This is a genomic window from Stenotrophomonas sp. C9D9 (assembly GCF_056491205.1).
The window spans coordinates 1013381-1068332 of the sequence record NZ_JBSZIF010000006.1 but is presented as its reverse complement, the minus strand read 5'-3'; the positions used below and the strand labels follow the sequence as shown (position 1 = coordinate 1068332).

At 65.0% G+C, this 54952-nt stretch carries 55 protein-coding genes (2 of these 55 cut by a window edge); 33 read left to right on the top strand and 22 right to left on the bottom strand.

The annotated features are described in order from the left end of the window. The 8 genes from guaB to ACXI0D_RS20480 all read left to right on the top strand — a co-directional run. Positions 1-1422: the 3' portion of an IMP dehydrogenase gene (guaB, locus tag ACXI0D_RS20515; protein WP_005409308.1), read on the top strand. The gene continues 36 nt to the left of window position 1, outside the view; the window shows 1422 of its 1458 coding nt (coding positions 37-1458); its start codon lies off the left edge, out of view; its stop codon occupies positions 1420-1422. A gap of 107 nt (positions 1423-1529) precedes the next feature. Then, positions 1530-2006 carry a hypothetical protein gene (locus tag ACXI0D_RS20510; RefSeq protein ID WP_182474451.1) on the top strand — a complete coding sequence of 159 codons (477 nt, stop codon included), beginning with the start codon at positions 1530-1532 and terminating at the stop codon, positions 2004-2006. Then, complete coding sequence (gene guaA, locus ACXI0D_RS20505; protein WP_479643084.1) at positions 2003-3568, top strand: glutamine-hydrolyzing GMP synthase; 1566 nt, start codon at positions 2003-2005, stop codon at positions 3566-3568. The genes ACXI0D_RS20510 and guaA overlap by 4 nt, the downstream gene beginning before the upstream one ends. Positions 3569-4503: 935 nt before the next feature. After that, positions 4504-5178: a hypothetical protein gene (locus ACXI0D_RS20500; protein WP_479643083.1), complete on the top strand. Its 675-nt coding sequence runs from the start codon at positions 4504-4506 to the stop codon at positions 5176-5178. Between the two features lie 303 nt (positions 5179-5481). Then, positions 5482-5955, top strand: coding sequence for a hypothetical protein (locus tag ACXI0D_RS20495; protein WP_479643082.1), 474 nt, complete (start codon positions 5482-5484; stop codon positions 5953-5955). An 86-nt stretch (positions 5956-6041) separates the two neighbouring features. Continuing rightward, complete coding sequence (locus ACXI0D_RS20490; RefSeq protein WP_479643081.1) at positions 6042-6497, top strand: hypothetical protein; 456 nt, start codon at positions 6042-6044, stop codon at positions 6495-6497. A 350-nt stretch (positions 6498-6847) separates the two neighbouring features. Beyond that, positions 6848-7054 carry a hypothetical protein gene (locus ACXI0D_RS20485; protein WP_479643080.1) on the top strand — a complete coding sequence of 69 codons (207 nt, stop codon included), beginning with the start codon at positions 6848-6850 and terminating at the stop codon, positions 7052-7054. Positions 7055-7120: 66 nt separating this feature from the next. Then, positions 7121-7876 (top strand): TIR domain-containing protein, encoded by a 756-nt coding sequence (locus ACXI0D_RS20480; RefSeq protein ID WP_479643079.1) that lies wholly within the window; start codon positions 7121-7123, stop codon positions 7874-7876. Between the two features lie 134 nt (positions 7877-8010). Here ACXI0D_RS20480 and ACXI0D_RS20475 read toward each other — a convergent pair whose 3' ends face one another. Together ACXI0D_RS20475 and ACXI0D_RS20470 are read right to left on the bottom strand one after the other, a co-directional pair. Continuing rightward, positions 8011-8367, bottom strand: a complete 357-nt coding sequence (locus tag ACXI0D_RS20475) for a hypothetical protein (protein ID WP_479643078.1) — start codon at positions 8365-8367, stop codon at positions 8011-8013. A gap of 539 nt (positions 8368-8906) precedes the next feature. Continuing rightward, complete coding sequence (locus ACXI0D_RS20470; RefSeq protein ID WP_479643077.1) at positions 8907-9824, bottom strand: LysR family transcriptional regulator; 918 nt, start codon at positions 9822-9824, stop codon at positions 8907-8909. A 97-nt stretch (positions 9825-9921) separates the two neighbouring features. On the opposite strand from ACXI0D_RS20470, the gene ACXI0D_RS20465 reads away from it, so the two are divergent. The 3 genes from ACXI0D_RS20465 (at position 9922) to ACXI0D_RS20455 (ending at position 12149) form a co-directional block, all read left to right on the top strand. Further along, a complete protein-coding gene (locus tag ACXI0D_RS20465; protein WP_479643076.1) occupies positions 9922-10761 on the top strand; it encodes a type 1 glutamine amidotransferase domain-containing protein in 840 nt (279 codons plus the stop codon). A gap of 98 nt (positions 10762-10859) precedes the next feature. Further along, positions 10860-11591: a hypothetical protein gene (locus ACXI0D_RS20460; protein WP_479643113.1), complete on the top strand. Its 732-nt coding sequence runs from the start codon at positions 10860-10862 to the stop codon at positions 11589-11591. A gap of 78 nt (positions 11592-11669) precedes the next feature. Beyond that, on the top strand, positions 11670-12149 hold the full coding sequence (locus tag ACXI0D_RS20455) for a hypothetical protein (protein WP_479643075.1): 480 nt from the start codon (positions 11670-11672) through the stop codon (positions 12147-12149). Positions 12150-12238: 89 nt separating this feature from the next. On the opposite strand, the gene ACXI0D_RS20450 is transcribed toward ACXI0D_RS20455, so the two are convergent. Next, positions 12239-15454, bottom strand: coding sequence for a zeta toxin family protein (locus tag ACXI0D_RS20450; protein ID WP_479643074.1), 3216 nt, complete (start codon positions 15452-15454; stop codon positions 12239-12241). Then, a complete protein-coding gene (locus tag ACXI0D_RS20445) occupies positions 15451-15792 on the bottom strand; it encodes a hypothetical protein (protein WP_143572903.1) in 342 nt (113 codons plus the stop codon). The genes ACXI0D_RS20450 and ACXI0D_RS20445 overlap by 4 nt, the downstream gene beginning before the upstream one ends. 229 nt (positions 15793-16021) lie before the next feature. Between ACXI0D_RS20445 and ACXI0D_RS20440 the strand changes: the two genes are divergently transcribed. Then, entirely contained in the window at positions 16022-16501 is a 480-nt protein-coding gene (locus ACXI0D_RS20440) for a tetratricopeptide repeat protein (RefSeq protein ID WP_158297993.1), read from the top strand. 61 nt (positions 16502-16562) lie between these two features. Then, positions 16563-17345 (top strand): 3-hydroxybutyrate dehydrogenase, encoded by a 783-nt coding sequence (locus ACXI0D_RS20435; RefSeq protein WP_479643112.1) that lies wholly within the window; start codon positions 16563-16565, stop codon positions 17343-17345. Here the strand turns inward: ACXI0D_RS20435 and ACXI0D_RS20430 are convergent. The 7 genes from ACXI0D_RS20430 to ACXI0D_RS20400 all read right to left on the bottom strand — a co-directional run bounded on the left by ACXI0D_RS20430 (position 17342) and on the right by ACXI0D_RS20400 (position 21251). Next, positions 17342-18106 (bottom strand): COG4705 family protein, encoded by a 765-nt coding sequence (locus ACXI0D_RS20430; protein WP_479643073.1) that lies wholly within the window; start codon positions 18104-18106, stop codon positions 17342-17344. The two genes, ACXI0D_RS20435 and ACXI0D_RS20430, sit on opposite strands and share 4 nt — an antisense overlap. A gap of 97 nt (positions 18107-18203) precedes the next feature. Next, positions 18204-18581, bottom strand: a complete 378-nt coding sequence (locus ACXI0D_RS20425; protein WP_119007846.1) for a DUF4180 domain-containing protein — start codon at positions 18579-18581, stop codon at positions 18204-18206. Next, the gene (locus tag ACXI0D_RS20420; RefSeq protein WP_049445790.1) at positions 18574-19440 is read right to left on the bottom strand and encodes an alpha/beta fold hydrolase; all 867 of its coding nucleotides are present in this window, start codon (positions 19438-19440) and stop codon (positions 18574-18576) included. The genes ACXI0D_RS20425 and ACXI0D_RS20420 overlap by 8 nt, the downstream gene beginning before the upstream one ends. Then, positions 19437-19856 carry a helix-turn-helix domain-containing protein gene (locus tag ACXI0D_RS20415; RefSeq protein ID WP_049445792.1) on the bottom strand — a complete coding sequence of 140 codons (420 nt, stop codon included), beginning with the start codon at positions 19854-19856 and terminating at the stop codon, positions 19437-19439. Before ACXI0D_RS20415 ends, ACXI0D_RS20420 begins: the two co-directional genes overlap by 4 nt. A gap of 135 nt (positions 19857-19991) precedes the next feature. Then, positions 19992-20450: an SRPBCC family protein gene (locus tag ACXI0D_RS20410; RefSeq protein WP_101765334.1), complete on the bottom strand. Its 459-nt coding sequence runs from the start codon at positions 20448-20450 to the stop codon at positions 19992-19994. 2 nt (positions 20451-20452) lie between these two features. After that, positions 20453-20785 carry an ArsR/SmtB family transcription factor gene (locus ACXI0D_RS20405; protein WP_049445795.1) on the bottom strand — a complete coding sequence of 111 codons (333 nt, stop codon included), beginning with the start codon at positions 20783-20785 and terminating at the stop codon, positions 20453-20455. A 10-nt stretch (positions 20786-20795) separates the two neighbouring features. Then, the gene (locus tag ACXI0D_RS20400) at positions 20796-21251 is read right to left on the bottom strand and encodes an SRPBCC family protein (protein WP_479643072.1); all 456 of its coding nucleotides are present in this window, start codon (positions 21249-21251) and stop codon (positions 20796-20798) included. A 166-nt stretch (positions 21252-21417) separates the two neighbouring features. On the opposite strand from ACXI0D_RS20400, the gene ACXI0D_RS20395 reads away from it, so the two are divergent. Together ACXI0D_RS20395 and ACXI0D_RS20390 are read left to right on the top strand one after the other, a co-directional pair. Beyond that, complete coding sequence (locus ACXI0D_RS20395; RefSeq protein WP_101765336.1) at positions 21418-21942, top strand: GNAT family N-acetyltransferase; 525 nt, start codon at positions 21418-21420, stop codon at positions 21940-21942. 141 nt (positions 21943-22083) lie between these two features. Then, a complete protein-coding gene (locus ACXI0D_RS20390) occupies positions 22084-23853 on the top strand; it encodes an oleate hydratase (RefSeq protein ID WP_479643071.1) in 1770 nt (589 codons plus the stop codon). Positions 23854-23901: 48 nt separating this feature from the next. Here the strand turns inward: ACXI0D_RS20390 and ACXI0D_RS20385 are convergent, their stop codons facing one another. Beyond that, positions 23902-24741, bottom strand: a complete 840-nt coding sequence (locus ACXI0D_RS20385; protein ID WP_458220249.1) for an oxidoreductase — start codon at positions 24739-24741, stop codon at positions 23902-23904. A gap of 108 nt (positions 24742-24849) precedes the next feature. Between ACXI0D_RS20385 and ACXI0D_RS20380 the strand changes: the two genes are divergently transcribed. The 3 genes from ACXI0D_RS20380 (at position 24850) to ACXI0D_RS20370 (ending at position 27082) form a co-directional block, all read left to right on the top strand. After that, positions 24850-25794: an AraC family transcriptional regulator gene (locus ACXI0D_RS20380; RefSeq protein WP_101766397.1), complete on the top strand. Its 945-nt coding sequence runs from the start codon at positions 24850-24852 to the stop codon at positions 25792-25794. A gap of 108 nt (positions 25795-25902) precedes the next feature. Further along, positions 25903-26490: a TetR/AcrR family transcriptional regulator gene (locus ACXI0D_RS20375; protein ID WP_119007853.1), complete on the top strand. Its 588-nt coding sequence runs from the start codon at positions 25903-25905 to the stop codon at positions 26488-26490. Positions 26491-26581: 91 nt separating this feature from the next. Beyond that, a complete protein-coding gene (locus ACXI0D_RS20370; RefSeq protein WP_479643111.1) occupies positions 26582-27082 on the top strand; it encodes a hypothetical protein in 501 nt (166 codons plus the stop codon). An 18-nt stretch (positions 27083-27100) separates the two neighbouring features. Here the strand turns inward: ACXI0D_RS20370 and ACXI0D_RS20365 are convergent, their stop codons facing one another. Together ACXI0D_RS20365 and ftrA are read right to left on the bottom strand one after the other, a co-directional pair. Then, a complete protein-coding gene (locus tag ACXI0D_RS20365) occupies positions 27101-28345 on the bottom strand; it encodes a hypothetical protein (RefSeq protein WP_119007855.1) in 1245 nt (414 codons plus the stop codon). Between the two features lie 79 nt (positions 28346-28424). Then, positions 28425-29426, bottom strand: a complete 1002-nt coding sequence (gene ftrA, locus ACXI0D_RS20360) for a transcriptional regulator FtrA (RefSeq protein ID WP_119007856.1) — start codon at positions 29424-29426, stop codon at positions 28425-28427. Between the two features lie 316 nt (positions 29427-29742). Here ftrA and ACXI0D_RS20355 point away from each other — a divergent pair, with 316 nt between their 5' ends. From ACXI0D_RS20355 to ACXI0D_RS20315, 9 genes are all read left to right on the top strand, one after another. Then, on the top strand, positions 29743-32319 hold the full coding sequence (locus ACXI0D_RS20355) for a TonB-dependent receptor plug domain-containing protein (RefSeq protein ID WP_479643070.1): 2577 nt from the start codon (positions 29743-29745) through the stop codon (positions 32317-32319). An 80-nt stretch (positions 32320-32399) separates the two neighbouring features. Next, positions 32400-32981 (top strand): FMN reductase, encoded by a 582-nt coding sequence (msuE, locus tag ACXI0D_RS20350; protein ID WP_479643069.1) that lies wholly within the window; start codon positions 32400-32402, stop codon positions 32979-32981. A gap of 142 nt (positions 32982-33123) precedes the next feature. Continuing rightward, the gene (locus ACXI0D_RS20345; protein ID WP_219626372.1) at positions 33124-33501 is read left to right on the top strand and encodes a DUF3088 family protein; all 378 of its coding nucleotides are present in this window, start codon (positions 33124-33126) and stop codon (positions 33499-33501) included. Positions 33502-33515: 14 nt separating this feature from the next. Further along, positions 33516-34493: an MsnO8 family LLM class oxidoreductase gene (locus tag ACXI0D_RS20340; RefSeq protein WP_119007859.1), complete on the top strand. Its 978-nt coding sequence runs from the start codon at positions 33516-33518 to the stop codon at positions 34491-34493. An 18-nt stretch (positions 34494-34511) separates the two neighbouring features. Next, on the top strand, positions 34512-35855 hold the full coding sequence (locus tag ACXI0D_RS20335) for an LLM class flavin-dependent oxidoreductase (RefSeq protein WP_479643068.1): 1344 nt from the start codon (positions 34512-34514) through the stop codon (positions 35853-35855). 4 nt (positions 35856-35859) lie between these two features. Further along, entirely contained in the window at positions 35860-37080 is a 1221-nt protein-coding gene (locus ACXI0D_RS20330) for a M20 aminoacylase family protein (protein ID WP_479643067.1), read from the top strand. Next, the gene (locus ACXI0D_RS20325; protein WP_432591667.1) at positions 37077-37628 is read left to right on the top strand and encodes a GNAT family N-acetyltransferase; all 552 of its coding nucleotides are present in this window, start codon (positions 37077-37079) and stop codon (positions 37626-37628) included. The genes ACXI0D_RS20330 and ACXI0D_RS20325 overlap by 4 nt, the downstream gene beginning before the upstream one ends. Then, positions 37625-39370 carry an amino acid ABC transporter permease/ATP-binding protein gene (locus tag ACXI0D_RS20320; RefSeq protein ID WP_479643066.1) on the top strand — a complete coding sequence of 582 codons (1746 nt, stop codon included), beginning with the start codon at positions 37625-37627 and terminating at the stop codon, positions 39368-39370. Before ACXI0D_RS20325 ends, ACXI0D_RS20320 begins: the two co-directional genes overlap by 4 nt. A gap of 16 nt (positions 39371-39386) precedes the next feature. Further along, complete coding sequence (locus ACXI0D_RS20315) at positions 39387-40361, top strand: ABC transporter substrate-binding protein (RefSeq protein WP_101765347.1); 975 nt, start codon at positions 39387-39389, stop codon at positions 40359-40361. A gap of 174 nt (positions 40362-40535) precedes the next feature. Here the strand turns inward: ACXI0D_RS20315 and ACXI0D_RS20310 are convergent, their stop codons facing one another. Next, entirely contained in the window at positions 40536-43655 is a 3120-nt protein-coding gene (locus ACXI0D_RS20310; protein WP_479643065.1) for a galactose-binding domain-containing protein, read from the bottom strand. A gap of 230 nt (positions 43656-43885) precedes the next feature. Here ACXI0D_RS20310 and ACXI0D_RS20305 point away from each other — a divergent pair, with 230 nt between their 5' ends. After that, positions 43886-44182: a hypothetical protein gene (locus ACXI0D_RS20305; protein WP_197621919.1), complete on the top strand. Its 297-nt coding sequence runs from the start codon at positions 43886-43888 to the stop codon at positions 44180-44182. A 79-nt stretch (positions 44183-44261) separates the two neighbouring features. Here the strand turns inward: ACXI0D_RS20305 and ACXI0D_RS20300 are convergent, their stop codons facing one another. After that, positions 44262-45338: an MBL fold metallo-hydrolase gene (locus ACXI0D_RS20300; protein ID WP_479643064.1), complete on the bottom strand. Its 1077-nt coding sequence runs from the start codon at positions 45336-45338 to the stop codon at positions 44262-44264. Positions 45339-45442: 104 nt separating this feature from the next. Between ACXI0D_RS20300 and ACXI0D_RS20295 the strand changes: the two genes are divergently transcribed. After that, positions 45443-46054 carry a TetR/AcrR family transcriptional regulator gene (locus ACXI0D_RS20295; RefSeq protein ID WP_049445826.1) on the top strand — a complete coding sequence of 204 codons (612 nt, stop codon included), beginning with the start codon at positions 45443-45445 and terminating at the stop codon, positions 46052-46054. Here ACXI0D_RS20295 and ACXI0D_RS20290 read toward each other — a convergent pair. The 4 genes from ACXI0D_RS20290 to ACXI0D_RS20275 all read right to left on the bottom strand — a co-directional run bounded on the left by ACXI0D_RS20290 (position 46051) and on the right by ACXI0D_RS20275 (position 49759). After that, positions 46051-47997: an EAL domain-containing protein gene (locus tag ACXI0D_RS20290; protein ID WP_479643063.1), complete on the bottom strand. Its 1947-nt coding sequence runs from the start codon at positions 47995-47997 to the stop codon at positions 46051-46053. The two genes, ACXI0D_RS20295 and ACXI0D_RS20290, sit on opposite strands and share 4 nt — an antisense overlap. A 96-nt stretch (positions 47998-48093) precedes the next feature. Further along, entirely contained in the window at positions 48094-48810 is a 717-nt protein-coding gene (locus ACXI0D_RS20285) for an SDR family NAD(P)-dependent oxidoreductase (protein ID WP_479643062.1), read from the bottom strand. Between the two features lie 29 nt (positions 48811-48839). Beyond that, the gene (locus ACXI0D_RS20280; RefSeq protein ID WP_479643061.1) at positions 48840-49568 is read right to left on the bottom strand and encodes a GNAT family N-acetyltransferase; all 729 of its coding nucleotides are present in this window, start codon (positions 49566-49568) and stop codon (positions 48840-48842) included. Between the two features lie 14 nt (positions 49569-49582). After that, positions 49583-49759, bottom strand: a complete 177-nt coding sequence (locus ACXI0D_RS20275) for a hypothetical protein (RefSeq protein ID WP_235434936.1) — start codon at positions 49757-49759, stop codon at positions 49583-49585. Between the two features lie 128 nt (positions 49760-49887). Between ACXI0D_RS20275 and ACXI0D_RS20270 the strand changes: the two genes are divergently transcribed. The 4 genes from ACXI0D_RS20270 to ACXI0D_RS20255 all read left to right on the top strand — a co-directional run bounded on the left by ACXI0D_RS20270 (position 49888) and on the right by ACXI0D_RS20255 (position 53514). Continuing rightward, positions 49888-50691, top strand: a complete 804-nt coding sequence (locus ACXI0D_RS20270; protein WP_479643060.1) for an APH(3')-II family aminoglycoside O-phosphotransferase — start codon at positions 49888-49890, stop codon at positions 50689-50691. A 97-nt stretch (positions 50692-50788) separates the two neighbouring features. Then, the gene (locus tag ACXI0D_RS20265) at positions 50789-51379 is read left to right on the top strand and encodes a TetR/AcrR family transcriptional regulator (protein WP_049445835.1); all 591 of its coding nucleotides are present in this window, start codon (positions 50789-50791) and stop codon (positions 51377-51379) included. Continuing rightward, the gene (locus ACXI0D_RS20260) at positions 51376-52410 is read left to right on the top strand and encodes a heparan-alpha-glucosaminide N-acetyltransferase domain-containing protein (protein ID WP_479643059.1); all 1035 of its coding nucleotides are present in this window, start codon (positions 51376-51378) and stop codon (positions 52408-52410) included. The genes ACXI0D_RS20265 and ACXI0D_RS20260 overlap by 4 nt, the downstream gene beginning before the upstream one ends. A gap of 99 nt (positions 52411-52509) precedes the next feature. Further along, on the top strand, positions 52510-53514 hold the full coding sequence (locus ACXI0D_RS20255) for an aminoglycoside phosphotransferase family protein (protein ID WP_049445840.1): 1005 nt from the start codon (positions 52510-52512) through the stop codon (positions 53512-53514). Positions 53515-53653: 139 nt separating this feature from the next. Here ACXI0D_RS20255 and ACXI0D_RS20250 read toward each other — a convergent pair whose 3' ends face one another. Both ACXI0D_RS20250 and murB read right to left on the bottom strand, forming a co-directional pair. Then, complete coding sequence (locus tag ACXI0D_RS20250) at positions 53654-54541, bottom strand: DMT family transporter (RefSeq protein WP_049445842.1); 888 nt, start codon at positions 54539-54541, stop codon at positions 53654-53656. Between the two features lie 32 nt (positions 54542-54573). Continuing rightward, on the bottom strand, positions 54574-54952 hold the 3' end of the coding sequence (gene murB, locus ACXI0D_RS20245) for a UDP-N-acetylmuramate dehydrogenase (RefSeq protein WP_119007885.1). The gene runs 683 nt beyond the window's last position; only the last 379 of its 1062 coding nucleotides appear in the window; its start codon lies off the right edge, out of view — the gene reads right to left on this strand; it ends in the stop codon at positions 54574-54576.

The window sequence follows — 54952 nt, the reverse complement described above, 5'->3', positions numbered from 1 at the left end:
GACGTCTCGCTCGTCCCCGCCCACTCGACCATCCTGCCCAAGGACGTCAACCTCGAAACGCGGTTGACCCGAGACCTGAAGCTGAAGCTTCCGATCCTGTCCGCAGCCATGGATACCGTCACCGAAGCCCGCCTGGCCATCGCCATGGCCCAGCTCGGCGGCATGGGCATCATCCACAAGAATCTCAGCCTGGAACAGCAGGCCGCGGAAGTGGCCAAGGTCAAGAAGTTCGAGGCCGGCGTCATCCGCGACCCGATCACCGTCGGCCCGGAAACCACCATCCGCGACGTGCTGGCCCTGACCCAGGCGCACAACATCTCCGGCGTGCCGGTGGTGGGCAGCGACGGCCTGCTGGCCGGCATCGTGACCCACCGCGACATGCGCTTCGAGACCGAGCTGGACGATCCGGTCCGCCACATCATGACCAAGAAGGATCGCCTGATCACGGTCAAGGAAGGCGCCGCGTCTGATGAAGTGCTGCAGCTGCTGCACCGCAACCGCATCGAAAAGGTGCTGGTGGTCAATGATTCGTTCGAACTGCGTGGCCTGATCACCGTCAAGGACATCCAGAAGAACACCGACTTCCCGAACGCTGCCAAGGATCTGTCGACCCGCCTGCTGGTCGGCGCTGCCGTCGGCGTGGGTGGCGATACCGATCGCCGCGTGGAAGCGCTGGTCGCCGCCGGCGTGGACGTGATCGTGGTCGATACCGCGCACGGCCACTCGCAGGGCGTGCTGGACCGCGTCAGCTGGGTCAAGAAGAACTTCCCGAACGTGCAGGTCATCGGTGGCAACATCTGCACCGGCGAAGCCGCACTGGCGCTGCTGGACAGCGGCGCGGACGCCGTCAAGGTCGGCATCGGCCCGGGCTCGATCTGCACCACCCGCGTTGTCGCCGGCGTCGGCGTGCCGCAGGTCACCGCCATCGACCTGGTGGCCGAAGCGCTGCAGGACCGCATCCCGCTGATCGCCGACGGTGGCATCCGCTACTCGGGCGACATCGGCAAGGCGCTGGCCGCCGGTGCCTCGACCATCATGGTCGGCGGCTTGCTGGCCGGTACCGAGGAATCGCCGGGTGAGACCGAGCTGTACCAGGGCCGTTCGTACAAGAGCTACCGCGGCATGGGTTCGCTGGCTGCCATGGAGAAGGGGTCGAAGGACCGTTACTTCCAGGACGCCGCCACCGCCGACAAGCTGGTGCCGGAAGGCATCGAAGGTCGCGTGCCGTACCGCGGCCCGGTGGGCGGCATCATCCACCAGCTGATGGGCGGCCTGCGCGCCACCATGGGCTACGTGGGCTGCGCCACCATCGAAGACATGCGCAGCAAGCCCAAGTTCGTGAAGATCAGCGGCGCCGGCCAGCGTGAGAGCCACGTCCACGACGTGACGATCACCAAAGAGCCGCCGAACTACCGCGCCTGATGCGCTTGCGAACTGCTCTTGCGATTACGGGCAGCCTGCTGATGGCAGGCTGTTCGTTGTCCGAACCGCCGCCGCGCTCCGGGTCTCCGGGCGCGGCGGTTTCGCAATTGCAGGACGTGCAGGCGTGCCAGAACGCGTTCTCGCTGCCGAAGGGCTGGCAGGTGCAGGCCGCTGGCGAGCAGCGCTGGCTGCTGAAAGGCACCGGTGAGCGCCCGCTGCAGGTCACCCTGCAGTGCATTACCGAACTGCTGCACGGGCCGGATGATCCGGTGCTGACGCCGGTACTAGGCGCGCTGGAGCCCGCACGGATGAGCGTGCGCTGGGCGTCCTGGGGCGCTGCGGATTCGGGCTTCTCGATGGCGGCGCTGCAACGGCGCATCGTGCCCGGCACCGAAGTGCAGGAAATCGCCGAGCTGCCGCGCGCCGACCGCTCCAACCCCAACGCACCGCATGGCCTGCTGATGCTGCGCTGGGACGAGGAAGACCCCTCACATATTCAACAACGCGAGGCGTTCATCGCCACGCTGACGCAGAGCCTTGAAGCGCCGGGCGCTGCGAAAAACACCACTGGAACGGCACCATGACCAACATCCATAACGACAAGATCCTCATCCTCGATTTCGGCGCGCAGTACACGCAGCTGATCGCCCGCCGCATCCGCGAGCTGGGCGTCTACTGCGAAATCTGGGCGTGGGACCACAACCCGGCCGAGATCGCTGCGTTTGGCGCCAAGGGCATCATCCTGTCCGGTGGCCCGGAATCGACCACGCTGCCGGGTGCCCCGGCCGCGCCGCAGGAAGTGTTCGACAGCGGCCTGCCGATCTTCGGCATCTGCTACGGCATGCAGACCCTGGCCGCGCAGCTGGGCGGTGCCACCGAAGCCGCTGACCAGCGCGAGTTCGGCCACGCCGAAGTGAACGTGATCAACCCGGATGCACTGTTCAAGGGCCTGAGCGACCACGGCGGCGAGCCGAAGCTGAATGTCTGGATGAGCCACGGCGACCACGTCTCCGTTGCACCGCCGGGCTTCACCATCACCGCCACCACCGACCGCATTCCGGTGGCCGCCATGGCCAACGAAGAAAAGCGCTGGTACGGCGTGCAGTTCCACCCGGAAGTGACCCACACCCTGCAGGGCCAGGCGCTGCTGCGCCGCTTCGTGGTGGACGTGTGCGGCTGCCAGACCCTGTGGACTGCCGCCAATATCATCGACGACCAGATCGCCCGCGTGCGCGAACAGGTGGGCGATGACGAAGTGATCCTGGGCCTGTCCGGCGGTGTGGATTCGTCCGTGGTGGCCGCGCTGCTGCACAAGGCGATCGGCGACAAGCTGACCTGCGTGTTCGTGGATACCGGCCTGCTGCGCTGGCAGGAAGGCGACCAGGTGATGGCGATGTTTGCCGAGCACATGGGCGTGAAGGTGGTGCGCGTGAATGCCGCCGACCGCTACTTCGCCGCGCTGGAAGGCGTGAGCGACCCGGAAGCCAAGCGCAAGATCATCGGCAACCTGTTCGTTGAGATCTTCGACGAAGAGTCGAACAAGCTGAGCAACGCCAAGTGGCTGGCGCAGGGCACCATCTACCCGGACGTGATCGAGTCGGCCGGCAGCAAGACCGGCAAGGCGCATGTGATCAAGAGCCACCACAACGTGGGCGGCCTGCCGGAGCACATGAAGCTGGGCCTGGTGGAGCCGCTGCGCGAGCTGTTCAAGGACGAAGTGCGCCGCCTGGGCGTTGAGCTGGGCCTGCCGCGCACCATGGTCTACCGCCATCCTTTCCCGGGCCCGGGCCTGGGCGTGCGTATCCTGGGCGAAGTGAAGCGCGAATACGCCGAACTGCTGGCCAAGGCCGATGCCATCTTCATCGATGAGCTGCGCAAGGCGGACCTGTACGACAAGACCAGCCAGGCGTTTGCCGTGTTCCTGCCGGTGAAGTCGGTGGGCGTGGTGGGCGATGCGCGGGCTTATGAGTGGGTGATTGCGCTAAGGGCTGTGGAGACGATCGACTTCATGACGGCGCATTGGGCGCATCTGCCGTATGAGTTCCTGGGGACGGTGAGCAACCGGATCATCAATGAGTTGCGGGGGGTGTCGAGGGTTGTTTATGACATCTCGGGGAAGCCGCCGGCAACCATTGAGTGGGAATGAGTTGAAAGAACGAGGGCGCCGAGAGGCGCCCTTGCTGTTTGTGGTGTCCGCTATCAATCAGGTAAATAGCAGCTGGCGGGGCAGTGGTCTTGCCAAAGGTCGCATCGCGTGCGTGGCCGGCCGGATACAAGCCAGGACCCGGCTTGACGGATTAGCTGACCTGGTACTCAATCGATTTCTCAGTGAGCATCTTGGGGTGTTGGCTACTGGGTGAGCGGCTCTTCGGCATTGAGTCGCCAGGATACTGGTTGCGAGGCAGAGGCCTTCTCCACTCGAACGGATGTTGACTGGAGCTTTGGTCGGTGACCAAGCCTCTCCAGATATTGTTACATGCCGAGTTGTTAGCCGCACAATGACGCACTAAGATCAATCGGTATCAAGGACCGATCCCGCCGTTAGGTGCGCTTTGAACTCGGCATTTCGCGGGAACCATGCGCTAGTTCATTAGATGGGTGTGATCTTTCAATCAACACAGGAGGTGTGCTATGGCTCTCTACAAATACGCGAACCGTTTGACCCAGTCGCAGGACGCGGCATTCGATGCAACGCACACGCCGGGTACGGGCGCGCCGCACCCAGGGATATACCGCTGCACATCTTGTGGAGACGAGATTGCAATCGCAGGTGGTCACACACTTCCGCCTCAAAACCATCGGCAGCACAATCCCGCCAACGGGCAGATCAGGTGGCAGCTTCTGGTTTATCCAGTACAGCAGGGCTAGCGAAAAGCCTTTTCTTGGTTTTCCCTTTCGATCCATAGCGGACATTGGGGCAGTCCGGGGTCCAACGCTGGATACGGCTACGTGTCGTTTGCTAGCCGGACTCCGCCGCCCTATTATCGAGTGTTAGCAAGGGGAGATCCGCTAAATGGTGCTTTCTGGGTAATTATTGTATAACCGGACCCTAGAGGGCCGTCTGTTAGGAAGCTAACGCTTATGACAAGAATTGCATTTGCTGAGAGTATTGCTTCAGGCCTTGCAGGCTGGTTCCAGCAGTTGGCCGCACAGAACCTGGAACACCAAGTCGGTGAAGATGCGGCCCGGGTTGAACTTGTTCGAATGATTAGTGCGCAACGAGCCTACGTGCCGGAGACGGCGCAAAGGCCAACCAATTGGCCGGCCACAACAAAAAAGAGAATCGATGTTGCTGTTCTGGGGCGGCGCTCCGGTGCCCAAGGGTGGTATGGAGCCGTAGAGATGAAATGGCCTGGCTCCAACTTTGACGTTAAGCAAATTAGGCAAGCCATAGTCGAAGATGCAGTTAGAGTCGCTTTCGCACAGACAAGCAATCTCTGCGCAAACTTTCTCGTTATTGGTGGAACTTCGGCAGCGATTAAAAAGCTCTTTGACACTCCTCACCCATCGGCAAATAATAAAGAATTAGCGCGACGTGCTTTTTCTTCATTACTCAGTCGTGACTTGATTAAGCCAATTTCCTTCTTGAGCAATTCTGACCTGAATACTCATTTCCCTGACTTTGGCGACCGCGTTCCGCAAGCAACATTCGGCGGTTGGTCGCGTAGGCTAAGGACGGAGCTTGTAACAGTCGCCAAGTCAACCGTTGGAGCAACAGAGAAGGGTGTTGTGTATATATGGCAGTGTAAGCGTTAACAATTCACTTATTCCGAGCTCTCTTCGGGGGGGCATGATGAATGCCTGTGGCATCTGGATTGATTAAGCATCTGGATTGAGTGCTAGGATTTTTCATTGTACATGCTCGTATAGCTACGAGCTCTGGCCGGCACCAAGCCGGCCTCTGGATCAGCTTGTTGGAAACCCATCCACCCTTATATCTAGGCAAAATCCCGCCATCCGATGTGTATGGCTGGACCCCGGAATCCGGCTGTTAGGTAGTTAGAGGCCACACCCACCATGCCAGATACTCCGACTCCAGACTTCGAAGATCCTAAGGAGATGTATGCCTTCTTTGGGCTCGCTGTCTATGGAGCGAATCTCCTTGAGTCGAGCCTAATTAACTGGATGGTCGCTCTGCATCTAGGGGGAATCAATGGCGCAACTCGCCAAGATTTTGACTTTGCGTTCGATCACTTTGAAGCAAAGACACTTGGCCAGCTGTTAGGTGCAACTCGCTCGCTGACAGTAGTTCCGGCAAGCGTGGATTCTGCACTCGCCAATGCGCTGGCTGAGCGCAATCGGCTGATTCACCGCTTCTTCCGGGAGCACGCCGAAAACGCCACTCATCCGGTTGGGCAGAGGATTGTAATAGGCGAGCTGAGCTCCATGATTGAACTCTTTCAACAAGCTGATGCGCTGGTTACTCCAATTTACTTGGCGCTTTGGGAGCGCTTCGGCGTTGACGAGGCGATGATCGAACGAGAGCTAGCGCAGTCACTTCGCGAGACAGAGGCTAAGTACAGTGGACTCTAACAGTTCGTTTAAGACGAAGCTGCTTCGCGGCCTGGGCTAACTCAAGCGCTAGGCCTTGAATCAAACATCAATTCGACTAATACAGCATGGAAATAGTAGGTTTGCTTTTGGGTGTGTTGGGAATTGCGCTGTCGATCTACTATGGCGCCCGCTCAAAGAGGGTGGAGGCCGCCTTCGCTAGGTACGTGACGCTAGACGATGAGGTAAAGCATCTTGAGCAAAAGGCTCGCGGCTTCGCCGAAAAGGTTGAGGCACTAGAGCAGCAGAAAGCTGATGTTTACCGACACTACTACGCGCCTAAATCGAAGGCGTTTGTGCCGGGTGATCGGGTCAAGCTCATGAGGGTTCCAGAGAACCGTTCATGGATCACGGAGCATTCCAAAATCGGCATGACAGGCATCGTGGTCGACTATGGGCCTGGCACTTATGAGTACCTTGTTTACTGGTCGCCCACGGATTACGAGGGACGTCCTATGGACGAGCATAACAATAGGTGGCAGGCGTTCTATGTTAACAAAGAGCAGATCGCGCGGATCGGATAAACGGAGCAAGCCTAAAAATTCTTGCAAACCGACGCTCCTTCGCGTCCCGCTTTAACTCAGGCTCTGAAGTCCGCTTTTGGCCGAAAGCAGACGCGCCAGCGCCAGGGCAACGCGACCATGAGTGAAAGAGTCCGCTCTCGACCCAAATCGGACATCTGCAGGCCTATCGGTGCAAGCCTGTAGTCGTTTGTCAAGGCTGCCGTTGGGTCCGGTTGTAGGCAACCTTGTTGGCCGAACCGAGTCGCATTAAGATTCAGCTACGCCAAGCGAGTAGACCATCACCTGCGTGTTGGCGTCCTATTGTCAGTCTTTGGGTCCGGCTAGAAACATTTGGAAATTTCGAGAAAATTATGACCTACGAAGAGTTTGTCCTTCGCAACCAAAAGATCAGTGAGAGCCTAGACGCGATAGCCAAGCGCACTGCAAACATGGCTTGGGTCGGTACCGGGCATTCAAACAATCCGGAATTTGTTGAGCTGATGAAAGCCCAGGAAGTTCTAATCCTCAAGGCAGAGCAGCTCTTGGATGCGATGACAGCCTCATCCAAGGGCGGGTAATTCATTCAGAACTACGCATTTTTCGAATCGCGTTAGCGCTAGATTTAGCTTTTCAATGGAGGATCGATGAAGCACAAGGGAACCTTTGAAGACCTCAAGACTATGGTTCGTGCAATTGGGCGAGACATTGTTCAAAGCGGGATGTCTGGGACGGCTCACCAAATTAAGACCTCAGATGGGGCAGTCGTCAATTGGTATGAATCGACAGGAACTGTTCAGTTCCAGGGGGGAAGGGAGGCAAAGCAGAAGTTACAAGCAGATCTTTGCAAGTACACTGGCACCGCCCCAAGTACAGCGGCGGAAAGTGCGAGTTTTGCCGTTGCACCACCGGCCTCTGCTCCAGCAGCGAGTAAGGTGTTCATCGTGCATGGACATGATTCGGTTGCCCGCGAGCAGCTTGAGCTTGTCATTCACAAGCTTGGTCTAGATCCATACGTCCTGCAAAATACCGGTGGTGGTGGCCTGACGATCATTGAGGCCCTTGAGGCTGAGATTGGCACGCATGCTGGTTCTGCAAAATTTGGCATTGTTTTACTTACACCTGACGACGTTGGATACGCCAAGGCTGCAGGGGACAAAGAGGCACAACCTCGTGCTCGTCAGAATGTTGTCCTCGAAATGGGTATGTTGATTTCGGCGCTTGGGCGTAGGAATGTTGCCATCTTGAAGAAGCAACACCTTGAAGTTCCTTCCGACGCACAAGGAATTCTTTACATTGCCTTCAATGACCATGTTAAAGAGGTCGTCCCAAAGCTCGTTGACCGGCTACGAAGTGCAGGCTTTGTTCTAAATCCCGAAGCTATTACCCGTGCCTCAAGCTAGCCAATAGCTCTAGTGATCTGGCCGAAGTGATCGCTTAGGTCGAGAGTTCTTGGATGTCTGCTTCTGGCCGGAAGCGGACGCCATTCGATGCGGCGCTCGGCGAAGTCTGCCGTGAGTATGCTCCGGCAAGTAGATCACTCTGGCCTGACCTCCCGGCAAGCCCACTCAGCCAACCCCCGGCAAGCCAGAAACAACCCATCAACAGTTCCCTCATCCAGATGCCGCTCTGGCTCCGCTGCCACCCGGCAGCGGTCAGCCGAATGCAGCACCTCCAGCACCGTTAGCAGCCCGACCAAAGCGCGCTCAGTCCTCGCCAGGCTCACGCGGCGGCCGGGTGACACGTCGTTCTCCGGCCAGGGGTGCCCATCTGCACCCTCGCAGCCCCGCATGCGCTTGAGGATGCCGAGCAGGGAGTTCAGGTCGGGCAGGGGAGTGTCGTCGTTGATGGGCTCAACAACGGTGTACGAAGAGAAAGTGTCGGATTCGTTCATTGCGTCGGCTTCCGTGGCTATGCTTAACAGCGCCACCGCGAAGAGGGTGGCGGACGGTGCGGGTTGCAAACCGGGACGCAGAGGAGTGACCGGCGGGCCCGAAGACCCCCACGCACCGTCCGCCATATAGGCCGACGGATTGCCAGTCGGCACCGCCTCAGGGACGGTGCCGACTGGCAAGCGTATTCACTCTGCGTCTCGGGTTTGCACGCCCGGCCACCCGGTATCGGTGGCGCGCCATGGTGTTTACGCGGGTGCTTCGAATGCCAATAGAAATTCGCGAAGGAATCGCGGAATTCGAGAGCGAAGAACTATTGTTGCACGCACCAATCGTGCAACACGCGACGCCAACAGCCGCATTCGCGCAGCCGCTCTGTTGATAGCGAACCAAGCTGGCGCAATCGCCCACGCTACAAGGGAATTGCGCGACGGCCTTCTTTGCAACAGTTCTTAGTCCGCCTCGCCAAGCAACGGCACGCGATCAGCCGCCCATCCCGAAAAGCGGTTCAAACACGACACCACCAGCGAGCCTCGCGGCTTCAACCAGAGCGATCCTCACCCGCATTCCCCACCAACAACTCAATCATCGCCCGCGCCGCCGCCGACTGCCGCCGATGCGGCGCATAGATCACCGAGAACGGCCGCGATCTCCCCCGCAGCTGCGGCAGCACTTCCACCAGCTGCCCGCGCTGCAACCGCTCGCGCACGATGAACTCATAGCTCTGGCAGATGCCGATGCCCTGTTCGGCCAGCGACACCACGCCCAGCACATCGTCGGAGGTCTCGATGGACGAACGCGGCAGCCAGTCCACGTCGCGCCCGTCGTCGCGGAAGATCCAAGGCGCCAGCCGCCCAGTGCGCGGCATCACGAACGGCAGGCACAGGTGCTGCTGCAGGTCGTCCAGCGTTTGCGGCGTGCCGCAGCGCTGCAGATAGTCCGGCGCAGCCACCAGCAGCAGTGGGGCATCTTCCAGCTTTCGCGCCACCAGCCCGCTGTCCGGCAGCTGGCCCAGGCGGATGGCCAGGTCGAAGCCTTCGGCCACCAGGTCCACGTTGCGGTTGGTGATGTTCAGTTCCACCTGCACCTGCGGGTACTGCTGCGCAAAGCGCGCCAGCACGGGCGGCAGCCGATAGTGGCCATAGGTGGTGGGCACGCTCAGGCGCACGCGGCCGGCCAGCGCGCCGTCCTGGGCCAGTACGTCGCGCTCGGCGTCGTCCAGCAGGCCGAAGGCGGTGCGCACCTGTTCCAGATAAAGCCGCCCGGCGTCGGTCAGGCCCACGCGGCGGGTGGTCCGCTGTAGGAGCTGCCGGCCCAGCCGCGCTTCCAGCCGGGTGACGGCGCGGCTCAGCACCGAGGGCGTGGTGGACAGCGCCACCGCGCCAGCCGTGAACGAGCCGTGCTCCACCACCGCCAGGAATACCTCCACATCGCCTAGGTAGTCGAACTTGCGGCTCATTTGGCTCTCCGGGGAACAGATGTTTTGCGATGTGGCCAATTTATCGCCGTTGGGGCGATGAATAAAGTGGCCGCCATTCCCCGATAGGAGCTACCCCATGAACCTGAAGACCCGGCTGGCCGCAGCGCTGGCCCTGACCCTGGCCGCGACCGGCGCGCATGCCGCCAACGTGCTGGTGGTGCTGTCCGACGAAAACCACCTGGACCTGAAGGACGGCAGGGTGCTGTCCACCGGCTTCTACCTCAACGAGCTGATGCAGCCGGTCAAGCTGCTGCTGGACGCGGGCCACGAGGTGACCTTTGCCACGCCGCAGGGGCGGGCGCCGACGGTGGATGCGTCCTCGGTGACGCCTGCGTACTTCGGCAACGATGCGGCGCAGCTGAAGCTGCACAAGGACCTGCTGGAGAAACTGGCGCTGACCTCGCCGGCCGCTTCGCCGGTGGTCAGCCTGGCGCGCGTCGAGCAGCAGGGCTACGCGCGTTTCGATGCGGTCTACATTCCCGGTGGCCACGCGCCGATGCAGGACCTGCTGAAGAGCCCGGCGCTGGGCCGGCTGCTGGCCGACTTCCACCAGCGCAACAAGACCACCGCGCTGGTCTGCCACGGGCCGATCGCGTTGCTGTCCACGCTGCCGGATGCTGCGGGTTTCGTGGCGAAGCTGGAAGCCGGTGCGATGCCGGCTACGCCGAGGTGGATCTACAGCGGCTACCAGATGACGGTGATCAGCAACCAGGAAGAGGAGCAGGCCAAGCCGCTGCTGGGTGGCGGTGAGATGAAGTTCTACCCGCAGACTGCGTTGGAGCGGGCGGGTGCGACGTTCAGCAGCAACACCACGCCGTGGACCGGGCATGTGGTGGTGGACCGCGAGCTGATTACCGGGCAGAACCCGGCTTCGGCGCTGGAGGTGGGGCAGCGGTTGGTTGAGCGCTTGAAGTAGGGCGGGTTCTGCATCGCATGCGGTGCCATGGCACCATGATGGGCTGGCCTCGTCCTTCCGGGCGGGGCCGTTTTCCCAGGGAAGCCCTCGAACACGACATGCGAACGTCTTTTTTCATTCTCTCCGCCCTGTGCCTTGGCCTGCTGTCTGGTTGCGCCAGTGGCCCGGAGGAGCACGCCTCAAGCCGCGAGATCACGGGTGCGTTCGTGGCCGACGACGGCCAGCTGTACCTGCTGCCGCGCTTTGAAGAGCCGATGCGTTTCAATGCCGCGCCGTTACGCGAGTACCGCGCGCTGATGGACAGCCCGCTGCGCGAGGCGGTGGCCTGCGCGCAGATGTACTTCCATGAGGATTGGCGCGACCCGGCCAACAAGGCCAAGGTGCACGGCAGCTATGCGCTGCTGCTGCGGCCGGAGCAGGTGACGGCGGAACAGGCCGCGCAGTTCAAGCTGGAGCGGATTGAGGTGCTCCCGCGCGAGGCGAAGTATGTGGATGAGCGTGCGCGCTACTACCTGCCGCAGGATCGGAGCCGTTATGCGCTGGCGTTTGATCGGGCCTGCAATCTATCAAAGAAGGGCGGCAGCTATTACAGTGCGCTGTTCGAGGGCGATGGCGAGCGGGTGAAGTTGCCGGATGCTGCTGCGTTGGCGGAGAAGGGGAAGCTGGCACAGCCGATCAGTGCGCGGGCGCAACGGATCCTGCCGGAGCGGGAGGACAAGCCGGGTGTTGGGACGGCGGCCGGGAAGGTGCTGGGCGCGGCGTTGATTCCTGTGGCGGTTCCGGTGTTTGTGTTGAGCCTGCCGTTTTTGGGGCCGGATCATTGGAAGTGAAAAGGCGTTGAGGGAGAGCCATCCACGCTGACGTGGATCTACTTGGGTATCGCCTGAAAGTTCATCCTGGAGATCTGTGTGCCCAGCACGCTGGAAACTGCTTTGAAGGCCGTAGGCTTCATTGTCCTCGCGGCACTTCCGTTGGTGATCCTCTGGGTCACCCTTCGGCGAATGTCAGCAACTGCTCGCTCGTCCGTGACAACGGGGCTGCGTTTGGATCCCCCTCGCCGGATCTCCGGTACATCGATGACCTTGGTAATGGTGGATGGCAAAGAGGATCGGGAGCACTACTTCTTTGACGCGGCGTCCTTTTACCTGCGGCGTGGGCCGGTGCCTACGGCGGTTCCGCTTTCGCAGATCACCTCAGTCACACGAACGTCTGACAGGATCTACGGGCGCTATGTCTGGCAGGTGTGCTTCAGCAAAGCATCGGGCCGAAAATGCGTGACGTTCACCAACAACCTGACGCTGTTCAACCGCGATTTCCTGCTCTTTCTGGAGGCGGTGCGAAAGGCCAACCCACTGGCGACCGTCGATCAGGCGAGTCTGTTCTTCTGATCCTGCGACAATATCGGCAGCGCCGATGGGTAGACAGAGGGGCCAGGATGGCGGGTTGTTGTGAATGATCTCGCACGTGTCTCACCCACTCAGCCCATGCTGGCGGCGCGGATCTGGATATCCTGCTGCACGCGCTGATCTTCCAGTTGCTGCTCAAGCTGGTTGGCGATGGCGCGCTGCTGCGCTTCGCGGCTGACGGCGTCGAACTGCTGCATGGATTCTTCCACCGTGGTCTGCGCAGCCAGTTCGGTCGGCATCGCGGCGCGCTGGTGGGCGGGATCGCTGGGCTCGCCCTGGACCACGAACAGGGTGTGACCGGCCGGTTTGTCTGCCGTGGCGTTACTCAGCAGCACGTGGTCGACGCGGTCGAGGTCATTGTCCTTTGCCAGCACCAGCAAACTGGCAGTCATGCGCTCGCTGGCTTCGTCGAACGTACGGCCGTGCTTTGCATCCAACGTGGCTACGCCTTCGCGCACCTGCTGGTAGAGGGCATGATCGGGATGCTCGGGCTGGGTAGGCAGCAGGGGCGCGGGCGGCGCTTCGGGCTCTTGCTGGGCCGTTACGCTTGGGGGCGGTGCTATCGGTGCTATCGGCGCTTCCGCTGGAGGTGGCGTGTAGGGAGGCTCGTGCTCAGAGTCCTTGGGCGCGGCGTCTGTTACCAGCGCGGGTGCAGCGGGCTCGGCTGCTGCAAGGTTGGCTGGAACGTCTGACTCAAGCTGGATTGGCTCAGGCGTTGCTTCGGCCTCTTGGAGGCGAGCAGTAACTGGCGCGGCGTCAGCCACTTCGGCCTGGATCGACGGGGCGGGGGAGTGGGCGTGAGTCGCAACGGGCTCCTGCGCAGGAGCGGGATGCCCGACATCCGACGTAGGTAATGCACTCACTTCTGGCTGTGCGGGAGATCGCTCAGCGGAGGGAATGCCGGGTGACGGCAGAGGGGCAGCCGGCATCGGGTGCGCAGGAGGATTTGCCTCGGTATGTGCTTGCCGCTCGCTTGACTCTTTCGATGCCGGCGGCGTTGCGACTGCGGTCGGCTCCGGCCGTGGCGCTTCGCGGCGAGCCGGTTCCTCTACGGGTTCCGCACGATCCGATGGCATTGGCGCTGCAGGCGTAGGGGAGCGATGTTCCTGCGCCAGAGGCGGCGCGCTGGGCGACAGTACCGCCTGCCCATCGGTGCGTGCATCGATCACCGCTTGCGGGGTCAGGCGCTCTTCGGCGTGCTCGCCGCGAACCTCAGCCACGGCAGCGGCGGCCACCTGCTGCGCCTGCGGTGCAGCGACACCCAGTCGATTGGCTTCCTGCATGGCCTGGTCGTGGGCATCGCGCTCATTGACGGTCAGTGCCTCGATACGACGCTCGTGGGCACTGGGTACGGGCGCCTCCATTTGTTGAATGGCGCGAATCTGTGGGTAGGTGCTGTTCAACTCGTCGCGGACGTTGCCCTCGGGCAGTGAATCGTAGATCCAGCCGTCATGCAGCCACTCGCCATCGCCTTGGCGCTGATATGTGCGTCCATCGGATGCCAGTACGTGATCGGGATGGTCTTGGGCCCAGATCACTTCGTCCGGAATCGCTCCATATCGAGACCAGCCCTGTGCGATGTAGGCCTGTTCGTACTGCTTGGCGAAGGCGGCTGAGCTTCGGGCGGCGTTGAAGGCCATGATGCCCTGTGCGGCTTCATCAAGCTGGGCAGCCTTGGTGGCGTCGGCCACTTCTACTGTGGTGTTCTTGATGCCGTGCTCGAGGACCTGATGGACGACCTCGCGCCGCCATTCGCCATTCTCTGGGTTGCGCTCCCAGGAACGCGGAAGGGCGCTGGGTGTATCGCTGGCGTCGCCGGCAATGCTGAAGGGATTGATAGGTTGATCAGGCTCGGACAGCCGCAGCCCGACGGCCCGGCTTGAGGCCTGGTAGTTCAGTTGCTGGGTCAATTCGGCATCGGCCGTGAGCAACGTGGTTGCGCCGTAGATCGGGCGATCGGCCAGAGTGCCGACGGTGCCTATGATCTCCCGCTCGCTGTGTGTCCAGCCCTTTTCAGGGTTCGCCGGATCAAACGTCCAGATCTTGCCGGTGCTGTCGGCCTGGTTGTTGATCTGGTACTTCTCGATCCAATCAACGACCTCGCTGGCTCCCCAGGCGCCAAACCCTGCACCGATGATGCCGGTGACAATGGCGCCAGGGCCGGACTCGATGCCCAGCAGCGTACCGACCTTGGCGCCCACCGCCGCGCCGGTCCAGCCGCCGACACTGCGTGCACCGAAGTCCAGCAGCGCGGATTCCGCGCCCGTCCGGTTGTCGCGCGCGTACAGGTCGGCAATCTTTGTTCCTTCCGTGGCGGCTTCAAGGACCGTCGCTGCGGCGCCACCGATGACGGCACCCCGCACCATGTTTGGACGCACGCGGATGGTGTGGTCGATGCCGCGGGCTTCCTGGATGTTGGGCGTTATGCCTTCAACAACCTTGAGCGTTGCGCGCTCATCGAGAACGGCTGCCGCGGTTGGTGGGCTGACCTTTGTGTTGTGGGGCAGGGTATCCCCAAGCTCGGCGTGCCAGCGGCCTTGTGCGCGCCAGCCATCGCGCAATGATTGGGTGATTCGAGGGTCTTTCAGTCGAGCTTCGCGTTCGGCTTCCAGCGCTGCGCCCGGTAGGCGGGTATCGCTATGGCTGTCATAAACCTGAGCGCCTTCGCGACTGTAGAGTCGAATCTGGATGCCGGTCTCGGCCTGGACTTTGTCCAGATTTCCGGGCAAGGCTTCGTAAACGTGTTTGCGCACGTCTTCGGGGACGTAGCGGCCGAAGCCTTCGTCGTCCAGCTTGTCAGTAAACCTTCGGTCGACACCAAGCTCGCTTTCCAACCGATGTGCGACAACTCCCCGAATCTCCACTTCGTAGCCCTTGGCCTGGAGATTCTTGATCAGATTAACTGCGGCGTCGCCATTTCCTAGTGTCGTATCGAGGATGAGATTCCTGTGGCCCTCGACTGCCAGGGATCGCAGCTCTTTGGCCCATTGGCTGGCATCGCTGTGAGTATGCCCTGACCAGGTGTATGGGTGCTGCTGGACAAGCTGCGGAGCGTCACGGTGCATCTCCCGCAGCGCGTCGGGATCGATGGGAATGGCATCACCAGCAAGCTCTCGAATCGCAGCACCGGCAACCCCGCTCTTACCTGCGCCTGGCTGTCCAGCGAGTACAATTGCCTTGGGGTGCTCCTGAGGAGTGGTACTGTCCAGACCACTATGGGGAAGCACCTTGTCCGCAAACACCTGCGCATGCGCCTGGGGCGCGAGGCTCCAATCGGCTGAACTCAACGCTCTAGCTCCTGAAAATAGGAATACATCGACTCATCTCCTATCCATTGGCTTTGTAGGCGCGCCCTAAGCATTAACCGTTCTTTTTCAAGTGCATTGGCAATATCCTGGGGATTCCCAGCCGCTTCGGCAGCGGCAAGCTCACTCCGTGCCTCCATGATGAACGTTCCGAGCCTGCCTTCCAATGCAGAGATCGCGTCGTCGAACGGCATTAAAGGAATCTGTCGTGATCGTTCGGCTGATCGATTCAGTACTTCCTGCAGTCGTTCGATATGTTCCGGATAGTCCTTGAGCATTTCCCGGAGTTTGGCTGGAACGGGCGGAGAGGAAAGGGTCAAGATTGTCACCTTTTGGGCAGATCCACGTAGATTCGAGAATATCCCCACATGCCTTGGTGGGTCCAATGCTATTTGCGACAACGTATAGGCAAATGGGTTGTGTCGATTTGGCCCACGAGTCAGATCATTGGGTCGCCATTCCTCGTGGGCTGGAGGAATGCACGGCATTGCGCATGCATAATCCCAATGGGGCGAATGGATGCCCGCAAACAGGAAGGAAGCCTGCGCCATGACGAACATGCCCACCCAGCTCACGACTGACTTCGATGCGGTGCTCGACCGTGGTGACATTGCGGCGGCGCGGCGGCTGCTCGCTCCGCCTCTTGCGCGTGGCTGTGCCGAAGCGTTGTTCCTTTCTTCTTCGATACCTGCTGGCAAGGACGACGCACACGCCGAGGCGGACAGCTTGGCGACCCTCAAGCGAGCCGCAGAGAAGGGTTACATCCCGGCCATCTACTCGATGGGGCTATGCCTGCTGATGGGTGACGGCGTTGAGCAGGACGTCACGCGGGCGGCCGCGCATTTTGAGCGGGCATCGGAGGCCGGGTATCCGTCGGCCATGTACGAGTTTGGCCTGGCGCTGTTCCATGGCAAGGGTGTGGCCAGGGACGTGCCACGTGCGGTGTACCTGATCCGCGCTTCGGCGCAGGGTGGGAATGAGTACGCCAGGGAGTTCCTGTTGGCGTATTCATTGGGCGTGGACGCGTAGAACGTGGGTGCGGGGGCCGGTGACGTTACACTGGCTGCCTACGCCCGATGGGAGCTTGCCCATGTTCAGTGGAAAGGTTGCGGTGGTCACTGGCTCCACCAGCGGTATCGGTCTTGGCATCGCCACGGCGCTGGCGCGGCAGGGTGCCGACATCGTGCTGAATGGCTTTGGCGATGCGGCGGAGATTGAACGCCTCCGTTCCCGGTTGGAAGCCGAGTTCGGCGTGCGGGTGGCGCATGATGGCGCAGACCTGTCCCGGGGCGAGGCAGTGCGCGGAATGATCGCCCACGCCGTTTCGACGATGGGGCGCATCGACATCCTGGTGAACAACGCGGGTATCCAGCACACCGCGTCGATCGACGAGTTTCCCGTAGAGAAGTGGGATGCGATCCTGGCGCTGAATCTCTCGGCGGTGTTCCATGCGACGGCGGCGGCCTTGCCCCATATGAAGCAGCAGGGCGCCGGCCGCATCATCAACATCGCGTCGGTGCATGGGCTGGTGGGTTCGGTGAACAAGTCGGCCTATGTGGCGGCCAAGCACGGCGTGGTGGGGTTCACCAAGGTGACCGCGCTGGAGAACGCGGGCACCGGCATCACCGCCAATGCGATCTGCCCGGGCTGGGTGCGGACCGCGCTGGTCGAGCAGCAGATCACTGCGTTGGCCGAGCGCGAGGGTACGGATCAAGAGACCGCCGCGCGCGCGCTGCTGGCTGAGAAACAGCCCTCGCTGCAGTTCGTGACGCCCGAGCAACTGGGCGAGATGGTGGTGTTCCTGGCCTCGGATGCTGCGGCCCAGATCACCGGCGCGGCGCTGCCGGTGGATGGGGGCTGGACGGCCCGCTAATTGGCGGGTTGCGCGCGCCGCTGCAGCATCGGCAGCGCGACCAGCGTGGCGAGAATGGTGAACAGCACCAGCGACGAGCCCACCGTGCCGAAGCCGAGGCCGCCCTTTTCCAGCGGCTTGGTGAGCAGGTCGCCGAAGGTGGCACCGAACGGGCGGGTGAGCACGAAGGCGATCCAGAACAGGATGACCCGGTTGATGCCTTTGATGCGGGTGGCCAGCGCGGTGAGCGCGATGAGGCTGCCGATCAGTAGCGCGCCGCCGGTGAAGCCCAGCCCGGAATCGTCAGCGAGGAAATCGCCCAAGGCGGTGCCGAGCGTGTTGGAGAACAGCACGGCGGTCCAGTAGAAGCCTTCGGCGCGGCGCGATGCGATGTTGCTGACCGAGATCGACTTTTCAGACAGGCGCCAGGCCAGCAGCACCAGCGCCAGGCAGCCGGCGAGCAGGCTGGCGCCAGTGGCGTAGCCCAGCCCCAGCGTGCGGTCGATCAGGTCGGACATCGTCGTGCCGGCGGTGCTGGTGGCCAGCACTACCGACCAGAACAGCACCGGATGGAAGCGCCGCGCGGACAATTGCACGGCCAGCAGGACGGCGAACATCGCCAGCAGGATGGCCGAGCTGACCACGTAGCCCAGGTTGAGCGTCATCGACAGCAGGTCGCCCGCGGTCTCGCCGAGGGTGGTGGCGGCGATCTTCATCACCCAGAAGCCGAGGGTAACCGCCGCCACTTTGCTGTGCAGGGAATCTGCGTCTGAAGCACTCATCGAACGTCGCCTAGGGAGCCTGCGGGTGATGCTGTGGCGGGCGGCGTCGGAGTGCGGTCGGAAACGGGTTCGGCGAGGGTGAGTGTGGGGCTGACATTCAGCCCGCGCTGGCGGGGGCCGAAAGGCGAGCCAGCAGGGCATCCCAGTGGGCAACGAAGCAGCCGTTGTGGCCGCGGTTGCACTCGGTGATCCATGCGTCCAGCGACTCGCTCTGCGCGCGGTAGGCACTGACATCGCCCAGCACGGCGAAGCACAGGCGGTAGTTCACCAGCATCTGCAGCCACTGACCGGCCATGCCGGAGCGCAGTTCGAAGAAGTCCGGCGATAGGCGCTGCACCGGCACGGCAATCCACTCGGCCTGGTGCCCGAGGGCGTCGCCGACCAGATCACGCAGGCCGTTGCCGTCCAGTGCGGGGCCCTGCGTCTCGGTGCGCAGGATACGGGTGGTGCCGATGTACTCAATGGAATCATTCATGCTGGAGGCTCTGCAGTCGACGCAGCCGGGCGAGGATGTCTTCGCGCAGGCCGGGGATGTAGTGGTAGGCGTCTGCCAGCAGGGTGACGTCCGCCGTCGGGACGAGCCGTTTCATGCGTTCGGCGGCGGCAGGGGTGTCGATGAGGGCATCACGCGCGCCCATGACAAGGGCTGCCGGTGGATGCAACGTAGCCAAGCGCTCGTCGCTGATGCGGGGAATGCGCAGCGGACGTGGCCGGACCTCGGCACGGATCAATGCCAGCAGGTCGAGCAGCGGCTGCGCACGTGCAGGTGCATGCAGTGGCGCGGGGCCCATGACCGCACGGCGCAGGCGCTCGCGCCCCCATCGGCCAAGCAGCAACAATGGGAGCGCCTTGAGCAGGAATGCACGCTGGCGCCCGATACCCGAGGGGCTGACCAGGACCAGTGCGTTGACCCGGGCAGGCCTTCGCAACGCGTAATCCATTGCCAGGAAACCGCCGAACGACAGGCCCACGAATGCAGCGCTTTGCACGCCGAGTGCGTCGAGGACATCATCCAGCCATTGCGCATGCGCATCGCTGTCCAGCGCTGGTTGCGTGCCTTCGCTGAGACCTGGTTCGCCAATGATGTCGACGGCATGCACGCGGTAGTACTCGCTCCAACGTGCGGCATCGAACATCCAGCTGGCGGCATTGCTGAGGGTGCCATGCAGCAGCACCAGGGCAGGGCCGTGTTCGGAGCCGCAGCTGACCACAAATGTCGAACCGGCGCGGGTGGCGAGATGGTGCGATTCGTGTGGTACCGGCCAGTCCGAAAGCACCTGGCGGTAGGCGGCAAGTACGCGCTGCGTGGGAATGCCGGGGCGCTGCCGCTTCATGCGCTGTGGTCCTGCAGCAGACGCTGCAGGCTGACCAGCAGCGCCGTGGAACCTGCCAGGCCACCGATCACGATCAGCTTGAGCACATCGTGCTCAGGCGAATAGATCGTCTCCATGCGCAGCGGCTCATCGTCGGCCTCGCGGCCGGTGACGCGCGCATGCAGGGCACGGACCAAGTCGGCGGCACGTGCCGCACCGCATCCGGGAATATCCACTACCGTGGTCAGCTGTGGGCGCGCAGCGGAGGGCTCACGCACGGTGCCGGTGAACACGTCGAGGTCTTCAGCGGTGATGCGATAGGACTTACCGATGCGGGTCGCGCGCAGTTGGCCGCTACGGATATGCCGCAGGACGGTTTTGGGGTGCAGGCTGAGCTGCTGGGCAGCCTGTTCGACAGTTAGCAACGCGGGGGACATATCGGAACTCGAGAACCATGTGCTCCCTATTGTTCCATGAAATGCAATTTGTGGGAGCGATTTGGTATTGTGCGGCGGCGGCGACCGGGGGGCCATCTGCCCGGTGCCGCTCGCGCGGGCCAACCATCCCGACGACTACGCTGGCTTCGCAAACACATCCAAGCCCTTGCCCGTCTCCAGCAGCGACTTCAGGCTGGAAAGCACGATCGGCCAGCCCTGGCGGATGCCGGTATCCATGCCGCTGCCCGGTTCCAGTTCGTCGTGGGTGACGGTCAGGCGCACCATGTCCTGGTAGGGCACGATATCGAAGGTGACGCGGCTGTAGGCGTCCGGGTTCTCGGCCTGCGAGGCGGCGGCCCAGGTGATGACCAGCCGCGAGGGTGGAGTGCTTTCCACCACTTCTCCCACCAGTTCGACCGAGCGTGTTTCGTTGGCACGTACATGCTGCCAGCGCGAGCCGGGTTTCCAGTCCGAGACGTTTTCGTGGCCCCAGTAACGGCTGGCGATCTCGGGGCGGGTGATGGCCTCGAACACCTTCTGCGGGGTGGAAGCGATGTAGATCACGTGGATGAAGCGGGTGGACTCTGCGGACATCGTCATTCTCCTTCCAGTTCTCGTTTCAGGTCATGCAGCAGGCTCAGGCGCTGCTGCTCGAACTTGCGTACCCAGCGCTCGTAGACTTCATGCAGGGGCACCGGGTTGATGAAGTGCAGCTTCTCGCGGCCACGGCGCACGGTGCTGATCAGATTGGCGTCTTCCAGCAGGCCCAGGTGCTGGGTGACCGATTGCCGGGCCATGTCCAGGTGGTCGCACAGCTGGCCCAGGGTCTGGCCGTTGTGCTCGCAGAGCAGGTCCAGCAGCGTCCGGCGCGTGGGATCGGCCAGTGCCTTGAAGACCTTGTCTGCGTCGCGCACGTTGTCTACCGCCATGGGGATGTCTTCAGTTCCAGTTGTCGATCCTGACGTCGTGTGGATTGGGCTGGCCCTTGCCGGTTTCCAGCAGGGCCTTCAGGCTCATCAGGAACACCGCCCACTTGGTGCTGCAGTGGGAGGTGAACTCGACGCGCTCTTTCCAGCCCTCGTGGGTGAACAGGACGATGCAATAGTCGCCCTCCTGCTTCAGCACGAAGCGCGCGTGGGTGCCGATCCATTCGGCGGGACCGGCGAGGAACCGCCAGAGCACGAGCTCGCCTGGAATGAGCTGTTCCAGCTTCATTTCCATCGCGCCGATTTCCTGGCCGTTGTTCGTGAAGCGCGCCTTGACCGTGCCGCCGACCTCGCGGTCGCCCTGGGTGTCTTCGGCCCACCAGGCGGCGACGCCTTGGGGGGTTGCCAGGGCCTGGTACACCTGGCTTGCGGGGGCCTTGATGCCGACCCTGTGTGCGATATCCACCACTGCGGGTTCCTCGCGATGGGCCGGCAGGCGCCGCCCTTGATTGGACTATATGCAGGTAAATACCTGCATGGCAAATCCGGTGAACGGTGGACTGGATCAATACACTGGGCACCTGCCAGGCATGGCCTGGCACTACTGGATCTACGGAACGTCAGGGAGTGCATGCATGACTGAAGCTGGAAAGGACATCTTGAACATCCACCGTGCCAGCGAGGCCGATGCCCCCGCGGTGCTGGCGCTGTTCGATGAGGTAATCGAATGGTTCGTGTCGATCGGCAACCTGCAGCAATGGGGCAGTGAGCCGTGGTCGATGATGCCGCGCCGGATCACCCAGGTGACCGAAGCCTGCGCGCTGCCCGGTGCATGGGTTGCCCGGAACGAGCACGGCGTGGTGCGCGCATTCCTGGCGCTGGGCGAGTCGATGCCCTATGTGCCTGCGCCCACCGGCCCGGAACTGTATGTGCGGGTACTGGTGGCATCGCGTGACGTGCGCGTGCGTGGCATCGGCCGGCGCCTGATGGCCTTTGCCGATGAGCAGGCGCGCGCTGCCGGGCTCGACCATCTGCGCGTGGACTGCTACGGCGGTGGCAACGGTGATCTGGTGCGCTTCTATGAGTCCTGCGGCTATACGCGCATCGCGCCTTTCAACGTGGATGGCTGGCCGGGCATGCTGCTGGGGCGACAGCTCTGAAGTGGCTGCGTCATTCGGTCGCAGCGTGCGTGCAGGAAACGGTACATCGGTTCGGCGCTAGAGTAGGGCCATGACCTGCATCGGATGGCTGTGTCATTCCACTGCGGGTTCCTGATGACCCCCTCCAGGAAGGAGCAACGCATGTACTACAGCAGTGGCAACTACGAAGCCTTCGCGCGTCCGCGCAAGCCCGCCGGTGTCGACGGCAAGCGCGCATGGTTCGTCGGTTCGGGCCTGGCCTCGCTGGCCGGCGCCGCGTTCCTGGTGCGCGATGGCCGCATGGCCGGTGAGCACATCACTGTCCTTGAGCAGCAGCAGATAGCCGGCGGCGCGCTGGATGGCCTGAAGGTGCCGGAAAAGGGCTTCGTGATCCGCGGCGGCCGCGAGATGGAAGACCATTTCGAGTGCCTGTGGGATCTGTTCCGCTCGATTCCGTCGCTGGAGATTGAAGATGCCAGCGTGCTGGACGAGTTCTACTGGTTGAACAAGGACGACCCGAACTACTCCCTGCAGCGCGCCACGATCAATCGCGGCGAGGATGCGCACACCGACGGCCTGTTCACCCTGACCGAGCAGGCGCAGAAGGACATCATCGCGCTGTTCCTGGCCACCCGGCAGGAGATGGAGAACAAGCGCATCGACGAGGTGCTGGGCCGTGATTTCCTGGACAGCAACTTCTGGCTGTACTGGCGCACCATGTTCGCGTTCGAGGAGTGGCATTCGGCGTTGGAGATGAAGCTGTACCTGCATCGCTTCATCCACCACATCGGTGGCCTGCCGGATTTCTCGGCGCTGAAGTTCACCAAGTACAACCAGTACGAATCGCTGGTGCTGCCGCTGGTGAAGTGGTTGCAGGACCAGGGCGTGGTGTTCCAGTACGGGACCGAGGTGACCGATGTCGACTTCGATCTGGCGGCCGGCCGCAAGCAGGCCACGCGCATCCACTGGACGCGTGACGGTGTAGCCGGTGACGTGGATCTGGGCGCGGATGACCTTGTGTTCATGACGATCGGTTCGTTGACCGAGAACTCGGACAATGGCGATCACCACACGGCTGCGCGATTGAATGAGGGGCCGGCGCCTGCCTGGGACCTGTGGCGTCGCATTGCTGCCAGGGATCCAGCGTTCGGGCGCCCGGACGTGTTCGGTGCGCACATTCCGCAGACCAAGTGGGAGTCGGCGACGGTCACCACGCTGGATGCACGCATTCCGGCCTACATCCAGAAGATCGCCAAGCGCGACCCGTTCAGTGGCAGGGTGGTGACCGGCGGCATCGTCAGCGTGCGCGATTCGCGCTGGCTGATGAGTTGGACAGTGAACCGCCAGCCGCATTTCAAGAATCAGCCCAAGGACCAGATCGTGGTCTGGGTGTACTCACTGTTCGTCGATACGCCTGGCGATTACGTAAAGAAGCCGATGCAGGACTGCACCGGCGAGGAGATCACCCGCGAGTGGCTGTATCACCTCGGCGTGCCGGTGGAAGAAATCGATGAACTGGCGGCGACCGGCGCGAAGACGGTGCCGGTGATGATGCCGTACATCACCGCGTTCTTCATGCCGCGCCAGGCCGGTGACCGCCCGGACGTGGTGCCGGAGGGGGCGGTGAACTTCGCCTTCATCGGCCAGTTTGCCGAATCGAAGCAGCGCGACTGCATCTTCACCACCGAGTATTCGGTGCGCACACCGATGGAAGCGGTGTACACCCTGCTGGGGATCGAACGCGGCGTGCCGGAGGTGTTCAATTCCACCTATGACGTGCGCTCGTTGCTGGCGGCGACCGGTCGCCTGCGCGATGGCAAGGAGCTGGATATTCCTGGCCCGGCGTTCCTGCGCAACCTGCTGATGAACAATCTGGACAAGACCCAGATCGGTGGCCTGCTTCGCGAGTTCAAGCTGGTGCAGGAGGACTGAGCGGGTGGAATGAAGGCAGTTGATGAAGACATCAGCTGCCTCCGGGCCTCAAACCGCGCCGTCGGTCGAACGGCTCAGATGTTCCCAGGTATCGATGCTGCCGGCCATCGACGCCAGCTTCGCCCGTACCAGCTGCAGTGCATCACTGCCCAGCAGCAGGTGGCTGGGCGGCGCGTCGCTGTCGATGACCTGCAGCATGGCCTGCGCAGCCTTCACCGGATCACCGAGCTGGTGGCCGCTCTTTGCCTCACGCGCGCTGCGGATGGGATCGAACAGCGCGTCGTAGTCTTCAATGCTGCGCGGTGCCCGCGCCATCGAACGGCCTGCCCAGTCGGTGCGGAAGGAGCCCGGCGCGACGGCGGTGACATGGATACCGAACGGCGCAACCTCCTTGCCAAGCACTTCGCTGATGCCTTCCAGTGCAAACTTGCTGCCGCAGTACCAGGCGATACCGGGCATCGTGATGAAGCCGCCCATGGAGGTGATGTTGAGGATGTGGCCACGGCGGCGCGCGCGCATGTGCGGCAGCACGGCCTTGATCAGCGCGGCCGGGCCGAACACGTTCACCTCGAACTGGTGCCGCAGCTCGGCCAGCGTCGATTCTTCGAGGATGCCTTCGTGTCCGTAGCCTGCGTTGTTGACGAGCACGTCGATGCTGCCAACGTTGGTTTCGATATCGGTGACGAGCGCATTGATGGCATCGGCATCGGTGACGTCCAGCAGGCGGCCGAATGCGCGGCCGGGCGCCAGCGTTTCGAACGCCTGGCGGTCGGATTCGTTGCGCACGGTGCCGACTACGCGATGGCCGGCCAGCAGTGCCTGCTGGGCGAGGGCACGGCCGAAGCCGCTGCTGACGCCGGTGATGAGGAGAAGGCGGAACGGGGACATGGGGAGGCGCTCATGGTGGACAGGGCTTGCACGTTAGTGCTTGAACGGTGCCCACCACAGGCCTAGGATTCGGCCATTCTTGCCTATTTCTCTGGGGTGCCTGTGCCGGTGGTCGATTCCCTGCGACGGCAGATGCAGGCGCGCATGGTCGGCCTGCTGCAGACTTTGGCGGTGGAGGAGGGCTATACGCTCACGCCGCTGCCGGGGGTGCGGCTGCTGCGCTCCGACCGGCCTCTGGCACGCACGCCGGTGCTGTATGACCCCGGCATCGTGATCGTCTGCCAGGGCGTGAAGCGCGGCTACCTGGGCGAGCAGGTCTACCAGTACGACGCGCAGCACTACCTGGCAGTTTCGGTGCCGGTCCCGTTCACGATGGAAACCGATGCTTCTGCAGAGGCGCCGCTGCTGGCGATCTACCTGCATCTGGATCTGCAGTTGGCGGCAGACCTGCTGATTGAACTGGGGGAACAGGTGGACACATCGGAGGCACCGGCACAGAGCATGATGTCCAGCCCGATGCAGGCGCCGATGCAGGCCACGGTGCTACGCCTGCTGGAGGCACTGGCTGACCCGTTGGAGGCTGCCGTGCTCGGGCCGGCGTTGGTGCGTGAGGTGTACTTCCGCGTGCTGACCGGGGCACAGGGCGGCGCGATGCGCGAGGCGCTGGCCATGCGCGGCCGCTTCGGCAGCATCGGCAGGGTGCTGCGTACGATCCACGCCTCATATGCCACTGCGTTGGACGTGGGCCGGCTGGCGGCCGAGGCGGGCATGAGCGTGGCGACCTTCCACGACCACTTCCGCGCGATTACCGGTACGTCGCCGATGCAGTACGTGAAGTCCACCCGCCTGCACCAGGCGCGGCTGCTGATGCTGCGGCAGGCGATGACCGCCGAGGCTGCATCGCTGGCGGTGGGGTATGCCAGCCCGTCCCAGTTCAACCGCGAGTTCAAGCGTCTGTTCGCGTTGCCGCCGGCGGCCGAGGTGGCGCGGATGCGGCGGAGTTTTGCGCTGCCACCGCCACCAGCGGATGCGCTGTACGTGTCTTCGCATTGAGTGGCCGCCGGGGTTTCCCCGGCGTTCTCGACATGCCGGCCAGCGGCCGGCACTACCAGGGAATCTGAGTGGTTGACAGGAGGCCTACCTACTAGTAGGTTAAGACTCATGAAAGAGTCGCTCTCGCCAAAGGCCCAGGAGATCCTGGCGCATGCCCGATCGCTGCTGGAAGCCGGTGGTTACAACGGTTTCAGCTATGCCGACGTGTCGGCACGGGTGAACATCAGCAAGGCCAGCATCCATCACCATTTCCCCAGCAAGGCGGACCTGGTGCGCACGGTGGTTGAGCTTTACCGAGCCGAGGCGCGCGAAGGCCTGGCGCTGCTGGACCGGCAGCTGGATGACCCGCTGCAGGAGCTCAACGCCTATGTGGATTACTGGTCCAGCTGCATCGCAGGTGGCACGTCGTCGTTCTGCATCTGCGCGATGTTGGCCGCCGAAGCGCCGATGATTCCGGCAGAGATCGCCGAGGAAGTGCGCGGCCATTTCGAGGACCTGAGCGGCTGGCTGGCGGTGACCCTGGAGAAGGGCGCTGCCATGGGTCAACTGCAGTTGCAGGGTTCGGCTGTAGACGAGGCCAAGGCGTTCATGTCGTCGGTGCACGGTGCGATGCTGGCGGCCCGTGGTTTGGGTGATGCGGCGACGTTCTCGGCGCTGGCGCGGTTGGCGATCGCGCGCGTGAGTGCGACCGCCTGAGGTGATGTGTACTGGCCTGCGGCAGCGCGGGCCTTCTTTTTGCCCTCAATGCCTGCCTACTAGTAGGTTTATTTCATCAATGGAGATTTCCATGGCACATCCCCTTTCCCTTCTCGGAGCGATCCATACCGCCATCAGCCTGGCGCCGATCCTGGCCGGCCTGTACGGCTTCATCCGCCACCGGGCAATCGATCCCGGCACGCGCTCGGGCAAGGTTTATCTGATTGGCCTGGTGCTGTCGGTGGCGACCTCGTTCACCGTCTCCAGCACAGGCGGGCTCAATCCAGGCCATGCCTTCGGCGTGATCGTGCTGCTGGTGGCGTTCGGCGGTGTTCTGGCGGCACGCCTACGCTGGCTGGGACGCTCGGCGCGCTATCTGTCGACGTTCGCGCTGTCCTTCAGTTTCCTGCTGTCGCTGGTGCCGGGTGTGAACGAAACGCTGACCCGCTTGCCGGTGGGCCACCCTGTTGCCGCCGCACCGCTGGCGTCCGTGATACAGCAGACGCTGCTGGGGTGTGCGGTGGTGTTTGCGATCGGCTTTCTGGCGCAGTGCTGGATGATTCATGAGCGCAGCGTACGCGCGCGTGGTTGACAGCGCCGCCGCCGGGCGTCAGTCAGCCAGCACGGTGTCGGCGCCTTCGCCGTAGGTGGCGCGGGCGCTGCCACATCGCGCGTGGGCCGCAGCATTGGCCGGCAGGCCGGTGGCTTTGATGCCGCGCCGCGAATCGCCGTCAAACACCTCGGCGTAGCGCTCTGCGGCCATCGCATCATCGGGCAGCACGTACAGCAGAACGCGCTGCAAGGTTGATTGACCCTGCAGTGGCTGCGGTTGCCGGAAGGTGGGCACCTGCACGCGCGCGCTGTGCCATTGCGTGGGCGCAGCGACGGTCTGCCAGCGCACCTGCAGCGGCAGGTCGAGCGACATCAGCGCGACACCGGCAGGAAAGCCGTAGGCGGTGCAATCGACGGGCGCGACCGGGATGCTCGCAATGGCCCTGTCGCCGATATCCAGTGCGGTGCCATTGACTTCCATCCGCACGATCGGCGCGCTGCCGTAGTTGTGGATCTTGAACAGCACCAGGCCTTCGAAGCGGCTGCGCTCCAGCTCGTCGGCGGTGAGACCGCTGAGACGTGCCAGCGTGGGTGCGACCTCCACATGATCGCTGTAGTGGTAATAGAGGTGCACGAGCTCTGGTGTGCCCGTGCGGCGCCATCCGGTGTTGAACGGCGTGGTGTCCGGATACGCCTGGCGGACCAGTGGCACATCGGTGACGGCGCGATCTCCGGACGGCGTGGCGTAGCGGTAGTGGTCAACGGAGCGCTTCAGGCGTGCGTCTTCGTACGGGAACGCGCGGTCTGCGTCGGACTGCGTGTTGGGGTAGCGGTGGAAGGCCATGAAGCGCTCGGGCGTGTCGCCCTGCATGGGCAGATCCGGGCCAGCGCCGGAGCCGGTGGACGCGTACGGTGAGGTGTCCAGCCACAGGGGGTGCCCGCTGAGGTTGATATGCATCTCCGCGATGGGCGCACGCGAGCCACCTGCAACGCTGTCCCAACTGCGTTGCAGGGAGAGCCACACGGGGACGATGAGCAGGGCCGCGGTGGTCGGCGCGAACATCAACGCGTGTACACGGCCGGGCATGCGCCCGCGCTGCCGCACCATGTAGCGCAGCCACACCAGCAGCAGGACCAGCAGCAGCGGGAGGCCGACCCAGATCGCGACGGTGGCCAGCGCCACGACGCCCCAGCCCAGGTTGGGGGTAGCCACCGCGATCAGCGAGAGCGTGGCGATCAGCGCGGCCAGCAGCAGCGACACGCCGATGCCAACGCGGTAATTCCGGTACGAGCTGTTGGTCATCACCGTTCCATCGGCAGTGTGGGGCATGCCCCTATAGTGCAGCGGTGGTGATGGCGTGGAAAGTCGGGAACGAGGGCGCTCAGCAGCCAACCAGGCGGTCGACACCGATGCCATTGCGATGCTGGCTGCGGTATTCGGTCGGGCTGGCGTCGGCCTGGCTGCGGAAATGCCGACGGAATGATTCCTGAGAACCAAAACCGGCCTGCTCGGCAATCCACTGCAAGGGCCGGTCGGTGGTTTCCAGCAGCTCACGGGCGAAGGCCACGCGCTCGCGGATCAGCCAGTCGATGGGTGACAGGCCGGTCGCTTCCAGGAACTGCCGTTGCAGGGTGCGCTGGCTGAGTGCGGCCTGCTCGGCGAGGCTGCCAAGCGAGTGTGGTTCGCGCAGGTTGCGGCGCATCCATTCCATCAGTTTTGCCAGGCGCGAGGGCTCGCCATGGGGAATGGCGCGGCTGACACGCTGGCTGCGTCCGGCATCACGCCAGGGTGCCAACACCAGTCGTTCGGCCACCAGGTTGGCCACGCGTGCGCCGTAATCCTTGCGCACCATGTGCAGCATCATGTCCATGCCGGTGGCCGAGCCGGCCGAAGTGATGATGCTGCCGGTGTCCACGTACAGCACGTCCTCGCGCACGTCGATGCGCGGGAACTCGCGCGCGAGCGCTTCGGTGAGGCGCCAGTGGGTGGTGGCCTGGCGGCCATCGAGCAGGCCGGCCCAGGCCAGCACGAAGGCACCGGAGCAGATCGAGGCGATGCGCGCGCCACGAGCGTGGGCGCGGATGAGTGCATCGAGCAGGGCCTGCGGTGGACGTTCGCTGGGTTCGCGCCAACCGGGGATGACGATGATGTCGGCGTCATCGACGCTACCGAGATCGTAGGGCAGCTGCACCTGGGTGCTGCCGAGCATGCGCAGTGCGCCGGGCTCGCCTGCGCACAGCTGGGTGCGGTACCAGGCGACGCCCAGCTCGGGCCTTATCGGCGCGAACAGGCCCACCGCACAGCCGAACTCGAACAGCCCCTGGCCGTGGCAGGCAACGATGGCGACGAGCGGCGCGGTGGGATCGGCGGGTGGGCTGGGCATGGCTTGATGCTACGGCGGCGGTGCGGGGCGCTGAGTGGTGCGCGGGCATGAGGTGATGCTGGGAGGGCATATGGAGGCTGGGGTCGGATCCCTTCCGCAGGAAGGGCTCTGACCCCGTGAAGGGATGCGTGCCTGGGGTCGGAGCCCTTTCCTTTGGAAAGGGATCCAACCCCGTGTGTGCAGGCCGCCTAACGTCATTACCAGCGGTCATGTGGGTGGCCGGATGTTACGGCTGGGTGACGCGATCCCGCCTGTCGCGGTGGGTGAACAGGCCCTTGAATGGAAGCGTGTTTCCGGCCCACCCCCACGAGCCCCCATGCCTGCCGCCTACGCCCCAGTCCTGAGCACTCTTGCCGTCCTGATCGCAGCCGCCCTCGCTGCGACGCCCAGCCATGCCGCGGAAGCCGATGCGGATCCTGCCACCATCGCGGCGACGGCCAATGTTGCTGCATCCACGCTGGATGCGGTGGTGGTGACCGGCTCACGCACCAGCACGCGCACGGTAAAGAACAGTTCCACACCGATCGACGTGATCTCCGCCGAGGACCTCTCTGCTACCGGGCAGGGCAACCTGCTGGAAGCGCTGCAGCGCAGCCTGCCGTCGCTGAGCCAGATCGGTGGCTACCAGAGTGATCAGGAAAGCCTCATCCGCGGCTATCAGCTGCGCAACCTGTCGCCGGGCTACACACTGGTACTGGTCAACGGCAAGCGCCGCAATGCCAGTGCCTATGTGAGCGGTGCCAATGGGGGCGGCTTCCCCGGCCATGCCTGGGCGGACCTGGCGTTGATTCCGGTCTCGGCCATCGACCATGTGGAAGTACTGCGCGATGGCGCTTCGGCCATCTACGGTTCGGATGCGATCACCGGCGTGGTCAACGTGATCCTGAAATCGCAGGCACACGGTGGTGATGTGTCGGTGGAGAGCGGGCAGAGCATCGATGGTGATGGTTCGCGTACCAGCGTGCGCGCCAACGTCGGCCTGCCGTGGGGCGAGGATGGCTTCATCAACCTGTCCGGTGAGACCACCCGCCAGCACCATGCGATCCGCACCCGCCGCTACATCGATGGCTACCTGAGCTACCCGGCGGTGGACGGCAGCGGCAATCTGGTGGCGCTGCGGCCGAACAATCGATTGCCAGCAGGTGCTGCGCCGAACCCGGCCGAGGCCAGCCGCAATGCCGAAGCCAATACCATCCTCAGCTCGCCGTCGTATGCGTTGAAGGCCTTCGCGGTGAACGTGGGCCATGGTCTGGGTGAGAGCGCGCAGTTCTACGCCAACGCCACGGCCAGTGACCGCACCGCGCAGGCGATCCAGAATTTCCGCCTGCCGGCGACGATCTTCACTACTTACAAGGCCCCCGGCGTGCTGAGCGTGTTTCCCGATGGCTTCCTGCCGGTGCTGGAAACCAAGGAGAAGCAGTACACCGGTACGGCCGGTGTGAAAGGCCAGATCGCGGGTTGGGACTACGACGCCAGCCTGACCGGCAACCGCAGCACGGTGCGCACCTATACCCGTAATTCGGTGAACTACTCGCTGCCGTATCTCGGTTCACCCACTGATTTCTATGACGGCAAGCTGGACTACCAGCAGGGCATCGCCAACCTGGACCTGCGGCGTGGCTTCGAGGTGGCGGCGTTTGCTTCGCCGCTGGAAGTGAGCGCAGGCGCCGAGTATCAGCACGAGCAGTACGAGCGCGGGGCGGGGCAGTGGGAGTCGTATACCGGCTTCGGCGCTGCAGCCTTCGTCGGCTATTCCACCGCCGACGCGGTGAAGGCGACCCGCAACAGCAAGGCGGTGTACGTGGGTGCCGCCACCAACATCACCTCGCGCTGGTACCTGGATGCTGCCGCGCGCTGGGAAGACCATTCCGATTTCGGCAGCGTTTCCACCGGCCGCCTGACCACGCGCTTCGATTTCACCGACGCGCTGGGTGTGCGCGCCACGGTCAGCAACGGTTTCCATGCGCCAAGCCTGGGCGCCCAGTACTACCAGGCCACCGGCAGCTGCCCGTGCGGCACCACGCTGGTGGCGCAGGTGTCTTCGCCGGCAGCTCTCGCGCTGGGGGCAACGCCGCTGAAGCCGGAGAAGGCCACCAACTACAGCCTGGGCGTGACCTGGGACCCGAGCCCGGCCTTCCACCTGGCAGTGGATGCCTATCAGATCGACATTCGCGGCCAGCTGGGGCAGTCCAGCCAGATCGGCTACAACGCGCAGGATCCGGCGCGTGTCACCGACAACAGCGGCACGGTGCTGAGTACGGCGCAGAAGAATACGATCGACGCGCTGCTGGGTTCGGCGGGCATCAGCATCCTGCCGGGCGATGCGTTCTACGCCAGCTATTTCACCAACGTGGGCAATACCCGTACACGCGGTGTGGAGCTGACCCTGGAAGCGAACCAGGAAACCGCGTGGGGCAAGCTGCGCTGGAGCTACGCGGCCAATGTCGGCCGTACCACGATCCAGAAGGTCAGCGACATTCCGGTGGCACTGCAGGGCCTGCCGAACATCAACCTGCTGACCAAATCCAGCGAGTACGCGCTGCGCTTCCGCACGCCCAGCTATACGCAGGTGGCGGGACTGGGCTGGCAGAACGGGCGCTGGCGCTCGAACCTGGACTTCACCTACTACGGCCCGATCAAGCGGCTGAACAACGGCGTGGAATACAAGCAGCCGCCGGTGCTGGTGACCAACCTGTCCGGCGGCGTGGAGCTGGGTGGGGGCTGGAGCGCGGCGCTGGGCATCAACAACGTGTTCGACAAGCGCACGCGCAAGGTGCCGGAGTACGCGCGTAGTGCCACCGATGTGGCGAGTATCGAGACCACCTGGGACAGCGGCGATGTGCTGAGCAATGTGGGTGCGTACTGGTATGGGCGGGTCAGTTACCGGTTCTGATCTGGAGCAGTCGAGCATGGCTCGACTCTACAAAAGCGAAAGGCAGCCGGACGTAGTTCGGCATCATCGAGGAGCAGTTCATGTCTTCTGCATTGAAGGTGGTTGCATTGGTGGGGTCACCGACCAGCTCGGCGACGTCGCGCACGTTGTTGCTGGTGCGGCATCTGCTGGCGTCGCTGCAGCAGCGGGTGCACGCCAGCGTGGAGCTGGTGGAGCTGGCGCCGATCGCGCGTTCACTGGGCCAGTCGTTGTCGCGCGATGAGGCGGGGCCGGCAGTGGAGCAGGCACTGCAGGCTATCGAGGCGGCAGAGCTGCTGGTGGTGGCCGCGCCGGTGTATCGCGGCTCGTATCCTGGGTTGTTCAAGCACCTGGTCGACTTCATCGGGCTGGAGGCGCTGGTGGATACGCCGGTGCTGCTGGCAGCGACCGGTGGCAGCGAGCGCCATGCGCTGGTGATCGACCACCAGCTGCGGCCGTTGTTCAGTTTCCTGCAGGCGCACACGCTGCCGATCGGCGTGTATGCCACGCCCGCCGACTTCGAGGGCGAGCGCATCAACAGTGCAGCCTTGCAGGCACGCATCGCGCTGGCGACCGAGCGCGCAGCCGGCCATCTGGCTACGCAGGCGCTGGCCGTGGCGGCGCCGCTGCGACGCATCGCCTGACGCCATAACCGGCAGCGCTTTGCTTATGGCCACGCCGCATTTGCATGGCCGGATCTGACCGCCGATTGTCGCCAGGCATCGCTGCCGCGGCCGCCGACATCTCTAGCATCGATATCGAAGCGGCATCGCATTGCCGGCCCCGATGAGGACGACCCCAGTGACTTTCGACGCAGCAAGCAAACCCATCCTGTTCCTGCTCGACCGTGAGTTCGAGGACGGCCAGATTCCCGGCCAGCGCTTCTTCTGCCGGCACAGCCTGTTGCTGGAGGGCGCGCTGTCGAGCATCGATGGCCTGGACGCGCAGCTGGACGTACGCCGCATCGGCTTTGCCCGGCCGCGCCGGGAGGTGATCGCCGAGATCGGCGAGCAGGACCAGTCGCTGCCGAAGCTGGTGCTGCCTCAAGGCGTGCGCAGCGAACTGGCCAGTGGCGCGCACCAGGACCGCCAGTACATCTCCGGTGCCGAGCCGATCCTGGCCGCGCTGAACGGCTTGCTTGGCATTCCCGTGGCCCACCCCTGAGCGAGGACGCGACCATGAGTTATCAGATCAGCGTGCTGGACAAGAGCCCGGTCGCCGAAGGTGCCTCGCCGGAGCAGGCGCTGCGCAACAGCCTGCAGCTGGCGCAGCGCGCCGAGCAGCTGGGCTACCACCGCTACTGGTTTGCCGAGCACCATGCTGCGCCGACGCTGGCCAGCCCGGCACCGGAAGTGCTGGCTGCGTGGGTACTGGCACAGACCCGGCGCATCCGCATCGGTAGTGGTGGGGTCATGCTGCGCCACTACGCACCCTACAAAGTGGCGGAGAACTTCAACCTGCTGGCAGCGTTGGCGCCAGGGCGCGTCGATCTGGGTGTGGGCAAGGCCCCCGGTGGCCTGCCGGCCTCGACCGCCGCGCTGGCGGCCGGGCGCCCGGCGTTCGCCGACTTCGACCAGCAACTGCGCGACCTGGAAGGCTATCTGTCCGGCGCCGAAACCGAGGCACAGGCACGGCCGGTTCCACAGCAGGTGCCGGAACGTTTCCTGCTCGGCGCCAGCCCGCAGAGCGCAAACCAGGCGGCCGAGCTCGGCTGGCGCTTCGTCTACGCCGCGCACTTCGATGGTGACCCAAAGCATATCGAGGCCGCGTTCGATGCCTACCGCAGCGCTTCCACGCAGCCACCGCTGCTGGCCACGGTGGCCTTCGCCGCGCCGACCGCCGAAGCCGCGGCGCGTCATATCGGTGCGCTGCGCGTCTACAAGCTGCACCTCGGTCCCGGGCAGACGGTGAATCTGCCCAGCTCCGAAGCAGCTGCCGAGTACGCGCGCCAGGTGGGCGTGGCCGACTTCCGCATCGAAGAAACGCGCCCCAGCGTGCTGTCCGGTGATGCGCAGCACGTGCGTGACGAACTGGACGCACTGCACCGGCGTTTCGGCGTGGGCGAATTCATCCTCGATGCACCGGTGGCCGACCTGGACGCACGCCTGACATCCCTTGAACTGCTGTCGCCCGCGCCACGCGCGGCGGTGGCCTGACCTGCAGGAGCGATTCCCATGAGCACGACCCCGCGCCACATTCCGTTCGGCATCATGCTGCAGGGCCCCGGCAGCCACATGCATGCCTGGAAGCACCCGTCCAATCCAGCGGATGCCAGCGTCAACCTGCAGTTCTACATCGACATCGCGCGCACCGCCGAGGACAACGGCATCGCCTTCGGCTTCGTGGCCGACGGCCTGTACATCAACGAGAAGTCGATCCCGCACTTCCTCAACCGCTTCGAGCCGATCTCGCTGCTGTCGGCGCTGGCCACGGCGACGAAGAAGATTGGCCTGGCCGGCACGCTGTCGACCTCCTACAGCGACCCGTTCACCGTGGCCCGCCAGTTCGCTTCGCTGGACCTGCTCAGCGGCGGTCGCGCCGGCTGGAACGTGGTGACGTCGCCGTTGGAGGGGTCGGGGCGCAATTACGGCCGCCCCCACCCCGAGCATGCGCTGCGCTACCAGATCGCCGACGAGTACCTGGAGGTGGTGCAGGGGCTGTGGGATTCCTGGGATGACGATGCCTTCGTGCGTGAGCGCGACACCGGCACGTTCTTCGCGCCGGAAAAATTCCGCCGCCTCGACCACAAGGGACGCTTTTTCCAGGTGGAAGGGCCGCTCAACATCCAGCGTTCGCCGCAGGGCCAGCCGGTGATCTTCCAGGCCGGTTCGTCCGACGATGGCATCGCGCTGGCCGGCAAGTATGCCGATGCGGTGTTTACCCATTCGCCGTCGCTGGAAGAAACCCGCGCGTTCACCCAGAAGGTGAAGAACTCGGCGATCGCGCACGGCCGCAGCGGCAACGACGTGAAGATCTTCCCGGGCATCGGTCCCATCGTCGGCCGCACCGCGGAGGAGGCTGAAGCCAAGTACCAGGCGATCGCCGCGCTGGCCACGCTGGAGGATGCGCTGGCGTACCTGGGGCGCTTCTTCGACCACCACGATTTCAGCCAGTACGATCCGGACGCACCGTTCCCGGAGCTGGGTGACATCGGCAGCAACTCGTTCCGTTCCACCACCGATCGCATCAAGCAGGACGCGCGCGAGAAGGGCCTGAGCCTGCGCCAGGTGGCACTGGAAGCGGTGAGCCCGCGACCGAATTTCATCGGCACGCCGGAACATGTGGCCGACGAGTTGATCCGGTGGTTCGATGCCGGTGCCAGCGACGGCTTCATCCTCGGTTTCGCGGCACAGCGCGAAGGCCTGGACGATTTCGTGACCCAGGTGCTGCCGATCCTCCAGGTGCGCGGCTACCACCAGCGTGAGCTGGAAGGGCAGACGCTGCGCGCGCATCTGGGCCTGCCGTACAAGGCCAGCCGCCATTCGACCGACGCCGAGCCGGCGCGGAAGGCAGGGTAAGGCGATGAGCGGAGAAAGCGCGGTAGCACCGGGCCATGCACAGCGGAATTCCCGAACGACGGGCATATTGCCCGACATCGCGGCGCGCGCCGAGGCGGCCATCGCGATCCGCCATGACCTGCACCGGCACCCGGAGCTGGCCTTCGAGGAACACCGCACCAGCGCACGCGTGGCCGAGCTGTTGCAGCAGTGGGGTTATGAGGTCACCGCCGGCCTCGGCGGCACCGGCGTGGTCGGCACGCTGCAACGCGGGCAGGGCAGCCGTCGCCTCGGCCTGCGCGCCGACATCGATGCACTGCCGATCCACGAGGATTCCGGATTGGCGTACGCCAGCCAGACCGAGGGGTTGATGCATGCCTGCGGCCACGATGGGCACACCGCCATCCTGCTGTCCGCGGCGCACTACCTGGCCCATCACGGCCGCATCGACGGCACCCTGCAGCTGGTGTTCCAGCCCGCTGAGGAAACCGGTTCGGGTGCTTCGAAGATGATCGCCGATGGCCTGTTCGAGCGCTTCCCGGTGGATGCGATCTATGGGCTGCACAACTGGCCGGGTGTGCCGGTGGGGCACTTCGGCTTCGTCGACGGTCCGGCGATGGCATCGGTGGACTGGGCGCGGCTGAAGGTGATCGGCAAGGGCGGCCACGGTGCCGAGCCACAGGGCAGCGTCGACCCGATCCTGGCGGCGGCGCACATCGTCACCGCGCTGCAGAGCGTGGTGTCGCGCAACGTCGATCCGCGGCAGATGGGCGTGGTCACCGTCGGTTCGATCCACGGCGGGCAGGCCGCCAATGTGATTCCGGACGTGGTCGAGCTGAAGCTGACCGTGCGCGCCTATCTGCCGGAAGTGCGCGACACGCTGCGGCGCCGGGTCACCGAGATCGCCGAGCAGACCGCGGCCGCCTTCGGCGCGCGCGCCGAGATCGCGTTTCCGCGTGGCTTCCCCAGCGTGATCAACCATCCACGGCAGACCGCCTACATCCGCGACGTGGCCGTACAGGGCTTCGGCAGCGAACAGGTGGTGCCGGAGTTCGCGCCGCGCACGGCCAGCGAAGACTTCGCCTTCCTGCTGCAGGCGCGGCCCGGGAGTTTCGTGTTCGTCGGCAACGGCGACAGCGCACCGTTGCACAGCCCGCGCTATGTGTTCAACGACGCCGCCATCGCACCGGCCGCCAGCCTGTGGGCGCGGCTGGCCGAAGACTATCTGGTGAAGGACGTGGCATGAGCAGCAACGAACGCTTCCTCTATACCTCGGTGGACGATCCACTGGCGCGGCCTCTGTTCGATGGGCTGGAACAGGAGTACGACAGCCGCTACGCCGACGTGCGCCGGCGCATCGGCGGCAGTGCCCGCGAGGAGCTGCAGCGCTACCCGGCGCAGGCGTTCGCGGCGCCGGTAGGGGCGTTCGTGCTGCTGCTGCGCGAGGGTGTGGCGATCTCCGGCGGTGCCTTCATGCCGCACCGCGATCCGGATACCGCCGAATTCAAGCGCATCTGGACGCTGCCGGGGCTGCGCCGCCAGGGCATCGCGCGTCGCGTGCTGCAGGAGCTGGAAGACCAGGCGGCGCGGCAAGGGTACCGGCGGGTGTTCCTGACGACCGGCTTCCGTCAGCCTGAAGCCGTCGGCCTGTACCTCAGCCACGGCTACACCGCGCTGTTCGACCTGCAGGCCGACCCGGAAACCATCGCGCATCTGCCGTTCGAGAAGCACCTGAGCGTATCGGCGCCGGTCGTTGTGCCAGAACAGGCCGTGCTGCATGGAGCGCACGCATGAGTACGCCTTCGACCGCGCTGGATGGCATTGCCGCACGCCCGGCGCCAGCACCGGCGTTGAAGATCGTGCCGGCCCGGCATCCACTGCAGGTGGTCGGAACCCTTCTGGCGTTGGCGCTGATCCTGATCGGGCTGCAATCGGTGCTGGGCAACCCGCGCTGGGGTTGGGGCACATTCGCCGAGTGGTTCTTTGCACGCCCGGTGCTGGAAGGCCTGGGCCGCACGCTGCTGCTGACCGCGCTCGGTACCGGTCTTGGCTTTGCGCTGGGCACCTTGCTGGCGCTGGCCCGGGTGTCCGGCTCACCACTGCTGTCGGCGGTGTCGTGGGGCTATGTATGGTTGTTCCGTTCGATCCCGCTGCTGGTGCTGTTGCTGCTGCTGAACAACCTGGGCTACCTGTACAGCACCATCGAAATGGGCGTGCCGTTCACCGGCATCAGCCTGTTCTCGTACCCGACCACGCAGCTGATCGGTGTGTTCACCGCCGCAGTGCTGGGCCTCACCTTGAACCAGGCCGCGTTCTCGGCCGAGGTGATCCGCGGTGGCATTCTGTCGGTCGACCACGGCCAGTACGAGGCTGCGGCCGCGCTTGGCCTGCCACGTGGCCGCCAGGTGCGCCGCATCATCCTGCCGCAGGCGATGCGCTCGATCCTGCCGGCAGCGTTCAACGATGTGATCGGCCTGGCCAAGAGCACCTCGGTGGTCTACGTGCTGGCGCTGCCGGAGCTGTTCTACACGGTGCAGGTGATCTACCGGCGGAACCTGGAAGTGGTGCCGCTGCTGATGGTGGCCACGGTCTGGTACCTGGTGATCCTCACCGTGCTGTCGCTGCTGCAGCGACGCGTGGAGCAGCGCTTTGCGCGCGGCCAACTGCAGCGCGAGCGCTCGGTATCGCGTGTCTCGTCACCGACGTTCGCCACAGGTGAGGCTGCACCGCGCGTGGTCAATCGCCCGCGCATCGCCGCGCAGGTTGAAGCGGGTGAGGGGGCATCGGTGTCGCTGCATGGTGTAGGCAAGGTGTTCGGCGACCAGCCGGTGCTGGAAGACGTGAACCTTGACCTGCGCGCGGGCAGCGTGACCGTGCTGATCGGCCCGTCCGGTGCCGGCAAGTCCACGCTGCTCCGGCTGATCAACCACCTGGAACGTGCCGACAGCGGTTACGTGACCGTGGGCGGCCAGCTGATCGGCTACCGCCGCGACGGCGACACCCTGTACGAGCTGCCGGAGCGCGAGATCCGCCGCCGTCGTGCGGAAGTGGGCATGGCGTTCCAGGGCTTCAACCTGTTCCCGCACCTGACCGCGCTGGAGAACATCATCGAGGCGCCGATCGCGGTGCGCGGCGTGCACCGCGCGCAGGCCGAGCAGCAGGCGCGCACGCTGCTGGAACGGGTTGGCCTGGCCGACAAGGCCGATGCCTTCCCGCGCCAGCTGTCCGGCGGCCAGCAGCAGCGCATCGCGATTGCCCGCGCGCTGGCGCTGCAACCCAAGGTACTGCTGTTCGACGAACCCACTTCGGCGCTGGACCCGGAACTGGTGGCCGAGGTGCTGAGCGTGATCGAGGAGCTGGCCAGCTCCGGTACCACGCTGGTGATCGTCACCCATGAGCTGAGCTTCGCCCGCCGCGTGGCCGACCACGTGGTGATGATGGACCAGGGGCGGGTGATCGAGCAGGGCACGCCCGAGGCGCTGTTCGAACGTCCGCGCCAGCAACGCACCGCCGATTTCCTGGCCAAGACCCTGTAACTGCGAAAGGAACACCATGAGCCCTGCAGCACCGCGTCGCCCCTCGCGCAGCACCCTGTTGATCGTGGGTGTGCTGGTCATCGGCATCGCCGGCATCGTCTACTCGCGCGTGCGGCAGGCACCGGACGCGAGCACCGTGGCCGCGACCAGCCTGGCCGGTGCGAACACGGCGGTGCTCAAGGGCACCTTCGATCCGAAGGCGCAGGCATTGATTCCCGCCGGCTACCGCTTCGTCACGCCCGGCACGTTCACCGTGGCCACGCATCCGGGGCAGCTGCCGCTGGCCGACTACGGCGCCGACAGCAAGGACGTGGTCGGTATCGAGCCGGACATCGCACGGCTGATCGCCGATGGGCTGGGCCTGAAACTGGTGATCGTGCCGGTGGCGTGGGCGGACTGGCCGTTGGGGTTGGAATCAGGCAAGTACGATGCGGTGCTGTCGAACGTAACGGTTACCGAAGAGCGCAAGAAGAAGTTCGATTTCTCCAGCTACCGTTATGATCTGCTGGGAATCTACACGCGCACTGATGGGCCGATCCAGAAGATCGAAAAGCCGGCCGACGTTGCCGGGCTGAAGGTGGTGGTCGGTGCCAGCACCAACCAGGACCAGATCCTGCGGCAGTGGGACCAGCAGAACATTGCGGCCGGCTTGAAGCCGGTGGAGTACCAGTACTTCGATGACGCCGTGGTTGGGCGGCTGGCGGTGATCACCGGCCGAGCCGATGTCTCGTTCGAGCCCAATGCTACTGGTGCCTATTCGGCGCGGGACGGCAAGGTGCGGCGTGTGGGCCTGTTCCCCGGAGGCTGGCCGAACGCCGCAGCGATCTCGGTGACCACGCGCAAGGGCAGCGGCCTGGCCGACGCGGTGACGCAGGCATTGAACACCCAGATCAGCAGCGGTACCTATGCGCAGGCATTGGCGCGCTGGAACGTGGCCGAGGAGGCCGTGCCGCAGTCGCAGACCAACCCGCCAGGGTTACCGACGCTCTGACGCCGGGCATGGCCCGGCGCTACCGCTGCTTTTGTAGAGCCGAGCCATGCTCGGCTGCAGTTCGCGCGGTGCGCGGTGAGTCGAGCATGGCTCGACTCTACAAGAGCATCCACGCATGGCGTGGATCTACTCGCGGAGTGTGCATTTTGTAGAGCCGAGCCATGCTCGGCTGCTCTACCAACGCGCCTCCAGCGTTTTGAACGGCTTTGCCAGCCGAACACCTTCGGCATCGAAGTCGGAAACGCTGCGTCCATCCACGCGCACAGACTTCGGCGCGGTCCGGTTCGGCCACCACATGCGCACGGCGGTGTCCTTGCGCAGCCCCTCGCCAAGCGCCACCGTCAGCACCCCGTCGCGCTGCCGCGCCTGCATCTGCAACGTGCCATACGCGGTCGGCAAGCGCTCCACCGCCAACCCTTCCCCCGCCACCCAAGAGGGCGGTGTGCCCGGCAGCAGCGACAGTGCGTCATCGTCCTCGCGCATCAGCATGCCGAACAGCGTGCGGCCGTATTCGGCACCGATCCAGGTATGCGGCATGTCGCCGAGGTAGCGCGGGAAGCGCAGCCGTGAATGCACTACTTCGGCCAGCACCTGCCATTCACGCGGGCGCCGGTCGTGAAGCAGGCCCTGCAACAGCTCGTCAGCCACGTCCGGCTGGCCAAGATGCACATAGCTCAGCACGTTGCGGATCTCGTACGGCGTGTAGGCGTACAGCGCACCGGGCTGGCTGCGCTTTCGCACGTCTTCCAGGTAGCGGGCGAAGGTGGTCCGCAACGCATCCGCCGGCAACACGTTCTGCGCGCCGGTCGGGTCCAGTGCGATCGACACGCCCGTGGGATCGCCATCGCCCAGATCTGCCGAGGACGGGATGAAGTCGATGCCCTTCCACGCCATCGTGGCGCGGATCGAGGCGTGCAATGCGTCGTACAGCGCTTTGTACTGCTGACGTGCCCAGGTGGCGGTCTCGTGGTCACCCAGCGACTCGGCCAGCCACGCTCCGTCGTGCCACCCCTTCAGGCCCCAGTAGTCATCCCAGTAGCTGTGGGTGGGCGACGGATAGCCTTCATGGCTGATCGACGGCGCAAGAATGCCCGCGAATCGCTCCGGCGCGGGCTGGTCGGCCTTGTAACCGGGCACCAGCGTGCGCTCGCGCAGTTCCTGCAGGAAGCGCAGTGCGGCCTTCACTTTCGGCAGGTAGTCACGCACCGACTCGGGCCCACCATCCAGGCGTGCAACGTCGGCAACCAGCGCCACATACTGGCCCTGGCTGTCGTACTCGATATCCGAACCGAAGCCGGTGTTGACGCTGCCATCGTCGTTGAGGATCGGCGAAACCAGGCCATTGGCATGCACGCCGTGCGCGCTGTACCAGGCCAGGTAATCACGCGCGACGCGGGCTTCACCCATGCGCAGCAGCACCGCCGACGTGGCCATGCCATCGCGGATGAAGGAGCGGTTGTAGTTGCGCGGGCCCGGTTGCATGGCCGGGCCGGTCTGGTTGATCAGCATGTAGGCAGCCTGTGCGCGCAGCATGTCGACCAGCGAGGGATCGGGCAGGCGCAGGCCGACCTGGCCCAGCCGCGCCTGCCAATCTGCGGACGCCTGCGTGGCCAGCGTATCGAACGCCGCATTGGCATCACGGGGCAGCGTGGCCAGGCCAAGCGCAGGCGCTTCGGGCAGCACGCCGTTGGCATCGGTGGCGGCGGTGCCCAGCGGGAACGCGACCACGATGGCATCGCTGGCTCCCGGCGCCAGCGACACGCGGTAGTTGAGCGCGGCGGCGGCAAGACCCTGGTCATCACGTGCCTGCTGCGAGGAAGGCAGTTCGCCGGCAGCGATGTCCGCGGTGATCTCCGTTGCGCCGTCCTTCCCGAACGGCGCCACGCCGGACGCAGCCACCGGCGTGAGCGAGTGCAGCAGCGTGCGGCCATTGATGCGCACGGCCTGTCCGTCGATGCGCACCTCGCGGATCGGCGACAGCCCGCCGTTCTGCCACGGCGGATTCATCTGCATGGGGCGGACGACCAGGCTGAGCGTGCCGTCGATCCGGGTACTGCCGGTGTTGTGCAGTCGATGGCGGAGGAAGGTCACCGGCTGGCCATCGCGCTCTATGGCGAACACCTCACTGCGCAGCTCCAGCCCGGGCTGCGGCGACCAGGTGGCCGAAGGCATAGGCTTCCAGCCATCACGCAGGGCGTGCTGTACGGGCTGCCCGGCGGCACCTGCAGCGCGCCCGTCGGCGCTTCGCCAGAGTGGCTGTACCAGCGGCGCACCCTTGAATGCTTCCAGGTTGCCGTATTCGTCGAAGATGGATTTCTGCCGCCCTGCGTGCACGCCAACGGCGGTCCAGTAGGTCTGCTGCATCTGCAGCGACGCCGGGAACAGCGCACGCTGCGCGCCGCTGGCGGCGATCTGGTAGCGCTTCATCGGTGTCATCACGGCTTTCGGGCCAAGTAGGCGCAGGCGCGCGATCTGCGGGGCTGCACCGTCCACGCTCAGGCGGAATGCACGTAGAGGTTGTGCCGTATCAGCGGCTAGCCAACTCTGCCGATGGCTGGCCGCCTGTGCATCGTGTGCGAGATCCTGCCAGCGGCCCTGTGCGTCCTGCGCCTGCAAGCGGGCGGCGCCGCGCCCGCCGTCGGCCCAGTCGACCGCGAGACCGGCTGTGGACTGGACGCGAGGCAGCATGATCTCGAGCGTATGGGATCCACCTTTTCCGGCTGGAACCGCGACGGTGCCGCCGCCTTGCCAGAGCGCCGCTGCCTGCGTTGCATCGACACCGCTGATGCGTGCGCTGAGCGTGCTGTCCAGCGGCTCCATCTCGAAGATCGACACGCCCCAGTCGGACGTGCGCTGCGGGCTGGCCAGCCGCAGGTAGCGCGCCTGTCGCGGCGCGAAGTACAGCGTTTCCACGTCGCCCAGCGAATCGGCCATCGTGTACGCGGTCTGCCACTGCGTTCCGTCCAGCGAGGTCTGCAGTGAATAGCCCTCTGGATTGGAGACATCCCAGGTAAGCCGTGCGCCCGCCAGCAGCGTCGGTGCGCCCAGATCGATCTGGAACCAGTGGCCCGGACTGAAGGCACCGCCGGTGACGGTCTTCGGGTCGCCGTCGATCAGGTGGCTGATCGCCATCGCCGGTACCTGCTGCGAGGAAGCGCTGGCCTGCCATTGGCTGCGCGAGGGGAGGGTCTGTGCCTGTGCGCTGAAGGCCAGCGCGGCCAACAGCAGGGCAGCGGCAGGGTGCAACGGAAAAGGCGGCGTGGAGACCTTGGAGCGTTCGGCGCGCAACGTCATTACGGACAGCCTCGCAGGTTCGGCCGGAATCGGGCGAGCGCTACGCTAGCAAGGGATGTAATCGGTTACATGACGCACTGCAATAGGTCGCGGATACTGGGCCGGCAGCCTCGTTCACCGGTTCAAGGCGCGATCACCATCGATGGTTGGCTGACGGATGTGGCTCTGGACGGCTGCCGGTTGGCCCCTATCCTGACTGGCAACGACCACCGATCTGAAATGGATTGATGATGGAATTCAGTTTCACGCTGATGTACCGAGTGCCTGATACCGGAAAAGATCTCAGTGCATTTGAGCGAGCTCTTGCAGAGGTGGGATGCGACGATGCGCTGCTGGGCAGTGGTTCGCCAGGCGTGTTGGCGTTGCGATTCCAGCGAGAGGGCACAGCCGCAGACGATGTCGCGCGTGCCGCATGCGTGCAGGTTCAGAGTGCGGTACCGGAAGCCAAATTGATAACCGTGCATGTCGATGTCAGCAATCCTGCCAGCGCCTCCACTTGCGGTGGCTCAAGAGCTGAGCCTGTTTGACGTCCACGGCACATTCTTCGGAAGCAGCCGAGCATGGCTCGGCTCTACATGGTTTCCGGCAGGTCACGCGCACCCGCTGTTACAGCTCCACCATCTCCCACCAGCGCGTACCCGCCTGCGGCGCCTGCATGTCCAGCGCTTCGCCCATCATCGGCGTGGCCACCGGAACATTCTTCGCGGCCGCCAGGGCGGTGATGCGCTCGAATGGCTGCTGCCATTCATGCAGGGCCAGGTCGAAGGTGCCGTTGTGGATCGGCAGCAGCCACCTGCCGCGCAGGTCCAGGTGCGCCTGCAGGGTCTGTTCGGGCTGCATGTGCACGAACGCCCAGCGTGGATCGTAGGCACCGGTCTCGATCATGGTCAGATCGAACGGGCCGTACTTCTCGCCGATGGCCTTGAAGCCGTCGAAGTAGCCGGTGTCGCCGCTGAAGAAGATGCGGAAGTCGCCGTCCTGAATCACCCATGACGCCCACAGGCTGCGGTCACTGTCGCCCAGCCCGCGGCCGGAGAAATGCTGCCCCGGGGTGGCGGTCAGGCGCAGGCCGCTGGCTTCGGTCGACTGCCACCAGTCCAGCTGTTCCACCTTGCTGGCGTCCACGCCCCAGGCAATCAACTGATCGCCCACACCCAGCGGTGCGATGAAGCGCGCGGTCTTGCCGGCCAACTGCATCACCGCGGCATGGTCGAGATGATCGTAGTGGTTGTGCGAGAGGATCACGCCGGCGATCGGCGGCAGGTCGTCGATGCTGATCGGCGGTGCATGGAAGCGGGCCGGGCCCATCCACTGCACCGGCGAGGCGCGCTCGGAGAACACCGGATCGGTCAGCCAGTACTGGCCACGCAGCTTCAGCAGGATCGTGGAGTGTCCCAGCCGGAACAGGCTGCGATCCGGCGCGGCGTCCAGGGTGGCGCGGTCCAGCGGCAGCACCGGAATGGGGTGCGCCGGGACGGTGCCCTTGGGCTTGTTGAACAGGAACGTCCACCAGATCTCCGCACCATCGCGCAGGCCCATCGCAGGACGCGGCAGGGCATTGCGGAACTTGCCGTCGCGGTATTGCGGCGAATCGGGGAAGTCGGGGAGGGACCAGGACTTGCAGAAGGTGTAGGCGGTCACGGCGAGGATTCCGAGCAGGAGGACAAGGAGCAGGCGCTTCATGGGTGACGTCCGCAGGGTACACTGCACAGTGTAGTTTCGTGTTTTTCAAAAGTACACTGTCGGGTGTAAAATGGTGGCGTCCGTTCAGCTACCCGGTTCCCGCCATGTCCCGTGCCCCGCAACGCCTGACCGACCGCAAACGCGAAGCCATCGTGCGCGCAGCGGTGGAGGAGTTCCGTGCATCGGGCTACGAGGCGACCAGCATGGACCGCATCGCCGAGGTGGCCGGGGTCTCCAAGCGCACCGTCTACAACCACTTCCCGAGCAAGGAAGCGCTGTTCTCGATGATCCTGGAGGAGCTGTGGGAGCGCAGCGTGGCCAGCGACGCACTGCCGTATCGCGCGGACCAGCCGTTGCAGGCGCAGCTGCTGCAGTTGCTGGGCCAGAAGCTGGACCTGCTCAGCGACGGGAATTTCATCGACCTGGCGCGGGTCGCGATGGCCGAGATCATCCACTCACCGGAACGGGCGCAGGCCATCGTCTGCCGCATGGGCGAGAAGGAAAGTGGCGAGAGCGCATGGATCCGCGCCGCAATCGCCGATGGCCGGCTGCGCAAGGTCGATCCGGAGTTCGCCGGCCACCAGCTGCATGGGCTGGTGAAGAGCTTCGCGTTCTGGCCGCAGGTGACGATGGGGCAGCCGCCGTTGAACGCACAGGAACGCGCACGCGTCGCCGAATCGGCGGTGGCCATGTTCCTGGGTTTCTACGCCGTCTAGTTGGCGGCGAAGCGACGGAACTCGTCGGCCGGTAGCGCTGCCGAGTACAGATAGCCTTGGCCGACATCCACCCCAAGTGCGCGCAGTTGCTGTTCCTGCGCCAGGGTTTCAGTGCCCTCGGCCACCACGATCGCACCGCAGCGGTGCGCGACTTCGACGATGAAGCGCACGATCGACTGCGACTTGGCGTCGGACAGCGTGGCGATCAACGCCTGCTCGATCTTGACCTCGGCGATGGCCAGCTGCGAAAGCAGGATCAGGGTCGAATAGCCCGCGCCGAAATCATCCAGCGACAGGGTGACCCCGGCTGCCAGCAGCTGTGCGATGTTGGCATCGACCACGTCGCGCTCGACGATCTCGGTCCACTCGACGATTTCCAGCCGCAGCATCGCACCGGGGATGTCGTGCAGCTGCAGCAGCTCCTGCAGGCGCAGACCGAAGTCGGGCAGGCGCAGGGATTCGGCTGACACATTGACTGCGATGGTCAGCGCCGCGCCGTCCTGCCGGCAGTGCTGCAGGAAGTGCACCGCCGACTGCAGCGTTGCCCATTCCAGGTCTGCCAGCCGGCCCTGCCGACGCAGCAGCGAGATCACCCGCATGGGTGCAATCGGCCGGCCTTCGCCATCGCGCATGCGCAGCAGTGCTTCGGCGCCAACCAGCTGGCGATCGTGCAGGCGATGCTTGGGCTGGTAGCACAGCGGGGCGTCACCCTGCCGCAGCCAGCGCTCGAGCGCGACCTCGATCAGCGCATCGATCTCGCTGTCACGCTGGATCGGGTCATCGAAGAACACCACGCCCGACTCGATCGCGCTCAGTGCGAGGGTAATCGCACGGAACGGCAGGTGACCTTCATCGGTGGCGGTCGGTGGTTTCAGTTCGACCACCGCGCAGCGGAACAGTGGTCGGAAGCCCGGCCAGTCGCGGCCGACGCGGTCGGCAAGATTGCAGGCCAGCTCGGTGATATGGGCCTGGATGCGCAGCTCGGTCAAGGACATGCCGCGTACCAGGATCGCCAGCGCGGCGTCGCCGAACTGATAGACCTCCACATCGTCCACTGGAAGCGATGGCAGCAACCGGTGGACCTCCGCCGGCGTATCGCGATGCCATAGTCCGTTGTCCTGTAGCGGGCCGTAGCGCAGGCGCAGATCGCGCTGGTTGCCCATTTCGACCACCACCAGGCAGGCTTTGCCGAGGCCGTCGTTGTCGCGCCAGAAATGCTGCAGCCGTTCGCCCAGCGCCCGCATGTTGGGCAGGCCGCTGATCGGGTCGACGCGCAGCCAGGCCTGTTCGCGCTGGCGCTGCGCATCGATCTGGGCATCGTTGTAGACCAGCGCGAACACTGCGCCGAGCATCAGCAGTGAGACCGGCAGTGCCAACAGGCGCTGGATCGCCAGTTCGGCCACCGGCAGCTGGTCGGCGCCAATGATCGCCACACCCAGTGCCAGGCCCAGAGCGGTCATCCCGATGCGCACGGACCACGCCTGCAGGATCATGCGGGGCGAGAGCTCGTTGAGCATGCGTGGGTGCAGGCGCCTGCGCAGCCAGACACCGGCCATCATCTGCAACGCGGCCTCAAGGCTGGCAGGCAGGAAGAACTGGGTGCCGACGAACTGGTAGCGGGCCAGCAGGGCGGCGGCCAGGCAGGCCAGGCCGCCACGCCATCCGCCGAGCAGGCCACTGACCAGCAGGATGTCGAAGCCGAGGTGCAGCTTGACCACGCCCTGGGTGTAACGGGCCACGAACCAGGAATTGAACAGGTAGATCAGGCCCAGTGCCACGCCGACATACAGGCGACGGCCTTCAATGGCGTGCCCGGCGCGACGGGTGGCGATCAGCAGCACGCCGATCATGCCGATCACCGCCGTGGCCTGCAGCAGGTACAGCGGCAGGCTGGGCAGGGCGCTGTCCAGGACCTGGGCCGAGACCCGTGAAAGCGCATCCATAGCAGGTTCCCGCCTGTGACCGACGGCCAGTGACGAGCAGGGTAAACCACGGCCGCGCGCGCGGCCACTGATGCTACCCGGCGTCGCCCACCTGGGTCAGTAGCGCGGGTCGGCAATGGCCGGCAGTACCAGTTCGCGCACGAAGCCGGACGGTGACAGCTGCAGCAGTGCGCGCACCATCGCCACGACATCATGGACCGGCACCAGCTCACCGTCGCCGCGCGCTGCGGCCTCTGCAACCGGCACCGACAGCGCATCGTCGGTGTTGAGGTAGCCCAGCTGCAGGCTGGTCACCGCCAGGCGGCGATCGCGGAAGCCCTCGCGCAGCGCATCGGCGATGCCGTTGAGGGCGAACTTCGAGGCGCCGAACGCCACTTCCGGGCGGCCACTGCGCGGCAGGGCCGAGGTCGAGCCGGTCAGCACCAGCTGCGGGCGCGCTGCGCCCAGTACGCGGGGCAGCAGGCGCTGCAGCAGGACCAGGGTCGCGGTGATGTTGACGTCGACCAGTTGCATGAGTGCCGCATCGCTTTCATCGAGGAAGGCGTACTCGTCGCTGAAGGCCTTGTCTTCCCAGATACCCAGGTTGTGGATCAGCACATCGATATCGGCCGGTGCCTGTGCTGCGATGTGGTCGGCCGCTGCGGTGGGCCGGGACAGGTCTGCTTCGATCCATTGCAGGGTGACGCCGTCAGGGCAGGCGATGCCGCGCGGGCGGGTGCGCGAGACACCAATCACAGTGTCACCCGAGGCACAGAGGCCTTCCACGAACGCGCGTCCCAGGCCCCTGCTGGCGCCGATGATCATCAATTTCATGTTGCTTCCCTGGTTGTGCAGTGGCGGCATCAGTGTGTCGCCAGGATGAGGTCCCAGTTGCCGAACGCGCGCAGGCCGCTGCGTTCGGCAGTGGTGATGGAGGCCGTGTTGTCGAGCTGGCATCGGTACTGCGGCTGCAACCCGGAGGCCTGGGCGGATATGGCCATCGTCTGCACGAGCCGGCGTGCATGACCACGGCCACGGGCTTCGGGCAGTGTCAGCACGCCCATGTCGGCGAGTGCCGGATCCAGGCTCCACGGGTACAGGCTGCCGGCCGCGACCAGCTGCTCGCCGTCGAAGGCACCGAACACCTGCCAGTGGTCGAGCTCGACCCAGGCGGCATCGAGATCCTCCTTGCTGGCGCTGGCCTGGAACGCACTGAACACAGCAGTGTCGGCTGGAGCGAGGCGGCGGATGTGGGGCGGTGCAGGGTGCTCGGCCAGTGCCGCAAGTTCTGCAGCAGGGAAATAGAAGAGGCGGTCGGCGCCATGCGTGCGCTGGCCGACGTCGATCAGCCGCTGCCGCAGCTGTGCGAGTGTCCAATGCGCGCGTGCGTGCAGTTGCAGGCGTTCCGCCAGGACTGGGCGCAGCACCGCGCGCGCAGGACCAGCAAGCGGTTGCAGCAGCATGCCGTCCTCACCCTCGTCGAAATCATCGCTGCAGGCCAGGTACAGCAGGGGATCGTCCTGCAGCATGCGCTCACCCGCGCAGATGCGCCGCCAGACGGCATCGATCATCGGGGCAAACGCATCATCCATGACAGTGGTCTCGCTCAGTGCCGGGGCAGATCCACCTGCAGGCCGGACGCCTTCCATTCGGGGTAGCCGGCAGCGAGCTGCTGCGCCGCCAGTCCGGCCTCGTCCAGCATCGCCACCGCATCGTTGGACAGCACGCAGCAGGGCCCGTGGCAGTCGGCGACAATGTGGACGGCGCGTGGCCGTTCGTCCATCCATGCATGCCGTTCCGTAACGGGAATGTTCAGCGCGCCAGGCACAGCTCCATCATGGGTGCTGTTGACGGGGGGCATGCCGGATGAGCGAGAATCCGTGCAGTCATCGGCAACAGGCGTCCCCCGGCATGGAAGCAACCCACGCACGCATGGATGGCATGCCCCTGCCGCATGCCTGGCAGGAAGCGCTGGCCGACGCGCGTATTGAACGGCAGTCGATCGGTGTATCGCGTGCGGACGTTGCCCGCGTGCATCGTCCAGGGCAGGCCGATGCCTTCCTGAAGTGGGAAGTGATCGACACCTTCAGTGAGCTCGGCGATGAGATCGCGCGCCTGCGCTGGCTGCAGGCGCAGGGCCAGCCGGCGCCGACGGTGATCGCCACCGCCGAGGAGGGGGGGCGGCGCTGGCTGCTGATGAGTGCGTTGCCTGGCCACGATCTGGCCTCGTCGCCGGCGCTCGCGCCCCAGCACCTGGTGGAACTGCTGGCCGACGCGCTGCGGGGCCTGCATGCCCTGCCGGTGGCGAGCTGTCCGTTCGACCAGCGGCTGGCCTCGCGCCTGCAGGCCGCACAGACACGTGTCGAGGCGGGCCTGGTCGACGCCGATGACTTCGATGACGAACGCCTGGGGCAGAGCGCGCAGCAGGTGTTCGCCGAACTGCGCGCCACCCGGCCCGATCACGAGGATCTGGTGGTCAGCCATGGCGACGCCTGCCTGCCGAACCTGCTGGCAGCCGAGGGCCGCTTCAGCGGTTTCATTGACTGTGGCCGGCTGGGCGTGGCCGATCGCTACCAGGATCTGGCGTTGGCCGCGCGCAGCCTGGTCCACAACTTCGGCGACACCCGGTGGGTCGCACCGCTGTTCCGCCGCTATGGCGTTGTGGCCGACGAACGACGGCTGGCGTTCTACCGTCTGCTCGACGAGTTCTTCTGAAGCCGCGCAGGCCGGCTTGGGGCGGGGCTGAACGCTGCCCTGCTGGCGGACCTCTCCATTCTTCAAAATGGACGAACGTTCGTTCACTATTTGAGGCATGAGCCGAATCGACCGCAATGAGCAGCGCGTGACCCTGATCCTGCAGGCGGCCCTGCAGTGCTTCCTCGCCAAGGGCTTCCACCAGACCAGCATGCGCGACATCGCACAAGCGGCCGGTGTCAGCCTGGGCAATCTCTACAACCACTTCCCGGGCAAGGAGGCGATCATCCTTGCGGTGGCGCTGGCCGAAAGCGAGGAATTGGCCCCGATGCTGCAGCGGCTGGCGGCGGCCGACGGCGAGCGCGCGCAGGTACTGGTATTCCTGCAGGACTTCCACGCGTTGTGCCGGCAACCGGAGTGGGCAACGCTCGCGGTCGAGGTGCTGGCCGAGAGTGCACGCAACCGCGCCGTGGCCGAGGCCTTCGCGGCCAACCGCAGGCAGCTTCAACAGGTGCTGGGCGATGCGCTGCAGGGCATTGCGCGGCGCGAGCGGCGGCGCCCTGCGCTGGCCCCGGCACTGCAGGCGCAGGTGTTGCTGGATGCCATCGAAAGCGATGCGCTGCGTCAGGGCCTGGCTGAGGCCGGCAGCGTGGAGGACGCTGCGCTGGACCTCGAATTGCTGGTACGGCTGCTGGGATCACGTGCATGAGCGCCGATGACCGGCGGCTGCACGGCTTGGATCTGGCGCGGTATCTGGCGCTGGCAGGCATGGTGCTGATCAATTTCCGCCTGGCGATGGCCGTGCCTGCCGAGCGCACGGGTGGCTTGGCAGGCTTCTTCCGTCTTCTGGAAGGCAAGGCCTCGGCGACCTTCGTCACCCTGGCCGGACTTGGCCTGGTACTGGCCACGCAGCGCTCTGGCTGGATGCAGGCCAGCGTGCAGACCTGGCGGCGCGCGCTGTTCCTGCTTGTGCTGGGCCTGCTCAATCTGACCCTGTTCCCGGCCGACATCCTGCATTACTACGCGGTGTATTTCGCGCTGGCGGTGCTGTGGTTGCGCGCGTCGCCGCAGGTGTTGCTGGCCAGCATCGCCGGCCTCGCGGCCGGTTCGTTCTGGGCACTGCTGCAGTGGGACTACAGCCAGGGCTGGAACTGGCAGACGCTGGAATACGCCGGTCTCTGGCACTGGCCGGGTGCCGTGCGCAACCTGCTGTTCAACGGCTTCCATCCCCTGCTGCCCTGGATGTGCTTCTTCCTGCTGGGCATGCTGCTGGCACGCCTGCAGCTGTCGCAGCCGCGGGTGCAGCATGCGTTGTTGCTGCTGGGCGTGCTGCTGCTCGGCGCGGGCCAGGGGGTGCAGCACCTGGCGCACGGCACGCCCTGGCAGGCGTGGCTGGGGACGCAACCGATGCCGCCGGGACCGGCCTACGTGCTGACCGGCGCAGGCGCGGCCTGCAGCGCGATTGCCATGTGCCTGTGGGTCAGCCGCCGGTATCCGGGGGACTGGCTGGGGCCGCTCACTGCGGCAGGGCGCATGACCCTGACCCTGTACGTCGGCCACATCCTGCTGGGAATGGGGACGCTGGAATGGCTGGGCCTGCTCGATGGCAGTGCTTCGCTGCCGGCCGTGCTGTTGTGGGCGTTGTTGTTCCTGATGCTGGCCACGGGCGCAGCGTGGCTGTGGTCCTGGCGGTTCGCGCGGGGGCCGCTGGAAGCGGTGATGCGGCGCATTGCCGGCTAGCACATTGGTCGCGCAGGCACGATGTTGTGACGGACATGTCTGTGTCGCGGCCCGCGCATCTGCGATAGTGGTGGCAGGTAATACTTTCCGCTTGCATCCATGTCATCCGCTTCGGCGCAGCATCTCGGCGAAGTCCTTCAGCAGTCCTATGGCATCACCGCCAACGCCGTGGTGCCACGCCCGGTTGGCGCCGATGCCAACGCCAGCGTGTATCGCATCGATGCACGGCGCGGGCAATGGTGGTTGAAATGCCGCAGTTACCAGGTTGCCCCCGCCGTCTGGGACACCCTGCATTGGCTGCGCGGCACGCTGGGTATCGAGGAAATCGTCGCGCCCTGGCCGGCCCTGACCGGTGGAGCGTCGGTGCAGCGCTGGGGCCTGCAGTTCACCCTGTTTCCGTACGTGGAAGGCCAGTCCGGCTTCGAGGCCGCGTTGAGTCGCACGCAGTGGCAACGATTGGGCGAGGTGCTGCGGCGCCTGCACGAGGCGCGCCCGCCGCCGGCGCTGCAGGAGGCACTGCCGAGCCTGCGGATGGAAACCGCGGCGCTTGATACGGTCGGACAATGGTTGGCCGGCGAGGGCCTGGCCGCCGCCAGGGATGGGTTGGGCCGTGCCTTCGTTTCCGTATGGGACCAGCAGCACGCGCGCATCGCGGCGCTGCACGCACAGGCAGTGCAGCTGCACGCGGCGTTGCAGGAGGTCCCGGTGGCGCTGCACCTGTGCCATACCGACCTGCATGCCGGCAATCTGCTGATGGGCAACGACGGCGGCCTGCACCTGATCGACTGGGATGGCCTGTCGCTGGCACCGCGCGAGCGCGACCTGATGTTCATCGGCGCCGCGGTGGGCGGGCGCTGGGGCCGCGAGAATCCGCTGGGTTTCGAGGAGGGCTATGGCAGCGACCACGGCGACCCGCGCTGGATTGCCTGGTACCGGCACTGGCGCATCCTGCAGGACCTGATCGAGTTCCAGCAGGTTCTGCTGGGCAGCGATGGCGAGGATCGTTCGCCGCAGCTGCGCCGGCAGTCGCTGCATTTCCTCAGCGAACAGTTCGCACCGGGTAACGTGTTCGACGCGGCAGAGCGGGTGTATCGCGCGCTGTAAATGCTCGTCACCTTCCATCGATGAAGCGTCGCGCTGCGCGCGATGAGTCGAGCATGGCTCGACTCTACAGTTGCGCTCGGCGGCTCTTCGGGCCGCCATCGTTGATCAGGTGCAGGGATCATCCACGCAGGGCGTGGCTCTACTCGGCGGGCTTGGCCGCTGCAGAGGCGGCCGCGCTCGCGGCGCGGCGCGACAGCACGGCTTCGCGATGGGCGATGTAGGCGTTGGCGGCGAGGATGATGCCGGCACCGATGATCGTCCAGCGGTCCACGCTTTCGTTGAACAGCAGCCAGCCGAACAGCGTCACCAGCGGCAGCTGCAGGAAGCTGATCGGAGTCAGGGCGGAGACTTCGCCCAGCCGTAGCGCGCGGGTCCACAGCAGCTGGCCGACGGTGCCGAGCACGCCGGTGGCCAGCAGCCACAGCCAGGCCGACCCGGTCGGCCAGACCCAGACGAACAACGCCGGGACCAGCGACAGCGGCACCCAGAACACGTAGGTATAGAGCACCACGGTATCGGCACTGTCGACGCGGGTGAGCTGCTTGATCTGGATCGCCACCAACGAGCTGAGCACGGCCGCGCCCACGGCCACCAGACTGCCGGCGGTGAAGCCGGCCGTGCCGGGGCGCACGATCACCAGCACGCCGATGAAGCCGACCACGACCGCGGCCCAGCGGCGCACGCGCACGGTTTCACCCAGCCACAGCACGGCGGCAATGGTGACGAACAGCGGCGTGGAGTACGAGAGCGAAACCGCCTGCGCCAACGGTAGATGGCCCAGCGCCCAGAACGCGCACAGCATCGAGCCCAGGCCGATCGCACTGCGCACGAAATAGCGTGGCAGCTGCTGCGTCTTCAAGGGCGCACGGCCGGGCCGCAGCAGCATCGGCAGCAGCGCCAGCAGGCCGAAGGCATTGCGGAAGAACGCCACTTCCTGGGTTGGCACGTAGCGTGTGGCATAGCGGATCGCCACCGCCATCAGGCCGAACGCCATCGTGCTGCCGAGCATCAGCAGCGCCGCCCGCATCGGGGTGGCGCTGGGGGAAAGGGCGGGGCTGTTCACCACTGTGCGCCGAGCAGGCGGGGCTCCGGTTCAATCGGTACGCCGAATTTTTCCAGCACCGAGGCCGAAATGCGGCGCGCCAGTGCCAGCAGTTCAGCGCCGGTGGCGTTGCCGTGGTTGACCAGCACCAGTGCATGGCTGGGGGCCACGCCGGCATCGCCGTCGCGGAAGCCCTTCCAGCCGCAGGATTCGATCATCCAGGCCGCAGAGACCTTGCGCTTGTCGTCCTGCTCGGCGGGGAACACCGGCAGGTCGGGGAAGTGCTGCAGCAGCACGTCGACCTGTTCCAGCGGCAGCACCGGGTTCTTGAAGAAACTGCCGGCGTTGCCGAGTACATCCGGGTCGGGCAGCTTGCGGCGGCGGATCGCGATCACT

Bases quoted from the DNA above. Each gene is read 5' to 3' on its own strand.
- ACXI0D_RS20295 (WP_049445826.1), top strand. From the start codon at position 45,443: ATGTCCCGTGCCCCGCAACGCCTGACCGACCGCAAACGCGAAGCCATC.
- ACXI0D_RS20470 (WP_479643077.1), bottom strand. From the start codon at position 9,824: ATGAGCCGCAAGTTCGACTACCTAGGCGATGTGGAGGTATTCCTGGCG.
- ACXI0D_RS20305 (WP_197621919.1), top strand. From the start codon at position 43,886: ATGGAATTCAGTTTCACGCTGATGTACCGAGTGCCTGATACCGGAAAA.
- ACXI0D_RS20300 (WP_479643064.1), bottom strand. From the start codon at position 45,338: ATGAAGCGCCTGCTCCTTGTCCTCCTGCTCGGAATCCTCGCCGTGACC.
- ACXI0D_RS20325 (WP_432591667.1), top strand. From the start codon at position 37,077: ATGAGCAGCAACGAACGCTTCCTCTATACCTCGGTGGACGATCCACTG.
- ACXI0D_RS20500 (WP_479643083.1), top strand. From the start codon at position 4,504: ATGACAAGAATTGCATTTGCTGAGAGTATTGCTTCAGGCCTTGCAGGC.
- ACXI0D_RS20370 (WP_479643111.1), top strand. From the start codon at position 26,582: ATGGCACATCCCCTTTCCCTTCTCGGAGCGATCCATACCGCCATCAGC.
- ACXI0D_RS20460 (WP_479643113.1), top strand. From the start codon at position 10,860: ATGCGAACGTCTTTTTTCATTCTCTCCGCCCTGTGCCTTGGCCTGCTG.
- ACXI0D_RS20495 (WP_479643082.1), top strand. From the start codon at position 5,482: ATGTATGCCTTCTTTGGGCTCGCTGTCTATGGAGCGAATCTCCTTGAG.
- ACXI0D_RS20430 (WP_479643073.1), bottom strand. From the start codon at position 18,106: ATGAGTGCTTCAGACGCAGATTCCCTGCACAGCAAAGTGGCGGCGGTT.
- guaA (WP_479643084.1), top strand. From the start codon at position 2,003: ATGACCAACATCCATAACGACAAGATCCTCATCCTCGATTTCGGCGCG.
- ACXI0D_RS20335 (WP_479643068.1), top strand. From the start codon at position 34,512: ATGAGCACGACCCCGCGCCACATTCCGTTCGGCATCATGCTGCAGGGC.
- ACXI0D_RS20385 (WP_458220249.1), bottom strand. From the start codon at position 24,741: ATGTCCCCGTTCCGCCTTCTCCTCATCACCGGCGTCAGCAGCGGCTTC.
- ACXI0D_RS20310 (WP_479643065.1), bottom strand. From the start codon at position 43,655: ATGACGTTGCGCGCCGAACGCTCCAAGGTCTCCACGCCGCCTTTTCCG.
- ACXI0D_RS20320 (WP_479643066.1), top strand. From the start codon at position 37,625: ATGAGTACGCCTTCGACCGCGCTGGATGGCATTGCCGCACGCCCGGCG.
- ftrA (WP_119007856.1), bottom strand. From the start codon at position 29,426: ATGCCCAGCCCACCCGCCGATCCCACCGCGCCGCTCGTCGCCATCGTT.
- ACXI0D_RS20420 (WP_049445790.1), bottom strand. From the start codon at position 19,440: ATGAAGCGGCAGCGCCCCGGCATTCCCACGCAGCGCGTACTTGCCGCC.
- ACXI0D_RS20435 (WP_479643112.1), top strand. From the start codon at position 16,563: ATGTTCAGTGGAAAGGTTGCGGTGGTCACTGGCTCCACCAGCGGTATC.
- ACXI0D_RS20480 (WP_479643079.1), top strand. From the start codon at position 7,121: ATGAAGCACAAGGGAACCTTTGAAGACCTCAAGACTATGGTTCGTGCA.
- ACXI0D_RS20355 (WP_479643070.1), top strand. From the start codon at position 29,743: ATGCCTGCCGCCTACGCCCCAGTCCTGAGCACTCTTGCCGTCCTGATC.
- ACXI0D_RS20270 (WP_479643060.1), top strand. From the start codon at position 49,888: ATGGAAGCAACCCACGCACGCATGGATGGCATGCCCCTGCCGCATGCC.
- ACXI0D_RS20390 (WP_479643071.1), top strand. From the start codon at position 22,084: ATGTACTACAGCAGTGGCAACTACGAAGCCTTCGCGCGTCCGCGCAAG.
- ACXI0D_RS20275 (WP_235434936.1), bottom strand. From the start codon at position 49,759: ATGGACGAACGGCCACGCGCCGTCCACATTGTCGCCGACTGCCACGGG.
- ACXI0D_RS20260 (WP_479643059.1), top strand. From the start codon at position 51,376: ATGAGCGCCGATGACCGGCGGCTGCACGGCTTGGATCTGGCGCGGTAT.
- ACXI0D_RS20465 (WP_479643076.1), top strand. From the start codon at position 9,922: ATGAACCTGAAGACCCGGCTGGCCGCAGCGCTGGCCCTGACCCTGGCC.
- ACXI0D_RS20490 (WP_479643081.1), top strand. From the start codon at position 6,042: ATGGAAATAGTAGGTTTGCTTTTGGGTGTGTTGGGAATTGCGCTGTCG.
- ACXI0D_RS20425 (WP_119007846.1), bottom strand. From the start codon at position 18,581: ATGAATGATTCCATTGAGTACATCGGCACCACCCGTATCCTGCGCACC.
- ACXI0D_RS20395 (WP_101765336.1), top strand. From the start codon at position 21,418: ATGACTGAAGCTGGAAAGGACATCTTGAACATCCACCGTGCCAGCGAG.
- ACXI0D_RS20315 (WP_101765347.1), top strand. From the start codon at position 39,387: ATGAGCCCTGCAGCACCGCGTCGCCCCTCGCGCAGCACCCTGTTGATC.
- ACXI0D_RS20330 (WP_479643067.1), top strand. From the start codon at position 35,860: ATGAGCGGAGAAAGCGCGGTAGCACCGGGCCATGCACAGCGGAATTCC.
- ACXI0D_RS20410 (WP_101765334.1), bottom strand. From the start codon at position 20,450: ATGTCCGCAGAGTCCACCCGCTTCATCCACGTGATCTACATCGCTTCC.
- ACXI0D_RS20375 (WP_119007853.1), top strand. From the start codon at position 25,903: ATGAAAGAGTCGCTCTCGCCAAAGGCCCAGGAGATCCTGGCGCATGCC.
- ACXI0D_RS20250 (WP_049445842.1), bottom strand. From the start codon at position 54,541: ATGCGGGCGGCGCTGCTGATGCTCGGCAGCACGATGGCGTTCGGCCTG.
- ACXI0D_RS20290 (WP_479643063.1), bottom strand. From the start codon at position 47,997: ATGGATGCGCTTTCACGGGTCTCGGCCCAGGTCCTGGACAGCGCCCTG.
- ACXI0D_RS20405 (WP_049445795.1), bottom strand. From the start codon at position 20,785: ATGGCGGTAGACAACGTGCGCGACGCAGACAAGGTCTTCAAGGCACTG.
- ACXI0D_RS20345 (WP_219626372.1), top strand. From the start codon at position 33,124: ATGAGGACGACCCCAGTGACTTTCGACGCAGCAAGCAAACCCATCCTG.
- ACXI0D_RS20265 (WP_049445835.1), top strand. From the start codon at position 50,789: ATGAGCCGAATCGACCGCAATGAGCAGCGCGTGACCCTGATCCTGCAG.
- ACXI0D_RS20340 (WP_119007859.1), top strand. From the start codon at position 33,516: ATGAGTTATCAGATCAGCGTGCTGGACAAGAGCCCGGTCGCCGAAGGT.
- ACXI0D_RS20365 (WP_119007855.1), bottom strand. From the start codon at position 28,345: ATGACCAACAGCTCGTACCGGAATTACCGCGTTGGCATCGGCGTGTCG.
- ACXI0D_RS20255 (WP_049445840.1), top strand. From the start codon at position 52,510: ATGTCATCCGCTTCGGCGCAGCATCTCGGCGAAGTCCTTCAGCAGTCC.
- ACXI0D_RS20440 (WP_158297993.1), top strand. From the start codon at position 16,022: ATGACGAACATGCCCACCCAGCTCACGACTGACTTCGATGCGGTGCTC.
- ACXI0D_RS20475 (WP_479643078.1), bottom strand. From the start codon at position 8,367: ATGAACGAATCCGACACTTTCTCTTCGTACACCGTTGTTGAGCCCATC.
- ACXI0D_RS20485 (WP_479643080.1), top strand. From the start codon at position 6,848: ATGACCTACGAAGAGTTTGTCCTTCGCAACCAAAAGATCAGTGAGAGC.
- msuE (WP_479643069.1), top strand. From the start codon at position 32,400: ATGTCTTCTGCATTGAAGGTGGTTGCATTGGTGGGGTCACCGACCAGC.
- ACXI0D_RS20280 (WP_479643061.1), bottom strand. From the start codon at position 49,568: ATGGATGATGCGTTTGCCCCGATGATCGATGCCGTCTGGCGGCGCATC.
- ACXI0D_RS20285 (WP_479643062.1), bottom strand. From the start codon at position 48,810: ATGAAATTGATGATCATCGGCGCCAGCAGGGGCCTGGGACGCGCGTTC.
- ACXI0D_RS20415 (WP_049445792.1), bottom strand. From the start codon at position 19,856: ATGTCCCCCGCGTTGCTAACTGTCGAACAGGCTGCCCAGCAGCTCAGC.